Consider the following 42,267-nt stretch of genomic DNA (forward strand, 5'->3'; position numbering starts at 1 on the left):
GCAATGCCGCCCTCCGCTGCTGCCGGCCCGAAACCTCGTTGTGGTGAAAGCGCCAAGACGATGCAAAGCCCGCCTCCTGCGATCAGCGGATGGTGGCAGATATCTCGCGATACAGTGATCGCGCTGGCGAAGAACGCCTGTAGAGGCGTTTTTGGAAAAGTGGCCATTCCCGGCGTCCGAAACGAGCGAGTCGATCCGTAGAAGCAAACTGCCGAGGTTTGCGTAATTAACGTCATGCTTTTTCTGCGTCGCCTATTCCCGGGGACTCAGATAGGGTCGCCGGGTTGGCCTCGGGCTTCCGGTCCGGGCAGACACCTCTTTGCGCGGAGATGACATTCCGCGACACCGAATGCGAGACATCGCCTTGCCCTCAGATTCCACCTCTCTGCCGACGCCGCGCAGGCAACCAAGCGCGTCAAACAACATGCGTGGGCTGCTGCTCATGGGGCTGGGGTTTTTGCTGTTCTCGACCGCCGACACCCAGGCAAAGCTGCTGACGGACTCGTTCCACCCGGTCCAGATCGCGTGGTCGCGCCAGCTTGGGTTGCTCTCGGGCGTGGTGATTGCGCTGGCTGTGCGCGGGCCGTCGATCTTCCACACCCGCCATCCCGCGCTGCAGATCGCACGCGGGTTGCTGGCGGTGATTTCTGCGACCTGCTTCATCTTTGCGGTCAAGTTCGTGCCGTTGGCGGATGCCGTGGCGGTCAGTTTCGTCGCGCCATTCATGGTGACGGCGATGGGCGCGTTGTTGCTGGGCGAGCGCGTCGGTCCAAGGCGCTGGAGCGCTGTTATCGTCGGGTTTCTCGGCACCCTGATCGTGATCCGGCCGGGGATGGGCGTCATGCACCCGGCGGTTCTGTTGGTTCTTGTCGCAGCGACGGCCTTTGCGGCGCGGCAGGTGGTGTCGCGACTGTTGGCCTCGAGCGACCGGACCGTCACCACCGTCGCCTATACGGCGCTGGCCAGTGTGCTGGCGCTCTCCCTTCCGTTGCCCTTTTTGTGGACGACGCCGGCAACAGAGATCCAATGGGCGCTGCTGTTCGGCATGGCCGCGTTCGCGGCTGTGGGAGAGTTGTTGATCATCAAGTCGTTGGAGATTGCACAGGCATCGGTGCTGGCGCCGATGCACTACAGTTTGATCATCTGGGGCACGTTCTGGGGCTGGCTGATCTTCGGCCAGCTGCCGGATCTATGGACTTGGATTGGCGCCATCATCATCGTCGCCACCGGTCTCTACCTCATCCATCGCGAGCGGATGCTGGCCGCAGGGGAGTGAGGTCTCACACAGTCGAACGGTGGAGACGAGCGCTTCATGCCCGGTGCTGCACGCTGAACGACCTGATTGAACGCCGACTCTGTCGTCGTCCGGGTGATTTGCTCGGATGACGGTATGCTACGCAAGACGGACTGAGCCAGGAACTTCCACACCCTTAACCGTCAGCCAGCAGGACGAGCGTCCAGCAAACCGGCCAGGGCGCTATGGGCGGGGCCAATATGCGGACGGTCCGGTTATTCCTGGACAGACTCAAGATAGCGAACCAGCGCGAGAATGCGGCCCATCGCCACCAATTCTGCGGCTTCAGGTGTTGCCCAAGGTGGGTCGTCCCGTCTGACGGCCGACACAAACCGGTCCCCCCAAATTGGCATGTCGCCACCATGGGCCCGGATGGCGTCTCGTCCGTCGATCACGAGCGTTGTGTTCCGATACGGAAACTCACCGCCTCCGGTGCGTTCCGTTATCGTGGTGAGGTCGGGCGTTTCGATCGAGAGGATCCCAGCGATCGGACCGGTTCCCTTTGCACTTTCGCCGTGGCACCCGGCGCAGGCGATCATATACTCCTGCTTGCCGCGCTCGACGCCATTTTCTGCCGCCATGGCCAAACCCGGAATAATGGCTAGGCAAAAACTGACGGCGCAGGTTACACGATTCAGCATATCAGCCTCCATGAGTTGACGTATCGTAATTCTACCGATTTCGCCTGATTTCGTCTCTGTGCTGGATCAACTCTCCGCCGCGGAAACGACTGTCGGTTGGGCGCTCTGAGGAATGCGTGGAGCGCAGCGGCAGGCGTCTGTTCCAGCATGGCGCCCAAAGCCGCCGCCGCTTCCGACCGGGACAGAACGCCGCTTCCTTGCGACACGCCGTCGGTTGACCCCATCCCCCCCCGCGCGTAAACCGCGAACTAGCCCGAGACCACCTGCGTGCTATCATGTGCCGTGGGCAGACAAGGAGCCAGACGTGGACGGACTTCTCAGAGAATATCTTCCGATTCTCATTTTCCTCGCCATCGCGATCGTGATGGGACTTGGCATGGTCATCGCCGCATGGATCGTCGCGCCGAGCGACCCCTATCCGGAAAAATCCTCTGCCTATGAATGTGGCTTCAACGCCATGGACGATGCACGGATGAAGTTCGATATCCGCTTCTATCTCGTCTCGATCCTCTTCATCATCTTCGACCTCGAAGTCGCCTTCCTTTTCCCCTGGGCGGTTTCCTTCGGCGAGATCTCCATGGCCGCCTTCTGGTCCATGATGGTCTTCCTCGCCGTGCTCACGGTCGGTTTCGCCTATGAATGGAAGAAGGGAGCGCTCGAATGGGAGTGATGACCGGACCCAACACCGCCGGCGCCGACAAGGAGCAGACGGTTGCCCAGATGAACAAGGACCTCAACGACAAGGGGTTCCTCGTCACCTCAACCGCCGACATCATCAACTGGGGCCGCACAGGGTCGCTGCACTGGATGACCTTCGGCCTCGCCTGCTGCGCCATCGAGATGATCCACGTCTCGATGCCGCGCTATGACCTCGAGCGTTTCGGCACGGCGCCGCGGGCCTCCCCGCGCCAGTCGGACCTGATGATCGTCGCCGGCACGCTGACCAACAAGATGGCGCCCGCGCTGCGCAAGGTCTATGACCAGATGCCCGAGCCGCGTTGGGTGATCTCCATGGGCTCCTGTGCCAATGGCGGCGGTTATTACCATTACAGCTATTCGGTGGTGCGCGGCGTCGACCGCATCGTGCCCGTGGATGTCTACATCCCCGGCTGCCCGCCGACTGCCGAGGCGCTGCTCTACGGCACGCTGCAGTTGCAACGCAAGATCCGCCGTGTCGGCACGATCAAACGCTGATCGGCCTTGCGCCGCTTGAAGGAAGGATGACAGCGCGATGAGCGATGCACTTCGATCCCTTGGCGAATATATCGCCGAACGCCGTCCCGACTGCGTTACCAAATGGTGGATCACCAATGGCGATCTGACCGTCGAGGTGCCGCCCGCGGCGCTGATCGGCTTCGTCGAATTCCTGCGCGCCGACGCGACCTGCCAGTTCACGCAGAATGTCGACATCACGGCGATCGACTACCCGGATCGCGAGAAGCGCTTCTGCGTGGTCTATCATTTCCTGTCGATGAAGCTGAACCAGCGCGTCTGTGTTCAGGCAAGCGTGCGCGAAGATGAGAGCATCGCCTCGCTGACTGGCATCTTCCCCTCGGCCAACTGGTATGAGCGCGAAGTATTCGACATGTTCGGCGTGGTTTTCTCCGGCCATCCGGACCTGCGTCGGATCCTGACCGATTATGGCTTCCGCGGTCATCCGCTGCGCAAGGACTTCCCGACCTCGGGCTATGTCGAGCTGCGCTATGACGAAGAGCAGAAACGCGTGGTCTACGAGCCGGTGAAGCTGGTGCACGAGTATCGGCAATATGATTACCTTTCGCCCTGGGAAGGCGCGAAATACATCCTGCCCGGCGACGAGAAGGCGGAAGAGGCCAAGTGAAGCCGGGCCTGGCCATAGGCGACCGGGCGGTCTTTACCCGCAAGGTACGGCCCGAGGAGGTCGTTTGCCGGCTGTTTCCGGATGCACGGATCATGGACGACATGCCGGCAGTCTTTGCCTCGGCAATGATGATCGGCATGATGGAATGGGCCTGTGTCGAGCAGGTCGCGCCCTATTACGAAGAGGGCGAGGGCTCGCTTGGGATCGGTTTCGATCTCAACCATGTCGCGCCCACACCGCCGGGGCTGGAGGTGACGGTCGAGACGGAGGTCGTGGAGATCGACGGCCGTTTCATCACCTTCCGGGTCCGTGGCCATGACGGGCAGGACATGATCGGGGAGGGCACGCATAAGCGCGCCGTGACCCGTTGGGAGAAATTCAACGCCAAGGTGGCCGCGAAGGCCGCGACGGCGCAAGAGAGGGTCGAGAGTTGATGGACGGTTCCAAAGGCTTCGAAGACGTTCGCACCGGCGAACAGATGATCCGCAACTTCAACCTCAACGTGGGGCCGCAGCACCCGGCGACTCACGGTGTGTTGCGTCTGGTCACCGAGCTTGACGGCGAGATCGTCGAGCGGGCGGATCCGCATATCGGCCTGTTGCATCGCGGCACCGAGAAGCTGATGGAGACCCGCACCTATCTCCAGAACGCGCCCTATATGGACCGGCTCGACTATTCCGCGCCGATGAACCAGGAGCACAGCTATTGTCTGGCCATCGAGAAGATGACCGGCATCGTGGCGCCGCGCCGCGGCCAGCTTCTGCGCGTGCTGATGGCCGAGCTTTCCCGCATCGGCAACCACGTGATGAATGTCACCACGGCCGCGATGGATGTCGGCGCGTTGACACCGCCGCTCTGGGGCTTCGAGCTGGGCCGTGAGGAGGTCTATACCTTCTTCGAGCGGGCCTCCGGCGCCCGGATGCATTGCAATTACTTCCGCCCCGGTGGTGTCCACCAGGACGTGCCGCCCGCCTTGCTCGACGATATCGAGGCCTGGGTGCCGAAATTCCTCAAGGTGCTGGACGATCTCGACGAGCTGCTGACCGAGAACCGGATCTTCAAGCAACGCACCGTCGATATCTGCATCGTCTCGGAACAGGACGTCTATGATTGGGCGATGACCGGCCCGATGGCCCGCTCCGCCGGCCTCGCCTGGGACCTGCGCCGCACCCAACCCTATGACCTCTATGACGAGTTCGATTTCCAGATCCCCATCGGCAAGAATGGCGACTGCTACGATCGCTACCTGCTGCGGATGGAGGAGATGCGCCAGTCGGTCTCCATCGTTCTGCAGGCGATCGCGAAACTGCGCGCGCCGGACGGGCAGGGGGATGTGCTCGCCCGTGGCAAGCTGACCCCGCCGCTGCGCTCGGACATGAAGACCTCGATGGAAGCGCTGATTCACCACTTCAAGCTCTATTCCGAGGGCTTCAAGGTTCCGGCCGGCGAGATCTACTGCGCCACCGAGGCGCCGAAGGGCGAGATCGCCGTCTACATCGTCTCCGATGGCAGCAACAAACCCTACCGGCTGCGCCTGCGCACCCCCGGTTTCGCGCATCTGCAGACCACCGGTTACTACTGCAAGGGCCATCAGCTCGCCGATATCCCGGCGGTGATCGGCACACTCGACATCGTGTTCGGAGAGATCGACCGCTAAGGGTCCGCCCGCAGCTCTCTCCGACAAGACCACTCCCGCCGACGGCCACCGGGCCCCGGCTTCCAGATTGAAGGACCGCGCGTAATGCTCCGCCGTCTCCACCCTGAACAGCCCGAAGGCTTCGCCTTCACGCCCGCCAACCAGGAATGGGCCGAAGCGCAGGTCACGAAATATCCAGAGGGCCGGCAGGCCTCCGCGATCATCCCGCTGCTCTGGCGCGCCCAGGAGCAGGAGGGTTGGCTCTCCCGCCCGGCCATCGAGACCGTGGCCGACATGCTCGGCATGGCCTATATCCGGGCGCTGGAAGTGGCGACATTCTACTTCATGTTCCAGCTCCAACCCGTTGGAAAGCTTGCCCATGTGCAGGTTTGCGGCACCACCTCCTGCCTGATCTGCGGCGCCGAGGCGCTGATCAATGTCTGCAAGGAGAAGATCGCCGAGAAGCCGCATGCGCTCTCCGCGGATGGCAATTTCAGCTGGGAAGAGGTCGAATGCCTCGGCGCTTGCGCCAATGCGCCGATGATCCAGATTGGCAAGGATTTCTACGAGGACCTGACCCCGGAGAAGCTTGCCGAGATCCTCGACGCTCTGGCCGCCGGCCAGGTGCCGGTGCCGGGTCCGCAGAACGGCCGCTACGGCGCCGAGCCGCTGGGCGGCGTGACCGCGCTGACCGAGGGCAACGAGAATGCCGCGCAATATAACCCGTCGGTCGAGCTGGCCGTAACCATCGGCGACACGATCAAGCGCATCGACGGCACCGAGGTTCCGATCCTGAAACCCTGGACCGATCAGGGCGGCCGCATGGTCGGCGCCGCGCCGGCCCCGAAAGCCACGCCTGCGCCGAAGCCGAAGCCGAAGCCGCAGCCTGAGCCGGTCGCCGAGGCGGCAGCGGAGCCGGCTCCTGCGCCCGCGCCGGTATCGCCCGCCGAAGAGATCAACCCCGGCACACGCCCGCAATGGCTGGACGGGCCGCGCGACGGCAAGGCAGACGACCTGAAGAAGATCAAGGGCGTTGGGCCGAAACTGGAGCAGGTCTGCAACTTCCTCGGCTTCTACCATTTCGACCAGATCGCCAACTGGACTGCGGACGAGATCGCCTGGGTCGACCAGAATCTAGAAGGCTTCAAGGGCCGCGTGACGCGCGACGAATGGGTCGCGCAGGCGAAGATCCTTGCTGAGGGCGGCGAGACCGAGTTCTCGGCCAAGAAGAAGTGAGCGGATGGTGCCGGCGATGACCCAGGGCAGTGATCAGGACCGGGCCTTTGCCCGACAGGGCCGCGTCGTGGCCGTGGTGATCGCGCTTGGCGGTTTGCTGGCGATCTTTGCGCCGGTGCTTGTGAGCCTCACGGGCTTGCCGGCGCGTTACGAAATATTGTTCTACCTGGCCTCGCTGGCAGCCTTCGTCTGGGCGCTGGTCGTGGCCATCCGGATGTGGCGTACCCGCTCCGGCGACGAGGGATGAGAGGATAAGAGATGCTGCAGGACAAGGACAGGATCTTCACCAATATCTACGGTCTGAAAGACCGCACGCTCGCCGGCGCCCGCGCACGCGGTCACTGGGACGGAACGGGCGATCTGGTCAAGAAGGGCCGGGACTGGATCGTGGACGAGATGAAGGCCTCCGGCCTGCGCGGTCGCGGCGGGGCAGGGTTCCCGACCGGTCTCAAGTGGTCCTTCATGCCGAAGGAAAGCGACGGACGACCGTCCTATCTGGTTGTCAATGCTGATGAATCCGAGCCCGGCACCTGCAAGGACCGCGAGATCCTGCGCAACGATCCGCACACCCTGATCGAAGGCTGCCTTCTGGCGAGCTTCGCCATGGGCGCGCATGAGAGCTACATCTATATCCGTGGCGAGTTCATCCGCGAGCGCGAGGCGCTACAGGCCGCGATCGACGAGGCCTATGATGCGGGCCTTCTGGGCAAGAACGCCGCCGGCTCGGGCTGGGATTTCGATCTCTTCGTCGCCCATGGCGCCGGCGCCTATATCTGCGGCGAGGAAACCGCCCTGCTGGAGAGCCTCGAAGGCAAGAAGGGCATGCCGCGCATGAAGCCGCCGTTTCCGGCGGGCGCGGGCCTCTATGGCTGCCCGACCACGGTGAACAATGTCGAATCCATCGCCGTTGTCCCGACCGTGCTGCGCCGTGGCGGCGAGTGGTTCGCGGGCTTCGGTCGGCCGAACAACACCGGCACCAAGCTCTTCGCCATCTCCGGCCATGTGAACACGCCCTGTGTCGTCGAAGAGAGCATGTCGATCCCCTTCGAGGAGCTGATCGAGAAGCATTGCGGCGGCATTCGCGGCGGCTGGGACAATCTCAAGGCCGTCATCCCGGGCGGCTCCTCCGTGCCGCTGCTGCCGGGCGATATCGCCCGCGAGGCGATCATGGATTTCGACTGGCTCAAGGAGCAGCGCTCCGGTCTCGGCACAGCCGCCGTGATCGTGATGGACCAGTCCACCGATATCGTGAAGGCGATCTGGCGGCTCTCCAAGTTCTACAAGCATGAGAGCTGCGGCCAGTGCACGCCTTGCCGCGAGGGCACGGGCTGGATGATGCGGGTCATGGACCGGCTGGTGCGGGGCGAGGCGGAGATCGAAGAGATCGACATGCTGATGGATGTCACCAAGCAGGTCGAGGGCCACACGATCTGTGCACTTGGCGACGCTGCAGCCTGGCCGATCCAGGGCCTGATCCGGCATTTCCGCGACGAGATCGAATACCGGATCGAGAACAAGTCCAGCATCGCCGCCGAGTAATGCTTGGCGGCTCCTCGGCCAATACCGGCTTATGTCCCCATTGTGGCCATCGGAACCCTCCGGGTTTCGGGGGCATGCGCTGTTCGGACTGCGGCGAGTGGTTTTCTGGCGATGAGATGTATGATCGGACCCCGAGATCCGTTCTGAGATTTGCCCGCGTTTTCGTGTTCGTCCTGATTGCAGGATTTCTGGCCTTTGGGCTCTGGATTGTCTATTTTTTCCTACCGGGATCGTTTTGAGGGAGGCTTTCAAGTGAAATGCAATCATTTTGTCGGAGCTCTGGCCGTTTCGGTCGGACTGGCTGCTCCAGTTCCTGCCAGCGAGCTTCGCCCGGCACCGGGGTATTTCGTCGATGCGATGGTCTCGATCACCACGGCGGAGAATATCGCCACGGCCTGTCCGAATCTGAGTTTCGACGCGGTTGCGGCATCGGACGTCACGGCAGAGGTGATGGAACAGCTCGGCGCGGACGGGTTCGACGCCAAGAATCTCGAAGGGTCCATGGCGGATCCGGCGGACGCTGTGCGCGCCAGGCAGGCCGCCTTCCGGGAAAACCACAAGCTGGCAAAAGATGAGACGGATTTTATCCGCATTTGCATGGCCGGGTTTGCCGAGATCAAGGAAAAGACGCAGGTTGGAGCCTTCTTGGTCGAAATCACCGGCGATGGCGCGGTGGATCCGACCAAGTCGCAATAGGCCGGTAAGCTGCAGGCATTGCAGACTATTTTTTGCGGCTCGTTCCGGTTTGGAGGCGGGCCGCGATTGCATTTTGTGCGAGCGAGGCAGAAAGTGCCGGCGGGGACATCCCCGGTTCGTGGATGCCTCTCGGGACGGTTTCACGAAAAGGATGAGAGCATGGACCTGAATCTTGCTGGCAAGACTGCGCTGATCACCGGAAGCTCGGATGGAATCGGCCTCGCCGTGGCCAAGGGGCTGGCGGCAGAGGGCGTTCGGGTACTGATCAACGGGCGCCACACAGAAAAGGTTGAGGCGGCGATTGCCGATATCGGCGACGCGGCGGCGCCGGCCGTGGGCGATGTGGCCTCTGTCGAGGGGCTGGATGCGGTGCTGGGCGCGGTGGAGGCGGCTGGCGGGGTCGATATCCTGATCAACAACGCCGGGACCGGGTCCAATGAAACGATCATGGAAGCGCCGGACGAGAAATGGCAACAGTATTGGGACCTGCACGTGATGGCGGCGGTTCGTCTGGCGCGCGGTGTGGTCCCTTACATGGAGGCGCGCGGCGGCGGCGTGGTGCTCAACAATGCATCGATCTGTGCCGTCCAGCCGCTCTGGTACGAGCCGATCTACAATGTCACGAAGGCCGCGCTGATGATGTTCTCGCGCACGTTGGCGACCGAGCTCGTGGGGCGCAATATCCGTGTGAACTGCATCAATCCGGGCCTGGTGCAGACGCCGGACTGGGTCAACACCGCCAAGGAGCTGACCCGGGACACCGGCGGCGACTGGCAGGGATACCTACAGGGCGTGGCCGATGAATATGCGCCGATCAAGCGTTTCTCTTCGCCCGAGGAACTGGCGGATTTCTTCGTTTTCCTGTGTTCGGATCGGGCGAGCTACTCCATTGGCTCGACCTATTTCGTGGATGGGGGCATGAAGCTCACGGTGTAAGCCCGACTGCTGTGCCTCGGGGCTGACCGCCGGGGCACGGCTCAAAACGCCGATCCTGGGGGCACGCCTCGCCGATTGTACAATCAAGGCTGCGTGAGAAAGCGAGGACCCGCCCGTCGTGCTCAGGAATTGGGCGAAATTCTGCTGGAATGCGGCGATCCACCGGATATCCGTGCTACGTTATTGAAAAACAATGCCCGTGCCCCCCACCTTGAAAGCAAGGGCGCACCCTCCCGCGCCCTCAGTTACGAGGAAACGCGCATGTTCAAATCGCTCTCAATCGCCGCGGCCGTGCTGGTCGCCTTCACGCTTCTTGTCACTGCCACGCAGGGGCTTGCGCTGCCGTAACGGCGCCGCCTGCGGCCACCTGCGCCAAAACGCGGCGAAATCGCGGATTGGCCTTCGCGCGGGAAGCCGCTAGAGAGGGGTCCGAAACGGGATCCCGGAGTGCGCTTACCCCTCCGGTCTTGAATGGGAGAAATCCCGCGAAGGAGCTGGAGGCAGCGCATGAGTGATCTACGCACCATCATCATCGACGGCATCGAAGTGGAATGTGATCCCGCGATGACCCTGATCCAGGCTTGCGAACAGGCCGGTATCGAGGTCCCGCGCTTCTGTTATCACGAGCGCCTGTCGATCGCCGGCAATTGCCGGATGTGCCTGGTGGAAGTGGTCGGCGGTCCTCCGAAACCCGCAGCCTCCTGCGCCATGCAAGTCAGGGATCTGCGCCCCGGCCGCAATGGCGAGGCGCCCGAGGTCAAGACCAACTCCCCCATGGTCAAGAAGGCCCGCGAAGGGGTGATGGAGTTCCTGCTCATCAACCACCCGCTCGACTGCCCGATCTGTGATCAGGGCGGCGAATGCGATCTTCAGGATCAGGCCGTGGCTTACGGCGTCGATTTCTCGCGCTTCCGCGAGCCCAAGCGCGCCACCGAGGATCTCGATCTCGGCCCGCTGGTCGAGACCCACATGACCCGCTGCATCTCCTGCACCCGCTGCGTGCGCTTCACCAGCGAAGTCGCCGGCATCACCCAGATGGGCCAGACCGGCCGGGGCGAAGATGCGGAGATCACCTCCTACCTGAACCAGACGCTCGATTCGAACATGCAGGGCAATATCATCGACCTTTGCCCGGTTGGCGCGCTGGTCTCCAAGCCCTACGCCTTCACTGCCCGTCCCTGGGAGCTCACCAAGACCGAGACCATCGACGTGATGGACGCGCTTGGCGCAAATATCCGGGTCGACACCAAGGGCCGCGAAGTGATGCGGATCATGCCGCGCAACAATGATGCGATCAACGAGGAATGGCTGGGCGACAAGTCCCGCTTTGTCTGGGACGGGCTGCGGCGCCAGCGTCTCGACCGCCCCTATGTTCGCGTCGATGGCAAGCTCAAGCCCGCGAGCTGGGGCGAGGCACTCAAGGCCGCCGGCCAGGCGATGAAGGGCAAGAAACTGGCCGGTCTCGTCGGTGATCTGGCATCTGTCGAATCCGCTTTCGCTCTGAAGACGCTGATCGAAGGGCAGGGCGGCAAGGTCGAATGCCGGGTGGACAATACCCGCCTGCCGATCGGCAACCGTGCCGGCTATGTCGGCAACGCGGCGATCGAGGATATCGACACCGCCGAGATGATCCTGCTGATCGGCACCGACCCGCGCAACGAAGCGCCGGTGCTCAACGCGCGAATCCGCAAGGCCTGGCTGGCTGGCGCCAAGGTGGCGTTGATCGGCCCGAAGGTCGATCTGACATATGACTACGTCCATCTCGGCACGGATCGTGCGGCGCTGGAGAAGCTCGCGGCGATGGATCATTCCGACAAGCACGGCGTGCCGGGTGTGATGATCGTCGGTCAGGGGGCGCTCCGAGAAGCCGATGGCGAGGCCGTGCTGGCCACCGCGCAGGCCATGGCCGCCGCCGCCGAGTCGAAATTCATGGTGCTGCACACAGCCGCCGCCCGCGTGGGCGCGATGGATGTGGGCGCTGTCACCGAGGGCGGGCTCGATGCCGCCATCGAGGGCGCGGAGGTGATCTTCAATCTCGGCGCTGACGAGGTCGATATCGACGAAGGTCCGTTCGTCATCTACCAGGGGTCCAATGGAGACCGCGGCGCACATCGCGCCGACGTGATTCTTCCCGGTGCTGCCTGGGTCGAGGAATCGGGCCTTTTCGTGAATACTGAAGGCCGGGTGCAGATGGCGATGCGTGCCAGCTTCCCGCCGGGGGAGGCCAAGGAGAACTGGGCCATCCTGCGGGCGCTCTCCGCCGAGCTGGACGCGACTCAGCCCTGGGACAACCTTGGCCAACTCCGCGCCACGCTGACAACAGAATTCCCTCACCTGGCCGCGCTGGACGCGTTGCCGGAGAACGAGGGCGCGCCGCTGGAGCTGCGCGATCTCGGCAAGGCCGATTTCCGCCTCTATATCGGCGATCATTACCTGACCAACCCGATTGCCCGCGCCTCGCAGCTCATGGCCGAGCTTTCGGCCCAGGCACGGGCGCGCACCGCCTCTCCGCTGGCCGCGGAGTAGGGCCTGTGAGGCTCGGGAGAGGAGTTGTGGCGGCTTTGCTCGCCACGCTCGGGGCTTGCAGCGAGGGGGAGGAGGTCGCGCGCGAGGACCTTCCTTTCGAGCCTGTCTACAGGGGAATCGATACACGTCTGCTCGATGGCGATCTCGTTGGCTTCATCGTCGAGATGGAAGGCGCGCGCGACGCAGAGGACGTTGAAGATTATGCCCGTTGCGCTGCGGCGCAATACACATTGATACGCGGATATGGCTTTGCGCGACATGTCCGCACAAGAGTGGCACAAGAGTCTGGCGTTTGGCGCGCGGATGCGGTTTACACGGTCTCGCCAGCGCTCCCGCAAGGTTTGCAGACGATCGACGCGACTGTTGCTGTCGAAGATTGCGCCGCGCGGGGCATACCTACGGTCTGAGGAAGATGAGGCAAAATGGCTGACTTTCTGGCAGGATTTCTGCAAACCAACCTTGGAATCGTCGTGCTGATTGCAGCGCAATGTCTCCTGTTCACCATCATCCTCTTCGTGGCGCTTGCGTTCCTGATGTATGCCGACCGCAAGGTCTGGGCCGCCGTGCAGCAGCGCAAGGGGCCGAACGTTGTGGGTGTCTTCGGCCTGCTCCAGTCCTTCGCCGACTTCGTAAAATACATCGCGAAGGAAATTGTCGTCCCGGCCGGCGCGGACAAGTTCGTCTATTTCATGGCACCGATGCTGAGCTTCGTGCTCGCACTCATCGCCTGGATCGTGGTGCCCTTCAACGACGGCTGGGAAATCGCCTCGCTGAACGTGGCGATCCTCTACGTCTTCGGCATGTCGAGCCTGGAAGTGTATGGCGTCATCATGGGCGGCTGGGCGTCTAACTCGAAATACCCCTTCCTCGGTGCGCTTCGCTCGGCCGCACAGATGATCTCCTACGAGGTCTCCATCGGCCTGATCATCATCGGTGTCATCATCTCCACCGGCTCGATGAACCTCACCGACATCGTGCGGGCCCAGGAAGGCAGCTTCGGCTTCTTCAACTGGTACTGGCTGCCGCACCTGCCGATGGTCTTCCTCTTCTTCATCTCGGCGCTGGCCGAGACCAACCGCCCGCCCTTCGACCTTCCCGAGGCCGAGTCCGAGCTGGTTGCCGGCTATCAGGTGGAATACTCCTCGACGCCCTTCCTGCTCTACATGATGGGCGAGCTGATCGCGATCGTGCTGATGTGCGCGCTGGTCACGCTGCTCTTCTTCGGCGGCTGGCTGTCGCCGATCCCGGGCCTGCCGGACGGCGTCATGTGGATGATCCTGAAGATGTCCTTCTTCTTCTTCATCTTCGCCATGGTGAAGGCCATCGTGCCGCGCTACCGTTACGACCAGCTGATGCGCATTGGCTGGAAGGTCTTCCTGCCCTTCTCGCTGGGCTGGGTCGTCTTCATCGCCTTCATGGCCAAATTTGAAATCCTGGGCCAGTTCTGGGCTCGCTGGGCAATGCTCGGAATGGGAGGCTGATCCGATGGGTATGAATATCGACTGGACCCGTGCCACCAAGTATTTCCTCATGATGGACATATGGAAGGGCTTTCAGCTCGGCTTCAAATACATCATGGCGCCGAAGGCGACGCTGAATTACCCGCATGAAAAAGGCCCGCTCTCCCCGCGTTTTCGCGGCGAGCACGCGCTGCGCCGCTATCCGAGCGGGGAAGAGCGCTGCATTGCTTGCAAGCTCTGCGAGGCGATCTGCCCAGCCCAGGCCATCGTGATCGATGCCGAACCCCGCGAGGACGGCTCCCGCCGCACCACGCGCTACGATATCGACATGACGAAATGCATCTATTGCGGTTTCTGCCAGGAAGCCTGCCCGGTCGATGCCATCGTCGAGGGGCCGAATTTCGAATTCACCACAGAGACCCGCGAAGAGCTTTACTACGACAAGGAAAAGCTGCTGGAGAACGGCGATCGCTGGGAAGCCGAAATTGCCCGCAACATCGAACTGGATGCGCCGTACAGATGAGTGATTTCTCCAAACTCTTCCAGACCATGATCGAGCAGTCTCAGGACATGGCCAAGGCCATGAACCCGGCGCTGGAGCAGTTCCAGTTCCCGGATCTCGCCGCGATGATGCCGACCATGCCGAAAGAGGCGATGGATGCCGCCTTCGGCAAGACCTTCAATCCCGGCGGTCTCGACGCCAAGACGCGTCTTTTCGTGACGCTGGGCGGGCTGGTCGCGCAAGGGTCCCAACTCGAGCCGCAGATCAAGCTGACTGTCCGCCATGCTCTTGCGGCCGGTGCGACGCCACAGGAAATCGCCGAAGTGATCGGCCAGATGTCCGTTTTCGGGGGCGTGCCCGCGATGACGAAGGCGATGGAACTGGCGCAGGCCGTCATCGCCGAGACCGAGGAAGGAAAGTAACGTGACCCCCGTCGATTTCGTCTTCTACCTCTTCTCCTTCTGCCTGCTGACAGGCGGCGTCTTTACGGTGATCTCCAGGCAACCGGTCCATTCGGTACTCTGGATGATCCTCTCCTTCCTCTCCGGCGCGGGCCTCATGGTGCTGCTCGGCGCGGAATTTGTCGCCATGTTGCTGATCATCGTCTATGTCGGCGCGGTCATGGTGCTCTTCCTCTTCGTTGTCATGATGCTCGACGTCGATTTTGCCGAGCTCCGGGCCGAAATGGCCAAGCAACTGCCGCTGGCCCTCGTGATCGGCCTCGTCCTGATCATGCAACTGGCCATGGCCTTCGGGTCCTGGGAGTTGGGCGGCGGCGTCGAGATCCTGGACAGCCCGATGGGCACGCCCGAAGGGGCAGGGGCTCACAACACGGCCGCGCTCGGCCTGCTGCTCTATGACAAGTATTTCCTGCTCTTCCAGCTCTCCGGCCTGATCCTGCTCGTCGCCATGGTCGGGGCCATCGTGCTCACCATGCGCCACCGCAAGGACGTCAAGCGTCAGGACATCCTGGAGCAGATGTATCGCGATCCGGCCAAGACACTGGACCTGGTCGATCTCAAACCGGGCGAGGGGCTGAAGTAACCCGCCTGCGGGCGGCTCGTTCGGGCCGCCTTTCGAACGAAGCGCTTTCGGGCGCAACGCACCGCCCGAAGGGGCGCAAGAAGGATCGAGGGACCGCAGAATGGTTCAACTGGAACATTACCTGGCTGTCGCGGCGGCGCTGTTCGTCATCGGCATTTTCGGCATCTTCCTGAACCGGAAGAACGTCATCGTCATCCTGATGTCGATCGAACTCGTGCTGCTCTCGGTCAATATCAACTTCGTCGCCTTCTCCGCCTATCTGGGCGATCTGACGGGACAGGTCTTCACCCTGTTCATCCTGACCGTGGCCGCCGCCGAAGCGGCGATCGGCCTCGCCATCCTCGTCTGCTTCTTCCGCAACCGCGGCACGATCGCGGTCGAAGATGTCTCGAACATGAAGGGCTAAGGGCACATGGCAACCATCATCCTCTTCGCCCCCCTGATCGGCGCGATCATCTGCGGCTTTTTCTGGCGCATCATCGGCGAGAAGGCCGCACAGATCACGGCCACCGGCCTGCTCTTCCTGTCCTTCTTCTTCAGCTGGGTCGTGTTCTTGACCCATGACGGCGTCACCGAGCACATCTTCATCATGCGCTGGATCGACAGCGGCAGCCTCGTGGCCGACTGGGCTATCCGCATGGACCGGCTCACCGCGATCATGCTGGTGGTGGTCACGACCGTCTCCGCGCTCGTCCATCTCTACAGCTTCGGCTACATGGCGCATGACCACGCCTTCCCCGAGGACGAGCCCTATCGCGCCCGTTTCTTCGCGGAGCTGTCGCTCTTCACCTTCGCCATGCTGATGCTGGTCACCGCCGACAACCTCGTGCAGATGTTCTTCGGCTGGGAAGGGGTGGGCCTCGCCTCCTACCTGCTAATCGGTTTCTACTACAAGAAAGAGAGCGCCGGGGAGGCCTCGATGAAGGCCTTCATCGTTAACAGGGTTGGCGATTTCGGCTTTGCCCTCGGCATTGCGGGCCTGTTCTTCATGGTCGACAGCGTCCAGCTGGACGATGTCTTCGCCGCCGCCCCGATGCTGGCCGAGACCGAGATCAGCTTCCTCTGGCGCGACTGGAATGCCGCCAACCTGCTGGCCTTCCTGCTCTTCGTCGGCGCGATGGGCAAATCGGCCCAGTTCATGCTCCACACCTGGCTGCCGGACGCGATGGAAGGCCCGACCCCGGTCTCCGCGCTGATCCACGCTGCCACGATGGTGACCGCGGGCGTGTTCCTCGTCTGCCGCATGTCGCCGCTCTTCGAATTCGCGCCCGGGGCTGCCAGCTTCGTGGTCTATATCGGCGCCATCACGGCTTTCTTCGCCGCCACGATCGGCCTGGTGCAGAACGACATCAAGCGCGTCATCGCATATTCGACCTGCTCGCAGCTCGGCTACATGTTCGTCGCCGCCGGTGTCGGCATGTATTCCGCCGCGATGTTCCACCTGCTGACCCATGCCTTCTTCAAGGCCATGCTCTTCCTCGGCGCCGGCTCCGTGATCCACGGCATGCACCATGAACAGGACATGCGGAACTATGGGGGCCTCAAGGCCAAGTTCCCGGTCACCTACTGGATCATGATGATCGGCACGTTGGCGATCACCGGTGTCGGCATCCCGCTGACCACGATCGGCTTTGCCGGCTTCCTGTCCAAAGACGCGATCATCGAGAGCGCCTGGGCGGGCGGCACCATGGCCTCCGGCTTCGCCTTCTGGATGCTGGTCATCGCCGCGCTGATGACCTCCTTCTACTCCTGGCGCCTGATGTTCCTCACCTTCCATGGCGAGCAACGCGGCGACAAGCACACCCATGAGCACGCGCATGAGAGCCCGATGGTCATGCTGGCCCCGCTCTACGTGCTGGCCGCCGGTGCCATCCTCTCCGGCATGCTCTTCTACGGCTCCTTCTTCGGCCATACCGACCAGGTCGCGAAGTTCTACGGCATCCCGCTCGCGGGCGAGGAGGTCCACGCGGAAGCCTCGATGGAGGGTCACACGGACGAGACCCATGCCGAGCATATGGCCGACGGCACCGCGGTCGAGCATCACGGCGAGGAGGCCGCGACCGCCCATGCCGACGAACATGGCACGGACACGCATGCCACCGATACGGCGCATGCGACCGAGGCCGCGGACGACCACGCTGCCGACGGTGAGCATCACGCGGCCTTCGGCGGCAACCCGGGCGACGGAGCGATCTATTTCGGTCCGGACAACCACGTGCTCGAAGACGCGCACGCGGCGCCGGTGCTGGTCAAGCTCTCGCCCTTCATCGCCATGCTTCTGGGCTTCGGGCTTGCCTACCAGATGTATGTTCGTCGGCCGGACTGGCCCGCGAAGCTGGCCGAGAACCAGAAGCCTCTCTACACCTTCCTGCTCAACAAGTGGTATTTCGACGAGATCTACGATGCGATCTTCGTGAACCCGGCCCGTGCGCTCGGCCGCTTCCTGTGGAAGAAGGGCGACGGTTCGGTGATCGACGGTGGCATCAACGGGTTGGCGATGGGGATCATCCCCTGGTTCACCCGCCTCGCCGGGCGCGCTCAGAGCGGTTACATCTTCCACTACGCCTTCGCCATGGTGATAGGCATCGTGATCCTTGTCTCCTGGATGACGATCGCGGGGAACTGAGACAATGCAGAACCTGATCTCCATCATCATCTTCCTGCCGCTCATCGCGGCGCTGATCCTCGCGCTTTTCCTGCGCGGGGAGGATGAGGCCGCGCAACGCAACGCCAAGTGGCTCGCGCTGATCGCCACCACGGCGACGCTCTTCATATCGCTCTTCCTGCTCGCAGGGTTCGACTCTTCAGACACGGGCTTTCAGTTCGTCGAGGACCGCGAATGGCTGATGGGGCTGAAATACAAGATGGGCGTGGACGGCATCTCGATCCTCTTCGTGATGCTGACAACGTTCCTCATGCCGCTGACCATCGCCGCCTGTTGGGGTGTTACCAGTCGCGTCAAGGAATACATGATCGCTTTCCTGGTGCTGGAAACGCTGATGCTCGGCGTCTTCACCGCACTTGACCTGGTCCTCTTCTACCTCTTCTTCGAGGCAGGCCTGATCCCGATGTTCCTGATCATCGGGATCTGGGGCGGCAAGGAGCGCATCTACGCGGCGTTCAAGTTCTTCCTCTACACCTTCCTCGGCTCGCTGCTGATGCTGGTGGCGATGATCGCGATGTATGTCGATGCCGGCACCACCGACATTCCGACCCTGATGAACCACACCTTCGCCGCCGAGACTTTCCCGGTCCTTGGCATCCAGGTCGTCGGCGGGATGCAGACGCTGCTCTTCCTCGCCTTCTTCGCCAGCTTCGCGGTGAAGATGCCGATGTGGCCGGTCCATACCTGGCTCCCGGACGCGCACGTCCAGGCGCCCACCGCCGGCTCGGTCATCCTGGCCGCCGTGCTGCTGAAAATGGGCGGCTATGGCTTCCTGCGCTTCTCCCTGCCGATGTTCCCGGTCGGCTCCGAGGTGATGTCCACCTTCGTGCTCTGGATCTCGGCCATCGCCATCGTCTACGCCTCCCTCGTCGCCATGGCGCAGGAGGACATGAAGAAGCTCATCGCCTATTCTTCCGTTGCCCATATGGGCTACGTGACCATGGGGATCTTCACGGTGAACCAGCAGGGGCTCGACGGCGCGATCTTCCAGATGATCAGCCACGGTTTCGTCTCCGCAGCGCTCTTCCTCGTGGTCGGCGTCGTCTATGACCGGATGCATACACGCGATATCGCCGCCTATGGCGGGCTCGCGGTGCGGATGCCGGTCTACGCGCTGATCTTCATGCTCTTCACCATGGCCAATGTCGGCCTGCCGGGTACCTCCGGCTTCGTCGGTGAATTCCTGACCCTGATGGCGATCTTCCAGGTCAATACCTGGGTGGCGCTTGTCGCCACCTCCGGCGTGATCTTCTCGGCCTGTTACGGGCTCTGGCTCTATCGCCGGGTCATGCTCGGCCAGCTCATCAAGGAAAGCCTCAAGAGCATCAAGGACATGGACAAGCGCGAGAAGGCGATCTTCGCCCCGCTCGTGGCCATGACCCTGCTCCTCGGTGTCTATCCCGCCCTGGTGACGGATATAATCGGTCCCTCCGTGGAGGCCCTGATCGGTCACTACGAAGTTGCCCTGAATGATTACGCGCCGGCAGCAGAGCTGGCCTCGGCTGGAGACCACTGAGAATGACTTCCTCCGACCTCGCCATCATCCTGCCCGAGATCTTTCTCGCGCTCTACGCCATGGTCGCCCTTCTGGTCGCGGTGTGGACCGGTAAGGACAAGGTGGCTTCGCTGCTGACCTGGATCTCCGCCGCGGTGCTCATCGCCACGGCGCTCTGGATCATGCTCTCGGGCGGGGAGACGCGCGTCGCCTTCTCCGGCATGTTCGTCGACGACCAGTTCGCTCGCTTCGCCAAGGTCACGCTGCTCATGGCCTCGGGCATCGTGCTGCTGCTTTCGGAGGGCTTCTTCGTCCGCCGCGACGCGCTGGTCTTCGAGTTCCCGGTCCTGATCGTGCTGTCGACCATCGGCATGATGGTGATGATCTCCGCCGGCGACCTGATCGCGCTCTACATGGGCCTCGAGTTGCAGTCGCTGTCGCTCTACGTGCTTGCATCGATCCGTCGCGACAGCCTCCGCTCCACGGAAGCCGGCCTGAAATACTTCATCCTTGGCGCGCTCTCCTCGGGCCTGCTGCTCTACGGGTGCTCGCTGACCTATGGCTATGCCGGATCGACCAACTTCAACGACATCTTCGCCGCCGCGACGGATGGCCATGTCGGCTTTGGCCTGCTGCTCGGCCTGACCTTCATGATCGCCGGTCTCGCTTTCAAGGTTTCCGCCGTGCCCTTCCACATGTGGACGCCGGATGTCTATGAAGGTGCTCCGACCCCCATCACCGCCTTCTTCGCCTCTGCACCCAAGATGGCTGCCATGGCGATGTTCGCCCGCGCCATGCATGACGCTTTTGGCGACGCCGTGGCGGACTGGCAGCAGATCGTGGCCTTGATGGCGGTTCTGTCGATGTATCTTGGCGCCGTCGCCGGTATCGGCCAGCGCGACATCAAGCGACTGATGGCCTATAGCTCGATCTCGCATATGGGCTTCGCACTGGTTGGCCTCGCCGCTGGCACGGAACAGGGCGTGACCTCGATGCTGATCTACATGGCGATCTACGTGACCATGAATATCGGCACCTTTGCCTTCATCCTGTCGATGGAACGCGAGGGACAGCACATCACCTCGATCGACAGCCTGAACATGCTCTCGAAGAAGGAGCCGGTGAAGGCGCTGGCCATGCTGATCCTGCTGTTCTCGATGGCTGGCGTGCCGCCACTCGTGGGCTTCTTCGGCAAATTCGCCGTTCTCATGGCCGCACTCGATGCCGGTCTCGTCTGGCTGGCTGTGCTTGGCGCCATCGCGTCCGTCATCTCGGCTTTCTACTATCTGCGGATCGTCTACTACATGTATTTCGGCTCCGACGAGGTGGAGCAGATCGATGGGACCATGTCGCCCGTCCAGTGGACTGTGCTCATGGCTTCGGCTGCGATCATGGTTCTTGGTGTGATCAATCTCTTCGGTGTCGACGGTTTCGCGGCCAATGCAGCCGCCTCGCTCGTGATCAACTGATCCGAGACCCAGTCTCGCGGAAACGGCCCGGCCTCGCGGTCGGGCCGTTTTCGTTTGGCGACGATCTGTTGCGGCTATCAACGGGTAGCCTGACCTGATGCGGGCGGCGGGAAACGGGACGAAGATCGTGAAAGGCGGCATTGGCTTCCGGGGCACGGAGGGCCGTCCGCGCTCCTGCAAGACATCCTGAAAGGCGTCCTGCGGGTCCAGTCGCAGCGGTTTCGGTTCCCGTCCGGTTATCCGGGGGCGTGGTCGGTGAGCTGAAGGATCTCCTTGACAGCAATATGCTTGGCGAAGCGGACTCCCATCCCTTCATCCGTGGACCATGTCACCACGCCGTCATGCCAGTTCTCGTCCCAACGCAGGGCGATCTCCGCGTTCTGGGCAAGGATCACCGGCGCGCGCGGCCGGATCTTGGCGCCTCCGACGCTGATGTCGAGCACGCGACAGGGAATTCGTGCGCCATAGGTGCTCAGGCTTGCTTCGAGATCGACGTAGAAGCGTTTATGCGCGCGCTGGTAGTTGCTCTCCCATCTCATGCCGAGTCCCAGGACAGTCGCACCGGCCGCAACAATCAATCCGAGAAAAAGTAGGGCGTGGATGCCCAGAACGCGTCCCTCGAACCATTTCTGTCGCTCGCGGGGAGCCTTGCCGGCGGACCCCTCGATCTTCTTGAGCTTGTCGAAGCCGCTGGTGCATCCTGAGGATTTCATGTTGCCTGAGAAGAAGCTGAAGGCCCTGCGGGCGTTCTCTCCATGATATGCCTGCAGCATGGCTGCCGTGCCGCCGGTGGAATAGGCGTCCAGTAGCTGTTTTCTGGTGTGGACATATGTGTCGGCCTTGGCGGATTCCCCGGCATACCACTCCTTCAGATAGCGGAATTTCCGGTTGAGCCGTCGGACCTCCTCCCGGGCAGCGATCCGCGTTTCTTCCGTGTTCGGGCGCGCGGCGAGATCAATGACAACCATCTCCGTCTGCCCGATCTGTTCCATGAACTGGCAGAGCATCGACGTGTTCTCGGTCTCCGCGGAAGCGAAGGTTGCTCCCCAGAGACAGGAAAGCAGGGCGCCAAGGAAGATCAGGATCGGCACTGTCAGGTCCGTTCACTGCCAATGATATCTCGGTCAATACCAACCAGAAATCCATTAAGATTCCCTGCATCAGCCCAGATCCGGGCAGCCGCTATGCGCGCCTGCGCTGATCGCCGGCGCGGTTCGAAGCTGTTCAGGCGGGCGGCGGTTATTGTGCGTTCTCGCTGCGGAACGTCTCGATATTGGTCCAGACCCTTTCGAAGAACGGATCGGCCGCGATATGGGTCTGCACGACCTTATGCCAGGCGTCCTCGAATGCGGTCAGCATCTCTGGAGACCATTCCCGGAATTCTACCGTTCCCTGTCCCAGCAATGCCTCCCTGGCGAGCATGTTCTGTTCTTCGGAATAGAGCAGCCCTTCCATGAGGCTGGTTCGGCAGGTCTGTTCCATGAGCGCCTTGGTCTCGGCGTCGAACCCGCCCCAGACATCGCCGTTCACCAGCAACTCGAACAGCGTCGAGGGTTGGTGCCATCCGGGCATGTAGACGATGGGCGCTTCTTCATGCAGCCCCAGATAGATATCGGTTGCCAACCCGGAGAACTCGACAGCATCGAGATCGCCGTTTTTCAGCGCAAAGGCCAGGCCGTCGTTGAACTGTGGCGGCACCTCGACACCAAGACTGCGCATGACATCGCCGCCCAGCCCGAAGATCCGCATCTTGAGGCCCTTGAGGTCCTCCGGTGAGGTGATCTCCTTCTTGAACCAGCCGGAAATCTCCGGAGGCAACAGGCCGCAGGGAAGGATCTTCACGTTAAATCCCGCGCGATCATACATCTCCTGGTAGAGATCCAGACCGTCGCCCCGGTCCATCCAGGCGAGCCGTTCGATCGGGGACAATCCGAAAGGATAGGCGGAAAAGAGCGGGGCAGCGGGAAGCCGGTCCTGCCAGTAGCCTGCCAGCGTAAAGCCGGCATCCGCGAGCCCGTCCGAGACGGCTTCGAGGGTCTGGAAGGCCGGCACGAGCACGCCGGGTTCGACGGGTTCGAACACGACCTCGCTCGAGGACGCGTTAAAGGTGTCCGCAAAACGCGCCGTTTGCGCGCCGAGAATCGGCACATCGCTCCCGATTGCAGAGGACACCCTGAGCAATTGTTCGGCATGAGACGTGGACGCCAGAAAGAGGGCCGCCACTGCCATGAGGATAACGTGCATCTCTGTGTCTCCCGCATTTCAGGAAAAGGGTCCCGTTGCCAGGCAAACCGCTTGCTGACGCGAGTGCTCCACATGCAGGCCTGCCAGAGCCATCCACGGGGTCGGGTTCCGAAGGACAATGCCCCGACGCAGGCAGACGGTTGGTTACTATCAGGCAGACGATTGGTTACGATTCGGTGATCAAACGCATCTATGCGGCCAACTCTGCGGTGTCTTGAGCCAGTTTTTTCAAATCACAGTTTTCAGGAGAAGCTTGTTGTCTCCGGTTCGGCCCTGCCACGACTTCATGGGCGCGGTGACGGAGAGGGCAGGCAAGGTAGAATGCCGCGACATGGTTCTCAGCAGGCTGCGAGGGGCAGGACGGCCCGTGTCGGGCCGGTCAACACGGCCAGAGCCGAGGCGTCCATGAGAGCGGCAAGATCGGGCGTGGCGGCGTTCAGCCCGCCGGTATAGGTCCCGAATGCCGGCAGGATGAGGCGGCGGCGGTCCGCGAGAAAGCAAGGGCGACGCAGCCCGCCCAATCGCGCCTTGGGATGGTAATGCCCTGACACTTCGCCCGGTTCTGCGTCCGGCTCCGCGATATGCCGGAAGATCAGGGGTGCGGCGCAATAGCTGCCAAGGATCTGTCCGGGAAGGGAAATTGGCCCCGGATCGTGATTGCCAGTGATCCAGATCCAGTTCCGCCCCGCCATCATCCGCGCCAGCCATTGCCCATGTGACGGATCGAGGCTATCTGCCGCGACGAGATCGTCGAAACTGTCCCCGAGGCAGATAACGACCGCCGGTGACAGAGCCGAGATCTCCGCGTCGAGCCGTTCCAGCGTTTCGGCGCATTCGTAAGGCGGCAGCAGCCCGCCACCGCGCCGGGCCAGTCGCTCGGCCTTGCCCAGATGCAGGTCCGAAACGCAGAGCAGGCGCGCATCCGGCCACCAGAGCGCTCCGGAGCCACGCAGCTCCAGCCGGGCGCCGGCGAGAATATGTGACACCGTGTTCATGATGTGTTCGTGCCGTGGCCACGCGTCAGATGCAAGAGAAATGGTCCGGGACAGGCTGATATCCGGGGCAGGGGCGGCGGCTGCCCGGCGGCTATGCCGCGCCGTCGAGTGGTACTTGGCATTGAATGACGCTTCGGGATATGAGAAGGCGATTTCCATGGCCGCGCGGGGATTTGTCCGCCGGGCTTCAAAGTGACGCGCCGGGGCGCAAGAGACGGGCAGAGACGTAATGAGCGAATCCGACAGCTTTATCGACGAGGTGAATGAAGAGGTACGCCGCGAGCGGCTCTACCGGACATTCCGCAAATACGGTTGGATCGCTGTCACAGCGGTGGTGCTTATCGTCGGCGGTGCGGCCTTTAACGAATATCGCAAGGCCGCGGCGACCTCTGCGGCGCAGGACCTCGGCGACACGATCATGACGGCGTTGGAACTGCCGGAGGAGGCGGATCGGATCGAGGCGCTCGGGCAGGTGCCCGCAGAGGGCGACATGACGGCCGTGATGGACCTGCTTGTGGCGGCCGAACAGATGGCGGCGGCGGATCCCGAAGCTGCTGTTGCCAAGCTGACGCCGCTTGCCGCGCGCAGCGATCTGCCGCTGGCCTATACGGACCTTGCTGCCTACAAGATCGTGATGATCGGCGGCGAGACTGTGACGCCGGATCTGCGCGCGCAGCTTCTGGAGCGACTGGCGACGGCAGGCGCGCCGTATCGTCCTCTTGCACTTGAACAGCAGGCGCTTGACCTTGCCGTGGCCGGCGAGACCGAGGCGGCGATCGACGCGGCCCGCGCGATCCTGGAAGAGCCGGGACTGACGCAAGGCTTGCTTCAACGCGTCTCGCAGTTGATGTTGGCGCTTGGCGCGGATGCCAGCCTGTCAGAAGGTTGAGACCGGGCGGGTAATGTGACGGACGGGTACGGATACGGGTACGGACGGGGGAACGAGCTGTGAAGGCATTGGGATCTGCTGCGGGTTGGGCGATGGTTGCCCTGATGCTGGCCGGGTGTGGGGGAGACCCGCCGCTGGAGGGCGAGCGGTTCGACGTTCGCACGCCACTGGCGATCTCCGCAGAGGACGGCGCGACATCCGCAGCCGTGGAAGGCGCGTCACCCGACACAGCCATCTCACGGGACGTCCCCTTCTCCGCCTCCCGTCAGGTGAACCATTCCGAATGGACCCATCGTGGCGGTTCGGCGACCCACCGTCTGCAGCATCCCGCGCTCGCCTCGCGGGTCAGTCTCATCTGGACCGCCGATATCGGGTCGGGCGACAGCCGCAAGGCGCATATCACCGCCGATCCGGTGATCGCCGGTGGTCGCATCTTCACCCTCGACGCCCGCTCTCGCGCCATGGCCCATTCGACCTCCGGCGCCGCGCAGTGGTCTCGCGACCTGACCCCGGCCTCGGAGCGGACAAAGGACGGCTCTGGCGGCGGGCTGGCCTATGGCGGCGGCAAGCTTTTCGTCACCACAGGCTTCGGCGAGTTGCACGCGCTTGACCCGGCCACCGGCACCACGCTCTGGACGCAGGGCTTCGACGCCCCGGTCTCTGGAGCGCCGACAGTCAAGGGCGACCTTGTCTATGTCTCCAGCCGCGACAACCGCGCCTTCGCGGTAAAGGCTTCGAATGGCCGCCTTGCCTGGCAATTGTCGGCCGGCCCGTCGCCCTCGGCAACGATCAACGGCGCCGGTCCGGCGGTGGATGGCAGCATCGCCGTCTTCCCCTTCGGCTCGGCCGAACTGGTCGGCGCATTGCCCCAGGGCGGCATCCGCACCTGGTCGGCCACGCTCGCGGGACGCCGCCGCGGCAAGGCCTATTCCTTGATCACCGATATCTCCTCGGATCCGGTCATCGTCGGAAGCACGGTCTATGTTGGCTCGCCTTCGGGTCGCATTGCCGCTTTGGACAGCTCCAGCGGCGAACGGATCTGGACCGCGACCGAAGGGGCGATGAGCCCGGTCTGGGTTGATGGCGGCTCGATTTTCGCGGTCTCCGACATCCAGCAGCTGATCCGGCTCGATGCCTCGGACGGCTCGGTGATCTGGAGCGTGGACCTGCCCGGCTTCAAGAAGGAGAAGCCGCGCAAGTATCGCGATGTCTTCGCCCATTACGGCCCGGTTCTCGCCGGCGGCCGGCTGATTGTCGCCTCTGATGACGGGCAGCTGCGCAGCTTCGATCCGAGAAGCGGCGCGCTGGTCTCGGCGGTCGAGATCCCCGGCGGTGCGACGACCAACCCGGTCGTGGTTGGCGGAGTGCTCTATGTCGTGAACGCCAAGGGACAGCTGCTCGCCTATCGGTGAGGGGCGGCCTTGCGGCTGGTGGAGCCATTCGCCCGGTTCCACAGAGGCGCGACGCTCCCCCGGACCGCGCCGACTCAAGGGGCTGATCCGGCGCTGCCACCGCATTCCGACCTTGCATCCGTGCCATTCTGCGCAGAGCCGCAACCTCGGCACGGCGTCCCGTGTCGACTTGCGGCACTGGCGTCTTTTCCTCCCCCTTCTAAGCCGCCGCAAAACAGTCTAAACAGCCCAATCTGACCCGATTCCCGTTTCGCGAGCGCAAGATGAGCTTCACCCTGGCCCTTGTCGGCCGCCCCAATGTGGGCAAGTCGACCCTGTTCAACCGCCTTGTCGGCAAACGTCTGGCGCTGGTCGATGACCAGCCGGGGGTCACACGCGATCTGCGTGAGGGCGAGGCCCGGCTCGGTGATCTGCGGTTCACCGTGATCGATACCGCGGGTCTTGAGGAAGCGACCGACGAATCGCTGCAGGGCCGCATGCGGCGACTGACCGAACGCGCCGTCGAGATGGCCGATGTCTGCCTCTTCATGCTCGACGCGCGCGTCGGCGTGACGCCGGCGGACGAGGTCTTCGCCGAGATCCTGCGCAAGAAATCGGCCCATGTGCTGCTTGCCGCCAACAAATCCGAGAGCAATGCCTCTGAAGCCGGTGTGCTGGAAGCCTATGCGCTCGGCCTTGGCGACCCGATCCGCATCTCCGCCGAACATGGCGAGGGCATGGCCGATCTTCATGCCGTGCTGATGCCATTGGCCGATGCTTTCGAGGCGCGCGCGGTCGAAGATGCGCCGGAAGTGGATGTCGAGCTGTCCGAGGAGGGTGACGGCGGCGAGATCGACCAGTCCAAGCCGATCCAGGTCGCGGTGGTCGGTCGGCCGAATGCCGGCAAATCGACGCTGATCAACCAGATCATCGGCGAGGACCGGCTGCTGACCGGCCCGGAAGCCGGCATCACCCGCGACGCCATCGCGCTGCCGGTCGAATGGAAGGGCCGCAAGATGCGGATCTTCGACACAGCCGGGATGCGCAAGAAGGCGCGGGTTCAGGAGAAGCTGGAGAAGCTCTCCGTGTCCGACGGGCTGCGGGCGGTGAAATTCGCCGAGGTCGTGGTTGTGCTGCTCGATGTGGAGATCCCGTTCGAGCAACAGGACCTGCGCATTGCCGATCTTGCCGAGCGTGAGGGCAGGGCGGTCGTGGTCGCTGTCAACAAGTGGGATCTCGAGGACGAGAAGCAGGACAAGCTGCGGGAACTGAAAGAGGCGTTCAATCGCCTCCTGCCGCAGCTCAGGGGCGCGCCGCTGATCACGGTTTCCGCCAAGACCGGGCGCGGGCTGGACCGCTTGCATGACGCGATTGTCCGGGCACAGGATGTCTGGAACCGCCGCGTTCCGACGGCACGGCTCAACCAGTGGCTCACCGGCATGCTGGAGGCGCATCCGCCCCCCGCGCCGGGCGGGCGCCGGATCAAGCTGCGCTACATGACCCAGGTCAAGACCCGTCCGCCGGCTTTCGTCATCATGGCGAGCTTTCCGGACAAGCTGCCGGAGAGCTATAAACGCTATCTGGTCAACGGGTTGCGCGACGATTTTGACATGCCCGGCACGCCGATCCGGCTGACCTTCCGCAGCCAGTCGGACAAGAATCCCTACAAGGACAAGAAGAAGTCCACGCCGTCCCGGCTGCGCAAGCATCTGGGCAAGGGACGCGCCGACGAATAGGTGAGTCGCCGCACAGCCGACGTCCCTTTGGCGGTCTCTGAGGCTGGTCGAGTGGCGCGATCCCGTGACTGGGCCAGATTCCGCCACAGAAGCCACTCGGCCGGATTTCGCCTGCGTGGCTTCTTGCCGAAGTAGAAGTTTCTTTAAATTTCAGTCCCTTGCGGCGAGATGCTGCAGGAATGACCTGAAGTGGCAGAACTTCGCTCTGCCAGAACCTGCCATTGCAGGTTTTTCGAGACGTTTCGGGGCCTTGCGCGGCGGGCGTGATGCGCTGGTCGCTCATGGCAAAAAGCCGCTGCGCGAGAACTGGCCGGAGCCCGAAATCTTCTATGAAATCAAGGCCTAGTCAAATTGACTGACGGCGCTTTCGGACCCAGTTTTCTGTCCGTGGAGCGCTGGTGCTCCATCGTGAAACGGGTCCAAAGGCCCGGTCCAATAGGAGAGTAAAATGATGAAATTCCTGCTTGTAACGGGTCTGCTCGTTGCGTCGAGCCTGTCCGTCAGCGCCCAGGGCATGGTCGAGGATACCGATGGCGACGGGGTTTTCTCGATGGACGAGCTCAAGGCAGCTTATCCGGATCTGACCGAGGACACCTTCTCGGTGGTCGACACCAATGCTGATGGCGTGATCGATGCCGAGGAGCTTGCCGTGGCGATCGGGGCGGGCGTATTGGCAAGCTAATCCCGCACAGGAAGCGGCCCCCGGAGCGATCCGGGGGCCGTCAGGTCTAGACCAGCGCGCCGTCCGCGGTGATGCGGGTCTTGCCGCCGAGCCATTGATGCAAGACTTGCGGCAGGACCACGGAGCCGTCTTCCTGCTGGCCGTTCTCCAGCACCGCGATCAGGCAGCGCCCGACAGCCAGGCCGGAGCCGTTCAGCGTGTGGACGAATTCCGGCTTGCCGCCGCCCTCGGGACGGAAGCGGGCATTCATCCGGCGGGCCTGGAAGTCGCCGCAGACCGAGATCGAGGAGATCTCGCGATAGCTGTCCTGTCCCGGCAGCCAGGCTTCGATGTCATGCGTCTTGCGCGCGCCAAAGCCCATATCACCGGTGCAGAGCACGATGGTGCGATAGGGGATGCCGAGCTTCTCGAGGATGGTCTCGGCGCAGCGGGTCATGCGCTCATGCTCGTCGAGGCTCTTGTCGGGATGGGTCACGGAGACCATCTCGACCTTCTCGAACTGGTGCTGGCGCAGCATGCCGGACGTGTCACGCCCCGCCGATCCAGCTTCCGAGCGGAAGCAGAGCGAATGAGCGGTGTAGCGGCGGGGCAGGTAGCTTTCCTCGAGCGTCGCGTTGTTGACGATATTGGTCAGCGTCACCTCGGAGGTCGGGATCAGCCACCAGCCTTCGCGCAGCAGATAGCTGTCCTCGCCGAATTTCGGCAGCTGGCCGGTGCCATACATCATCTCTTCGCGCACCATGACCGGGCCGTTGACTTCCGTCAGCCCATGTTCGGTCGTGTGCGTGTCGAGCATGAATTGCGCCAGCGCCCGGTGGACGCGGGCGACGGCACCGGACATCAGCACGAAGCGCGAACCGGCGAGCTTTGCCGCCGTCTCGAAATCCATGCCGTCCTGAACGCAGGCCAGCTCGTAATGCTCCTTCGGCGCGAAATCGAAGACGCGCGGCTCGCCCCAGCGACGGATCTCGACATTGTCGTCCTCGTCCTTGCCGTCGGGGACCTCCGCCAGCGGCATGTTCGGCAGCGTGGCGAGCAGCTCGGTCAGCTTCGCGTCCTCGGCCTTGGCGCCGTCTTCGAGCGCGGCAATCTCGGCCTTCTTCTCGCCGACGAGCGCACGGAGGCGTTCGAACTCGGCCTCGTCGCCCTTGGCCTTGGCAGCACCGACCTGCTTGGAGGCGGCGTTGCGTTCGGCCTGTGCGGTCTCGGCGGCGGTGATCTTCTCGCGGCGGCCGGCATCGATGGCGAGAATGTCGGAGGAAGAGACCGACACCCCAAGCCGCGCCATGGCGGCGTCGAAGACTTCCGGGTTTTCGCGAATGAAGCGAATGTCATGCATCGGGTCTCTCCTTCAGGCCCTGGTTGAACGTGGTCGCGTCATGCCGCAAAGCCGGGCAAAGGAAAAGGGGGAAGAGGCCGCGCGCGCGGTCGCGGAGGGATATGTTGCAGGTGGGCGCATCGACAGACCCGTCCCTGTGGCCGCCTGTCGGTCTTAGAGCCCCGGTGATTGCGCCAGTTGCCGGGCAAGATCCCCGAAATCCTCCGCGACGATGTCCCAATCCTGCGTCGCTTCGAGATCCGTCGTCTGGGCCGGCCCGTGTTCGTCGGGGCGGCGCACGAAGCCGGTGGCAAGTCCAAGCGCGCGCGCCGCGCGCAGGTCACCGTTATGGGCCGCAACCATCATCACCTGGTCCGGCCGCAGCCGCAGCGCGGTGCAGGCGGCGAGATAGACCAATGGGCTCGGCTTGTAATCCTGCGCCAACTCCGCGCCGAGGATGCAATCCCAGGGCAGGCCCGCATGGCGCGCCATCCGGGTGATCAGTGCGATCGAGCCGTTGGAACAGGGCGCAATGATCCGCTCTCGTCGGAGATCCGTCAGCCCGGCGACCACGTCGGGCCAGGGGGCGAGCCTTTCCCAGGCCCTGTTGAGCATGTCCGGATCCGTCAGCGTCACGCCAAAACGCTCGGCCACGGTCAGCAGGTTCTCCAGGTGCAGCTCCTCCAACGGCACATAGCCCCGCGCGCCCTCCCGCACCCGGGCCATCGCGGGGTCGTATTCGCTCCGCCAGCTTTCGGCGAAGGCGAGCGAGTCCACCTCTGGCAACACCGCCGCGACCTCGCGCGCGACGGAGCGGCGCCAGTCGACGCAGGTCCCGAAGACATCGAAGATCAGCGCCTCGATCATGGGTGCGCCCGACCGTTACCGCATCGCCGTAAGCGTGGAGATGAGGAGGCCCCGGCGCCGGTCGCTTTCCTCGTTGATCTGCTCGGCCACACCCGTCGCGTGGGACAGGTGCTGCTCCACGACATCCGCCTGTTCCCGGCAGCAAACTTCCATCGCGCGGTGCATCGCCTTGTCGATGGCGGCGAGGATCTCTGCCTCGTGCCCGTCAGTCACGCCCGTTCCCTCTATGGCGCGGATCTCCTCCAGCGCTTCGCGTGCGATTTCGTGCAACGCCATGATCCCATCCTCCTCTTTTGTGTCATCCAAGCACGGCGCCTCGGATCTCTCAAGGCTGGACGTCCTTGCACCTGCCGACCAATTGCGGCAAGCCATGCGCGACGCAAGCCATCCGCATGGAAAGCCAGCGCCGCAAGCAGCCGATTCCAGGGAGCCTCGCATGCGCATCGCCATCACCAGTCAGAATTTCCGCACCATCACCGGCCATGCCGGCAAAACCCGCCGTTTCCTCGTCTACGAGGTCGAGTCCGGCACTGAGCCGCGCGAGATCGAGCGGCTGGACCTGCCGAAAGAGATGTCGATGCATGAATTTCACGGCGACGGCCCGCATCCGCTCGACAGCGCCGATGCGGTCGTCACGCTGAGCGCGGGCGCTGGCTTCATCCGCCGCATGGCCGCGCGCGGAATCACCGCAATGACCACGTCCGAGACAGATCCCGCCGCAGCGGCCCGCGCCGTTGCAGAGGGGCGGCTGGCGCCGGCCATGCCGGGGCTTGGCGGGGACCACGTCTGTTCCTGTTCACATTGAAGCGCGCGCGCCTGCGTTGAGGCTCTGGCCTCATGGCGTCGCGCCGGCCGGGGGCACCTTCACCTTTGGGTGCCGCCGGCCTCCTGTGCGGCTACCCCCGGCGGCGACGGCGCCCACGGCCTGACCCGGCTGCGGCGGCCGCCTTCGAGGCCTCGGCAAATGTCGCGCCTTCCTTGACCGCGTCGAGCACCTTGGCCAGCCCGATCCAGGCCGCACCATTGGGGTCGTGGTTCATCAGCATGTTGGCGGCGCGGATGGCTTCCATTTCGACCGAGCGCACCGGGTTCATGATCGCCGAGGTCATGCCGGCGCCAATCGCCATCGGCAGGAAGGCGGCGTTCACGCCATGACGGTTCGGCAGGCCGAAGGAGATGTTGGACGCACCGCAGGTCGTGTTCACGCCCAACTCGTCGCGCAGGCGGCGCACCAGCGTGAAGACTTGCTGACCGGCCGTGGCCATCGCGCCAATCGGCATCACCAATGGGTCGACCACGATGTCATGCGCCGGGATGCCGAAATCGGCCGCCCGCTCGACGATCTTCTTCGCCACTGCGAAGCGGACGTCCGGATCCTCGGAGATGCCGGTGTCATCGTTGGAGATCGCGACCACCGGAACGTTGTATTTCTTCACCAGCGGCAGGATCACGTCCAGACGCTCCTCTTCGCCCGTGACCGAGTTCAGAAGCGGCCGTCCCTCGGCCATTTCCAACCCGTTTTCAAGCGCACCCGGCACCGAGCTGTCGATGCAAAGCGGCACATCGACGATGGCCTGGATGCGCGTGATCAGCTCCTTCATCAGCGTCGGCTCGACGAAGTTGTTATCCGCGTAGCGCGGGTCTTCGGCCATCTTGTTGGTGAAGACCGCGCCGGAATTCACATCGAGAACCATCGCGCCGCAGGCAACCTGTTCGAGCGCATCCTTCTCCACGGTCGTGAAATCGTCGGCCTCCAGCTCGCGTGCCAGCTTCTTGCGTCCCGTCGGGTTGATCCGCTCGCCGATCACGCAGAACGGCTCGTCGAAGCCGATGGTGACGGTCTTGCTCTTGCTCTCGATAACAGTGCGCGTCATGCGGGCTGTCCCTTCAATTGGTCGATATGGTGTGACAATGCCGGGTCGGCATAGTCCTCTATTGTTGCCGCGGCGCCGACGGCCCGCAGATCTTGGTCGCTCAGCATGGAGCGAATGCCGATGGTCTTCAGCCCGGCCCCGACGGCCGAGCGAATCCCCGTCTCGCTGTCCTCGAAGGCAAGCGAGACATCCGCATCGGCGCCCAGCCGGCGCAGACCCTCGAGGTAAGGCTCCGGGTGCGGTTTGCCGCGCGCGCATTCATCGCCGATCACCAGTGTGTCGAAGCGCTCCGCGATGCCGAGCGCTTCCAGCACCGCCTCGCCATTGTCGCGCGGCGCGTTGGTGACGACTGCCTTGGCCCAGCCCATCTCGTCGGCCAGATCGAGCAGGGCCAGCGTGCCGGGCATATTGGGATGGCCCGGGCCCAGCAGCTTGCGGTATTCCGCTTCCTTGTGATCAGACCACCATTGCGCATCCTCGCCCGGGCAGAGATCGCCAAAGATATCGACATTCAGCCGCCCATGCAGCTTGTCGCGATAGAAATCGAAGTCGATGGTGACGCCACGCGGCTCAAAGAGGTCGGCGAAGACCTGGGCATGCAGTGTGTCGGAATCGATCAACGTTCCGTCAAGGTCGAACAGGAGAGCGGTTTTCATCAGGGTCTCAGCCAGTTGCGGCAGCAGCGCGGGCTTGCGCGCCGCCATGTTCGGCCGTCCATCCGGCCGTGGCCTTGATACCCCCCAACGGGAAGAAGTGCACCCGGCTGATGTTGAATTCCGGGTTTGTTGCCTTGTGGACGGCCAACTCGTACAGGATCTCGTTCGGCTCGAAGGGCATCACGAGCTTGGTCACGTCCCGCGCGCGGCGCTGCAATACACGCATGCTGGCGCCCACACCGCAGGCCACGGCGAACTTGATCATCGTCTGAAGCTTCGCCGGTCCGGCAATGCCGATATGGATCGGCAGCTCGATTCCGGCCTCCCGGATCGCGTCAGCCCAGGCGATCACGGGCTTCGACTCGAAGGCGAATTGCGTGGCGATGGCCATCTCGGCGTTGGAGTCGCGCGCATAGGCCTGTTTCCAGTGAAGCGCGTCCATGACCCGCCGGGTGCTTCCGGCCGGGTCGATGTCACGGTTGCCTTCGGGATGACCGGCAACATGGAGATGGGTGAACCCGGCATCTTCGAAGAGACCGGTTTCCAGCAGCGCCATGGAGCTGTCGAAATCGCCGCGCGGTGCGTCGACACCGCCGGCCAGGATCAGGCCTTGTTTGACATCGGCCTCGCCCTGGTAGCGGGCAATCCAGTCGGCCAGCGTGGCCTTGTCCTTGATGATCCGGGCGGGGAAATGCGGCATGACCGGGAAGCCCTCGGCGGTGAGCCGCTTCGCGGTGGCCACCATCTCCTCGATCGGTGTGCCCTCGATATGGGCGATATAGACCCGCGTACCCTGCGGCAGCAGCGTTCGGAAATCCTCGACCTTGGCGGCCGTGCGCGGCATCACCTCTATGGAGAAGCTCTGCAGGAAACTCTCCATCGCGGCTTTGCAGTCAGGCGTGGCGGAGCGCTTGCGAAACGGTAGCAGAGCCATGGCGGCCTCCAATATCTGTGCCGGCTTCAATCCCATCCGGCGTTTGCGATAAGTTGCTTGATGCGGGTCGTGTCGTATTCGGTCTCGATGCGTGCGATCTCGGCGGCCAGGATCTCGGCCGGCTCGCCCTCGATGGCAAACGGCGCCGCCTTGCGCCATTCGGCGAGATAAGCGTCGGTCTCACTGGCCCCAACCGCCATCGCGCAGCGGTCGATCGCCTGTTCGAACCGCTCCGGCAGGGGGGCCTTCGTGCCGCGCCGACCCTTGCCCACGATGACCTGGGCGGGAATGTCGCGCCAGTAAACAATGGTCACATCGGGCATCGGGTTGGCTCCATTCGCAGCTGCTACTTCCCCTTTACGATGCAGCACGCACGAAAAAGGGCCGAATATCGACACCGAAAGACGCTCAAGCGACCTCCGGCCATACTCTGAGGCAAGGCTACCCTCGCGGTGCGGCAGGTGTAAGCATCGAAATACTCATGATGATGATGAGATGTGCGATCCTGTGACACTTGCGTGATCCGGCCCGCGGGGCTAGCGTGGTCACAACTCGAAATGGAGGGCGTAACATGGCGCCCAAGCGTCCCGCAGGCGCGGGCGCGTTCCCGAAACCGGTTGCAACCCCCGCGCCGAAACCGCTCGATCCAGTTGCGCCCTATGCGGCGCTGGATCTGGGCACGAACTCGTGCCGCATGCTGGTGGCCCAGCCGAAAGGCAGCCAGTTTCATGTGGTCGACAGCTTCTCCAAATCGGTGCAGCTTGGCATCGGTCTGGAGGCGAGTGGCCGGCTTTCGCGCGCCTCGATGGCGCGGACGGTGCAGGCGCTCAAGATCTGCAAATCCAAATTCCAGAAGCACAAGGTGCGGAGGATGCGGCTCGTGGCCACCGAGGCCTGCCGCCGGGCGAAGAATGCCCGCGATTTTATCCGCTTCGTGCGCCGCGAGACCGGGCTGCGGCTCGACATCATCGAACCTGAGGAGGAGGCGCGACTGGCCGTGGTCTCCTGCGCGCCACTGGTCTCGGTCAAGACCGAGCAGCTTCTGGTGGTCGATATCGGCGGCGGCTCGACGGAGCTTGTCTGGATTGACCTTTCCCGTGTACCCGGCCCGGAGCGGCCGCGCGCGATCATGCGGCTGCACAAGGGGTTCGATTTCTGCGAGGACCTCTTCCCACGCGCCCGTGTCGTGGATTGGATCTCGGTCCCGCTTGGCGTCGCCACGCTGAAGGATCAGTTCCGCGATGTTGAGGATGATGCGGGGCGTTTCGCGCTGATGTCCTGGTATTTCGAAGAGCAACTGGCCGATTTCTCGCCTTATGCCCATGAGCAGGCGCGCGAGGGGTTCCAGATCATCGGCACCTCCGGCACGGTCACGACCGTCGCGGCCAGCCATCTCGGCCTGCGCCGCTATGACCGCACCAAGGTTGACGGGCTGCGCATGTCGTCCGACCAGATCGATTCCGTGATCCGCGGCTATCTCGATCTCGGTGAAGCGGGGCGGCGCGCCGATCCGCGCATCGGCAAGGATCGGCAATCTCTGATCATGTCCGGCTCTGCGATCCTGCAAGCGCTCATGCGGGTCTGGCCCACGGACCGGCTCTCGGTAGCGGATCGGGGGCTGCGCGAGGGGCTGCTTTATGCGCAGATGTCCTCGGACGGGGTCCTGGAAGACGGACCGTTCTGAAGCCGTCTGTGGCGGTTGCCTCCAACGGGGAGTTCACACCGGTCCACCGAAGGCATAAGACATGATGCCAGATCGAAAAGAGGCAAACGATGGCGAAGAAGACCAGCGGCCGCGGCCAGCGAGATCTGCGCGTGAAAGTGAAGACGGCGCGTGGGCGCAAGATGAGTTCGACGCTCTGGCTGGAGCGGCAGCTCAACGATCCTTACGTGGCCCAGGCCCGCAAGGAGGGCTATCGCGGGCGCGCGGCGTACAAGATCCTGGAACTGGACGACAAGTATCGCTTCCTCGTGCCCGGTGCGCGGGTGGTGGATCTCGGCTGCGCGCCGGGCGGATGGTGCCAGGTCGCCGTGAAGCGGGTCAACGCGCTCGGCGAGAAATCGGGCAAGGCGGTCGGAACGGTGCTGGGGGTCGATCTGCAGGAGGTCGAAGCGATTGCCGGGGCCGACCTGCATGTGCTCGATTTCCTTGAGGACGGTGCCGATGACAAGGTGAAGGCCTGGCTGGGCGGGCAGGCGGATGTGGTCATGTCGGACATGGCGGCGGCGTCTTCCGGGCACAAGCAGACCGATCACCTGCGGATCATGGCGTTGTGCGAGGCGGCCGCCGAGCTGGCTTTCGACGTGCTCAGCCCGGGCGGGACCTTCGTGGCCAAGGTGCTGGCGGGCGGCGCGGAGGGTGATCTCCAGAAGCTGCTCAAGCAGCGTTTTACCAAGGTTGCGAATGTAAAGCCGCCGGCAAGCCGTTCGAACTCGTCGGAAAAATTCGTTGTCGCGACCGGGTTTCGCAGCGTCGACTCTCAGGAAGACTGACGCAGCAGCACGGCAAGCGTGAGCCAGAGTGCCAGCGGCCCGCCAGGGCCGGCATAGGCGAAGAGCTGGGTCGCGACCGCGAGCGCTGTTCCGCTGGCGAGAACAAGCAGGACCTGTTCCGGCAGCGGCAGGGCAAGGATGCGGGCGCGGGTCTCTTCGGGGGACAACCCGACCACCAGTCGCGACAGCGCTGACAGGAAAGCCCGGCGGGGCAGGGTGAGCAGGCCGGTCAGGGCGTTCGACACGTCTGAGTCCTTTTCTTCCACGTCCCGATCCGTTCCAGACATTGCATCGCGCGGGATGCGAGTCGTCGGGCAGGCTCATGCTTGCGACGCGGCGGTTACAGGATAGTTAAAATTGCCCGAAAATCTTGCTGGACGACATGGTTACCGGTTTGGCAAGGTTTTGTTGCGCGGGTCGAAACACCGGCTCGACGGCGACGCGTCCGCAAGGCGGTGATGTCGATGTGGCAGTCCGGAAACCGGGGGCTGAGCCGCGCGACTTCCGGTGGGATGGACAGGCTCTGGGGAGAGGTTTTCAGCGTCTGGTCGAGAAAGGTGCTCCGGGCAGTCCATGCGCGGGCACCGCAATCGGGGTGCCCACGGGCATGAATCGGGCGGCCTTGTTGGTCGGACCGCTACTACCGGTGAGGCCCCGGCGCGGATTTCCGCGTCGGGGTCTGTCTCTGCGGCGTTGTTCTTCAGCCGAAACAGGCTATTACTCGGGAAGAAAGGTCGATGGATCGGCCGAGACATGAATCGCGGGGAACAAATCGCCATGTTTTCAAAGTCACGCATTGTATTGTCCAGCCTGTTGGGACTCGGCCTGCTCGCCGGCCCAATACTCGCGCAGGATGAGAGCGCGCCGGTAAAGGTCGCTGTTTCCGCGATTTATTCCGAGGACCTGATAGACGAGGCCAGCTTCATCGGGCGCGGCCAGGCCATCGACAAGGTCGATATCGTGGCGCGTGTCTCGGGCTACCTTCAGGAGAGCCTGGTCGAGGACGGTGCGCCGGTGAAGCAGGGCGATCTGCTCTTCCGCATCGAGCCGGACGCCTATGAAGCGACGCTGGAAGCCCGCAAGGCCGATCTGGCGCGGACGGAAGCGAATCTTGAGCTGGCGAGAATTGAACTCGATCGCAAATCCGAGCTGGTCAAGCGACAGGCCTCGCCGCAAAGCGAGGAAGACATCGCACGGGCGAATGAGAAGATCGCCGAAGCCGATGTGCAAGCCGCCAAGGCCGCAATCCAGAGCGCTGAACTGGACGTGAGCTACACGGAAGTCTCGGCTCCTTTCGATGGCCGGATCGGCGTCGTTGGCACGTCCATCGGCGATCTTGTTGGCCCGAGTACGGCGCCGCTGGTCAACCTGGTGCGCGAACGGCCGATCCAGGTCGCATTCTCGCTGACCGAACGGCAGCTTCTGCGGGTGCTGGAGAGCGCCGATGCGGAGATGCATGAGATCAGCGAGCCCGGCAAAACGCCGGATGTTTTCCTGACCCTGCCCGACGGGTCGCGCATGGAGGAGGCCGGCAAGGTGGTCTTCATCGACAACCGCATCGATCCGGCCACCGGCACGATGGCGCTCAGGGCCGAATTTGCCAATGAAAGGAGGCTGATCGCCGATGGCTCCTTCGTTGACGTGAATATCCAGTCGATGGAACCGAGCACCAAGCTGTTGGTGCCGCAGGCGGCGCTCCAGCGCGACCAGCGCGGCGATTTCGTCCTGATCGTGACCTCGGACCAGCGGGTCGAGCAGCGCTACCTGACGCTGGGACGCCAGCATGAGACCGCGATGGTGGTCACGGATGGCGCCCGCGAGGGTGAGATGGTGATCGTCGAGGGTCTGCAGCGGGTGCGGCCGGGTGCGACCGTTGAATCGGTTGCGGCGGGAACGCCCTCCGACGCGTCCGGGAACTGAGCCCATGCTGTCATCGGTTTTCATTCGCCGTCCAAAGACGGCCATCGTGATCTCGACCGTGCTGTCGATCATGGGCCTCATCGCCTATGCCGTGCTGCCGGTCGAACAATTCCCCGACATCACCCCGCCCGTGGTCAATGTCTCGGCCTCCTATACCGGCGCCAGCGCCGAGACGGTCGAGAACACGGTCGCAGCGCCCATCGAGGCGCAGGTCAACGGCGTCGACGACATGATCTACATGTCCTCGGACAGCTCCGCGACCGGCTCCTACTCTCTTGCAGTCACGTTCGAGGTCGGCACCGACCCCGATATCGCTTCCGTAAACGTGCAGAACCGCGTGGCGCAGGCCACGTCGCAGCTCCCGACAGAGGTGACCGCTTCCGGTGTGGTGACGCAGAAGAGTTCGACCAACATGCTGCTGGTGGCCACGCTGGTCTCGCCCAACGGGACCTATGACGAGGTATTCCTGTCCAACTATGCCTCGATCAACCTCAAGGATGCGCTGGCGCGGATCCAGGGGGTCGGCAAGGCGGATGTGCTGACCAATTTCGCCTATGCGATGCGGATGTGGATGGACCCGGACCGTATGGCCGGGCTCGGCGTGACGCCGGGCGACCTGATCTCGGCGATCAAGGAGCAGAACCTCGAAGTTTCGGCGGGCCAGCTCGGCGCTCCGCCGGTGCCCGAGGGGCAGCAGTTCCAGTACACGATCACCTCCAAGGGTCGCCTGACGCAGGTCTCCGAGTTCGAGGATATCGTGGTGCGCACCGGTGAGGATGGCGCGATCGTACGGATCAAGGACATTGCGCGGGTCGAACTTGGGGCGAACTACTACAACGCCTCTGGGCGCTATAGCGGCAAGCCGGCCACCGTGCTCGCCGTCTACCAGGCGCCGGGCGAGAACGCGCTGGCGATCTCGGAAAAGGTGCTGGCGGAGCTGGAACGGCTCTCGCGCGTCTTCCCCGACGATATCGAATACGAAGTGCCCTACAACTCTACCGACTTCGTTGAGGCTTCGCTCAATGATGTGGTCACGACCCTGATGCTGACCTTCGCCCTCGTGATGGCGGTGGTCTTCATCTTCCTCGGCTCCTGGCGGGCGACGATCATTCCGATGGTCGCGATTCCGGTCTCGCTGATCGGCACATTCGCCTTCCTTTTGCTATTTGACATGTCACTCAACACGGTCTCGCTCTTCGCGCTGGTGCTGGCGATCGGCATCGTGGTCGACGACGCGATCGTCGTGGTCGAGAATGTCGAGCGGATCATTGCGGAAGAGGGGCTGCCAGCGGCAGAGGCGACAGTCAAGGCCATGGGCCAGATCACCGGCCCGGTGATCGCGACAACGCTGGTGCTGCTGGCTGTCTTCGTGCCTGTAACCTTCATGCCCGGCATCACCGGGCGGCTCTATTCGCAGTTTGCCGTGACCATTTCGACGGCGGTCGTGATTTCTTCGGTCAACGCGCTGACGCTCTCGCCGGCGCTCTGTGCGATCATCCTCAAACCGCGCGCCGAGGGTGGCCCGAAGGGGGTGCTGGCGATGTTCGAGAACGGCATCGGCTGGGTGCGCAGTGGCTATACCGGGATCGTGTCGCGGTTCGTACGGGTCTCGCTGCTGAGCATCGTGGTGATTGGTGTTGTGGTTGCGGTGATGGGCTCGATGTTCGCCACCACGCCCAAGGGGTTCATTCCGCTGGAAGATACCGGCGCGGTCTTCGTCGACGTGCAGTTGCCGGATGCGGCCTCGCTGGAGCGCACCGAGGTGGTTACCAGCCGCATCAATGAGCAGATTCAACAGATATCCGGGGTCTCCGGCACGGTGCTCGTCAACGGTTTTTCGCTGCTCAACGGCTCTGGCTCAAATGGCGCGATGATCATCGTCAACCTGGAGAACTGGGAAGAGCGACAGACGCCGGAGCTCTCCGCCGATGGCATTCTTTTGCAGCTCTACGGGCTCGCGAACCAGGAGATCGCGGCCTCCGTGCTCGCTTTCAACCCACCGCCGATCTCCGGCTTGGGCCTGTCGGCGGGCGTCGAGATGAAGGTGCAGCAGACGGGCGGTGGCTCGGCGCAGGACCTCTCGGCGGCGCTTGGCGGCATGGTCTACGCGGCCAACCAGCGGGAGGAGCTGTCGCAGGCCTACACGACCTTCCGCGCCAATGTCCCGCAGCTCTTTGTCGATCTCGACCGGGAGAAGGCAAAGACGCTTGATGTGCCGATCTCGGAAGTGTTCCAGACGTTGCAGGCGCAGCTTGGATCTTATTATGTCAACGACTTCAACCTCTTCGGCCGGGTCTACCGGGTGATGATCCAGGCTGAAGGCGATGCGCGCAAGCAAGTCGAGGATATCGCGGCGCTCCATGTGCGTTCGCAATCGGGCGAGATGGTGCCGCTGGGCACGCTGATCGATGTCGAGAACACGCTCGGGCCGGTTCTGCTCAACCGCTACAACATGTTCCGCTCCGCGACCGTGACCGCGGTGCCGGCGCAAGGGCTGTCGACGGGCGATGCGATCCGGGTGCTGGAAGAGGTGGCTGCCGAGAGCCTGCCGCCGGGCTATGCCTATGAATGGACCGGCACGGCGCAGCAGCAGCTCGACTCGGCTGGAATGGTGGCCCTGATCCTGATGGCGGCGGTTCTCTTCGGCTATCTTTTCCTCGTGGCGCAATATGAGAGCTGGACCATGCCGGTGGCGATCCTGCTCTCGGTGACGGTGGCGCTCTTCGGGGCGGTTGTCGCGGTGGTCGTGGCAGGGAGCGACATCAACCTCTACACGCAGATCGGGATGATCATGCTGGTGGGGCTCGGGGCAAAGAACGCGATCCTGATCGTCGAGTTTGCCATGGAGCGGCGCGAAAGCGGGCTGTCGGTGCGTGAGGCGGCTGTCGAGGCGGCGCATCAGCGTTTCCGCGCGGTGATGATGACGGCGCTGAGCTTCCTGCTCGGGGTCGTGCCGCTTCTGACGGCAAACGGGGCAGGGGCCGCGAGCCAGAAAGCCATCGGCATTGCCGTCTTTGGCGGCATGCTGGCGGCGACGGTGATCGGGGTGATCCTGGTGCCGGTGCTCTACGTTGTCCTGCAGAATTTGCGGGAATTCGTGAAGCGGCTATTGGGGGGGAAACCCGCCCCCGTCGCAAGTGAACCTGTTCCCGTCGCCAGTGAAGGTGTGTCCGAGACCGAGTGATCCTGAAACTTCGACAGCGGTCGGGGTCTCCCGCCCGTCGTCGACGCATCGAAGATGCGCTCCTCCCGTTGGGGGCGGCGGGGGGGGGGGGGGGGGGGCCCCCCC

The 42,267-nt window shown here is 63.4% G+C and carries 43 protein-coding genes; 31 read left to right on the forward strand and 12 right to left on the reverse strand.

Annotated features, from left to right (window positions below; genetic code table 11):
• Positions 1–424: 424 nt before the first annotated feature.
• Entirely contained in the window at positions 425–1,276 is an 852-nt protein-coding gene (locus R3X27_RS22610) for a DMT family transporter (protein WP_317711175.1), read from the forward strand.
• 233 nt (positions 1,277–1,509) lie between these two features.
• Here R3X27_RS22610 and R3X27_RS22615 read toward each other — a convergent pair whose 3' ends face one another.
• The gene (locus R3X27_RS22615) at positions 1,510–1,935 is read right to left on the reverse strand and encodes a c-type cytochrome (protein WP_317711176.1); all 426 of its coding nucleotides are present in this window, start codon (positions 1,933–1,935) and stop codon (positions 1,510–1,512) included.
• A gap of 304 nt (positions 1,936–2,239) precedes the next feature.
• On the opposite strand from R3X27_RS22615, the gene R3X27_RS22620 reads away from it, so the two are divergent.
• From R3X27_RS22620 to nuoN, 21 genes are all read left to right on the forward strand, one after another.
• On the forward strand, positions 2,240–2,605 hold the full coding sequence (locus R3X27_RS22620) for an NADH-quinone oxidoreductase subunit A (protein ID WP_317711177.1): 366 nt from the start codon (positions 2,240–2,242) through the stop codon (positions 2,603–2,605).
• On the forward strand, positions 2,596–3,129 hold the full coding sequence (locus R3X27_RS22625) for an NADH-quinone oxidoreductase subunit B family protein (protein WP_317711178.1): 534 nt from the start codon (positions 2,596–2,598) through the stop codon (positions 3,127–3,129). The genes R3X27_RS22620 and R3X27_RS22625 overlap by 10 nt, the downstream gene beginning before the upstream one ends.
• A 37-nt stretch (positions 3,130–3,166) precedes the next feature.
• Positions 3,167–3,775 carry an NADH-quinone oxidoreductase subunit C gene (locus R3X27_RS22630; protein WP_317711179.1) on the forward strand — a complete coding sequence of 203 codons (609 nt, stop codon included), beginning with the start codon at positions 3,167–3,169 and terminating at the stop codon, positions 3,773–3,775.
• Positions 3,772–4,209, forward strand: coding sequence for a thioesterase family protein (locus R3X27_RS22635; protein ID WP_317711180.1), 438 nt, complete (start codon positions 3,772–3,774; stop codon positions 4,207–4,209). Before R3X27_RS22630 ends, R3X27_RS22635 begins: the two co-directional genes overlap by 4 nt.
• Complete coding sequence (locus tag R3X27_RS22640; protein WP_317711181.1) at positions 4,206–5,432, forward strand: NADH-quinone oxidoreductase subunit D; 1,227 nt, start codon at positions 4,206–4,208, stop codon at positions 5,430–5,432. Before R3X27_RS22635 ends, R3X27_RS22640 begins: the two co-directional genes overlap by 4 nt.
• Before the next feature lie 84 nt (positions 5,433–5,516).
• Complete coding sequence (locus R3X27_RS22645) at positions 5,517–6,647, forward strand: NADH-quinone oxidoreductase subunit E (RefSeq protein ID WP_317711182.1); 1,131 nt, start codon at positions 5,517–5,519, stop codon at positions 6,645–6,647.
• A gap of 16 nt (positions 6,648–6,663) precedes the next feature.
• A complete protein-coding gene (locus R3X27_RS22650) occupies positions 6,664–6,894 on the forward strand; it encodes a DUF5337 domain-containing protein (RefSeq protein ID WP_317711183.1) in 231 nt (76 codons plus the stop codon).
• Positions 6,895–6,905: 11 nt separating this feature from the next.
• Positions 6,906–8,186 carry an NADH-quinone oxidoreductase subunit NuoF gene (gene nuoF, locus R3X27_RS22655; RefSeq protein WP_317711184.1) on the forward strand — a complete coding sequence of 427 codons (1,281 nt, stop codon included), beginning with the start codon at positions 6,906–6,908 and terminating at the stop codon, positions 8,184–8,186.
• Positions 8,187–8,438: 252 nt separating this feature from the next.
• Positions 8,439–8,882, forward strand: coding sequence for a DUF5333 family protein (locus R3X27_RS22660; protein ID WP_317711185.1), 444 nt, complete (start codon positions 8,439–8,441; stop codon positions 8,880–8,882).
• Between the two features lie 159 nt (positions 8,883–9,041).
• On the forward strand, positions 9,042–9,818 hold the full coding sequence (locus R3X27_RS22665) for an SDR family oxidoreductase (protein WP_317711186.1): 777 nt from the start codon (positions 9,042–9,044) through the stop codon (positions 9,816–9,818).
• 129 nt (positions 9,819–9,947) lie between these two features.
• On the forward strand, positions 9,948–10,166 hold the full coding sequence (locus tag R3X27_RS22670) for a hypothetical protein (protein WP_317711187.1): 219 nt from the start codon (positions 9,948–9,950) through the stop codon (positions 10,164–10,166).
• Positions 10,167–10,325: 159 nt separating this feature from the next.
• Positions 10,326–12,344 (forward strand): NADH-quinone oxidoreductase subunit NuoG, encoded by a 2,019-nt coding sequence (nuoG, locus tag R3X27_RS22675; RefSeq protein ID WP_317711188.1) that lies wholly within the window; start codon positions 10,326–10,328, stop codon positions 12,342–12,344.
• 26 nt (positions 12,345–12,370) lie between these two features.
• A complete protein-coding gene (locus R3X27_RS22680; protein ID WP_317711189.1) occupies positions 12,371–12,751 on the forward strand; it encodes a hypothetical protein in 381 nt (126 codons plus the stop codon).
• A gap of 15 nt (positions 12,752–12,766) precedes the next feature.
• The gene (gene nuoH, locus R3X27_RS22685; RefSeq protein ID WP_317711190.1) at positions 12,767–13,825 is read left to right on the forward strand and encodes an NADH-quinone oxidoreductase subunit NuoH; all 1,059 of its coding nucleotides are present in this window, start codon (positions 12,767–12,769) and stop codon (positions 13,823–13,825) included.
• 10 nt (positions 13,826–13,835) lie between these two features.
• Positions 13,836–14,327 carry an NADH-quinone oxidoreductase subunit NuoI gene (gene nuoI, locus R3X27_RS22690; RefSeq protein WP_317711217.1) on the forward strand — a complete coding sequence of 164 codons (492 nt, stop codon included), beginning with the start codon at positions 13,836–13,838 and terminating at the stop codon, positions 14,325–14,327.
• Positions 14,324–14,728: a carboxymuconolactone decarboxylase family protein gene (locus R3X27_RS22695; RefSeq protein WP_317711191.1), complete on the forward strand. Its 405-nt coding sequence runs from the start codon at positions 14,324–14,326 to the stop codon at positions 14,726–14,728. The genes nuoI and R3X27_RS22695 overlap by 4 nt, the downstream gene beginning before the upstream one ends.
• Before the next feature lies 1 nt (position 14,729).
• Positions 14,730–15,350, forward strand: a complete 621-nt coding sequence (locus R3X27_RS22700) for an NADH-quinone oxidoreductase subunit J (protein ID WP_317711192.1) — start codon at positions 14,730–14,732, stop codon at positions 15,348–15,350.
• Between the two features lie 100 nt (positions 15,351–15,450).
• Positions 15,451–15,756, forward strand: a complete 306-nt coding sequence (nuoK, locus tag R3X27_RS22705; RefSeq protein WP_317711193.1) for an NADH-quinone oxidoreductase subunit NuoK — start codon at positions 15,451–15,453, stop codon at positions 15,754–15,756.
• 6 nt (positions 15,757–15,762) lie between these two features.
• Positions 15,763–17,976, forward strand: coding sequence for an NADH-quinone oxidoreductase subunit L (gene nuoL / locus R3X27_RS22710; RefSeq protein WP_317711194.1), 2,214 nt, complete (start codon positions 15,763–15,765; stop codon positions 17,974–17,976).
• Between the two features lie 4 nt (positions 17,977–17,980).
• A complete protein-coding gene (locus R3X27_RS22715; protein ID WP_317711195.1) occupies positions 17,981–19,531 on the forward strand; it encodes an NADH-quinone oxidoreductase subunit M in 1,551 nt (516 codons plus the stop codon).
• A gap of 2 nt (positions 19,532–19,533) precedes the next feature.
• On the forward strand, positions 19,534–20,979 hold the full coding sequence (nuoN, locus tag R3X27_RS22720) for an NADH-quinone oxidoreductase subunit NuoN (protein ID WP_317711196.1): 1,446 nt from the start codon (positions 19,534–19,536) through the stop codon (positions 20,977–20,979).
• Positions 20,980–21,215: 236 nt separating this feature from the next.
• On the opposite strand, the gene R3X27_RS22725 is transcribed toward nuoN, so the two are convergent.
• The 3 genes from R3X27_RS22725 to pdeM all read right to left on the reverse strand — a co-directional run bounded on the left by R3X27_RS22725 (position 21,216) and on the right by pdeM (position 24,218).
• Entirely contained in the window at positions 21,216–22,070 is an 855-nt protein-coding gene (locus tag R3X27_RS22725) for a PilZ domain-containing protein (protein ID WP_317711197.1), read from the reverse strand.
• Positions 22,071–22,218: 148 nt separating this feature from the next.
• Positions 22,219–23,223, reverse strand: a complete 1,005-nt coding sequence (locus R3X27_RS22730) for a C4-dicarboxylate ABC transporter (protein ID WP_317711198.1) — start codon at positions 23,221–23,223, stop codon at positions 22,219–22,221.
• A 338-nt stretch (positions 23,224–23,561) separates the two neighbouring features.
• Positions 23,562–24,218 (reverse strand): ligase-associated DNA damage response endonuclease PdeM, encoded by a 657-nt coding sequence (gene pdeM, locus R3X27_RS22735; RefSeq protein ID WP_317711199.1) that lies wholly within the window; start codon positions 24,216–24,218, stop codon positions 23,562–23,564.
• Positions 24,219–24,447: 229 nt separating this feature from the next.
• Here pdeM and R3X27_RS22740 point away from each other — a divergent pair, with 229 nt between their 5' ends.
• The 4 genes from R3X27_RS22740 (at position 24,448) to R3X27_RS22755 (ending at position 28,916) form a co-directional block, all read left to right on the forward strand.
• Positions 24,448–25,107 (forward strand): hypothetical protein, encoded by a 660-nt coding sequence (locus R3X27_RS22740; protein ID WP_317711200.1) that lies wholly within the window; start codon positions 24,448–24,450, stop codon positions 25,105–25,107.
• A gap of 59 nt (positions 25,108–25,166) precedes the next feature.
• Positions 25,167–26,519, forward strand: coding sequence for a PQQ-like beta-propeller repeat protein (locus R3X27_RS22745; protein ID WP_317711201.1), 1,353 nt, complete (start codon positions 25,167–25,169; stop codon positions 26,517–26,519).
• A gap of 263 nt (positions 26,520–26,782) precedes the next feature.
• The gene (gene der / locus R3X27_RS22750; protein ID WP_317711202.1) at positions 26,783–28,234 is read left to right on the forward strand and encodes a ribosome biogenesis GTPase Der; all 1,452 of its coding nucleotides are present in this window, start codon (positions 26,783–26,785) and stop codon (positions 28,232–28,234) included.
• A 448-nt stretch (positions 28,235–28,682) separates the two neighbouring features.
• The gene (locus R3X27_RS22755; protein WP_317711203.1) at positions 28,683–28,916 is read left to right on the forward strand and encodes an EF-hand domain-containing protein; all 234 of its coding nucleotides are present in this window, start codon (positions 28,683–28,685) and stop codon (positions 28,914–28,916) included.
• 46 nt (positions 28,917–28,962) lie between these two features.
• Here R3X27_RS22755 and serS read toward each other — a convergent pair whose 3' ends face one another.
• The 3 genes from serS to R3X27_RS22770 all read right to left on the reverse strand — a co-directional run bounded on the left by serS (position 28,963) and on the right by R3X27_RS22770 (position 31,377).
• Complete coding sequence (gene serS, locus R3X27_RS22760) at positions 28,963–30,255, reverse strand: serine--tRNA ligase (protein ID WP_317711204.1); 1,293 nt, start codon at positions 30,253–30,255, stop codon at positions 28,963–28,965.
• Positions 30,256–30,408: 153 nt separating this feature from the next.
• Positions 30,409–31,101 (reverse strand): haloacid dehalogenase type II, encoded by a 693-nt coding sequence (locus R3X27_RS22765; RefSeq protein WP_317711205.1) that lies wholly within the window; start codon positions 31,099–31,101, stop codon positions 30,409–30,411.
• Between the two features lie 15 nt (positions 31,102–31,116).
• Positions 31,117–31,377 carry a hypothetical protein gene (locus R3X27_RS22770; protein ID WP_317711206.1) on the reverse strand — a complete coding sequence of 87 codons (261 nt, stop codon included), beginning with the start codon at positions 31,375–31,377 and terminating at the stop codon, positions 31,117–31,119.
• A gap of 160 nt (positions 31,378–31,537) precedes the next feature.
• Here R3X27_RS22770 and R3X27_RS22775 point away from each other — a divergent pair, with 160 nt between their 5' ends.
• Positions 31,538–31,906 carry a NifB/NifX family molybdenum-iron cluster-binding protein gene (locus tag R3X27_RS22775; RefSeq protein ID WP_317711207.1) on the forward strand — a complete coding sequence of 123 codons (369 nt, stop codon included), beginning with the start codon at positions 31,538–31,540 and terminating at the stop codon, positions 31,904–31,906.
• Between the two features lie 91 nt (positions 31,907–31,997).
• On the opposite strand, the gene R3X27_RS22780 is transcribed toward R3X27_RS22775, so the two are convergent.
• Genes R3X27_RS22780 through R3X27_RS22795 form a run of 4 tightly spaced genes read right to left on the reverse strand, consistent with a single transcriptional unit; the run spans position 31,998 to position 34,888 of the window.
• A complete protein-coding gene (locus R3X27_RS22780) occupies positions 31,998–32,975 on the reverse strand; it encodes a methyltetrahydrofolate cobalamin methyltransferase (protein WP_317711208.1) in 978 nt (325 codons plus the stop codon).
• On the reverse strand, positions 32,972–33,679 hold the full coding sequence (locus R3X27_RS22785) for an HAD-IA family hydrolase (RefSeq protein ID WP_317711209.1): 708 nt from the start codon (positions 33,677–33,679) through the stop codon (positions 32,972–32,974). Before R3X27_RS22785 ends, R3X27_RS22780 begins: the two co-directional genes overlap by 4 nt.
• On the reverse strand, positions 33,639–34,565 hold the full coding sequence (locus R3X27_RS22790) for a methylenetetrahydrofolate reductase (protein WP_317711210.1): 927 nt from the start codon (positions 34,563–34,565) through the stop codon (positions 33,639–33,641). The genes R3X27_RS22785 and R3X27_RS22790 overlap by 41 nt, the downstream gene beginning before the upstream one ends.
• 26 nt (positions 34,566–34,591) lie before the next feature.
• Entirely contained in the window at positions 34,592–34,888 is a 297-nt protein-coding gene (locus tag R3X27_RS22795; protein ID WP_317711211.1) for a virulence factor, read from the reverse strand.
• A gap of 248 nt (positions 34,889–35,136) precedes the next feature.
• On the opposite strand from R3X27_RS22795, the gene R3X27_RS22800 reads away from it, so the two are divergent.
• The gene (locus R3X27_RS22800; protein WP_317711212.1) at positions 35,137–36,249 is read left to right on the forward strand and encodes a Ppx/GppA phosphatase family protein; all 1,113 of its coding nucleotides are present in this window, start codon (positions 35,137–35,139) and stop codon (positions 36,247–36,249) included.
• A gap of 89 nt (positions 36,250–36,338) precedes the next feature.
• A complete protein-coding gene (locus tag R3X27_RS22805; RefSeq protein WP_317711213.1) occupies positions 36,339–37,058 on the forward strand; it encodes an RlmE family RNA methyltransferase in 720 nt (239 codons plus the stop codon).
• Here the strand turns inward: R3X27_RS22805 and R3X27_RS22810 are convergent.
• Positions 37,046–37,303 carry a hypothetical protein gene (locus tag R3X27_RS22810; protein ID WP_317711214.1) on the reverse strand — a complete coding sequence of 86 codons (258 nt, stop codon included), beginning with the start codon at positions 37,301–37,303 and terminating at the stop codon, positions 37,046–37,048. The genes R3X27_RS22805 and R3X27_RS22810 overlap by 13 nt on opposite strands.
• Positions 37,304–37,835: 532 nt before the next feature.
• On the opposite strand from R3X27_RS22810, the gene R3X27_RS22815 reads away from it, so the two are divergent.
• Together R3X27_RS22815 and R3X27_RS22820 are read left to right on the forward strand one after the other, a co-directional pair.
• Complete coding sequence (locus R3X27_RS22815) at positions 37,836–38,978, forward strand: efflux RND transporter periplasmic adaptor subunit (protein ID WP_317711215.1); 1,143 nt, start codon at positions 37,836–37,838, stop codon at positions 38,976–38,978.
• Positions 38,979–38,982: 4 nt separating this feature from the next.
• Complete coding sequence (locus R3X27_RS22820) at positions 38,983–42,162, forward strand: multidrug efflux RND transporter permease subunit (protein WP_317711216.1); 3,180 nt, start codon at positions 38,983–38,985, stop codon at positions 42,160–42,162.
• The last annotated feature ends 105 nt before the right edge of the window (positions 42,163–42,267 follow it).

The organism is Tropicimonas sp. TH_r6, from assembly GCF_033101155.1.
In the GTDB taxonomy this organism is placed as follows: domain Bacteria; phylum Pseudomonadota; class Alphaproteobacteria; order Rhodobacterales; family Rhodobacteraceae; genus Tropicimonas.

Coding starts and splice junctions, on each gene's coding strand:
- R3X27_RS22795 (WP_317711211.1), bottom strand. CDS start 34,888: ATGCCCGATGTGACCATTGTTTACTGGCGCGACATTCCCGCCCAGGTC.
- R3X27_RS22650 (WP_317711183.1), top strand. CDS start 6,664: ATGACCCAGGGCAGTGATCAGGACCGGGCCTTTGCCCGACAGGGCCGC.
- nuoH (WP_317711190.1), top strand. CDS start 12,767: ATGGCTGACTTTCTGGCAGGATTTCTGCAAACCAACCTTGGAATCGTC.
- R3X27_RS22645 (WP_317711182.1), top strand. CDS start 5,517: ATGCTCCGCCGTCTCCACCCTGAACAGCCCGAAGGCTTCGCCTTCACG.
- R3X27_RS22785 (WP_317711209.1), bottom strand. CDS start 33,679: ATGGCGGCGCGCAAGCCCGCGCTGCTGCCGCAACTGGCTGAGACCCTG.
- R3X27_RS22610 (WP_317711175.1), top strand. CDS start 425: ATGCGTGGGCTGCTGCTCATGGGGCTGGGGTTTTTGCTGTTCTCGACC.
- R3X27_RS22805 (WP_317711213.1), top strand. CDS start 36,339: ATGGCGAAGAAGACCAGCGGCCGCGGCCAGCGAGATCTGCGCGTGAAA.
- R3X27_RS22730 (WP_317711198.1), bottom strand. CDS start 23,223: ATGCACGTTATCCTCATGGCAGTGGCGGCCCTCTTTCTGGCGTCCACG.
- R3X27_RS22780 (WP_317711208.1), bottom strand. CDS start 32,975: ATGACGCGCACTGTTATCGAGAGCAAGAGCAAGACCGTCACCATCGGC.
- R3X27_RS22630 (WP_317711179.1), top strand. CDS start 3,167: ATGAGCGATGCACTTCGATCCCTTGGCGAATATATCGCCGAACGCCGT.
- R3X27_RS22665 (WP_317711186.1), top strand. CDS start 9,042: ATGGACCTGAATCTTGCTGGCAAGACTGCGCTGATCACCGGAAGCTCG.
- R3X27_RS22790 (WP_317711210.1), bottom strand. CDS start 34,565: ATGGCTCTGCTACCGTTTCGCAAGCGCTCCGCCACGCCTGACTGCAAA.
- R3X27_RS22770 (WP_317711206.1), bottom strand. CDS start 31,377: ATGGCGTTGCACGAAATCGCACGCGAAGCGCTGGAGGAGATCCGCGCC.
- R3X27_RS22800 (WP_317711212.1), top strand. CDS start 35,137: ATGGCGCCCAAGCGTCCCGCAGGCGCGGGCGCGTTCCCGAAACCGGTT.
- nuoK (WP_317711193.1), top strand. CDS start 15,451: ATGGTTCAACTGGAACATTACCTGGCTGTCGCGGCGGCGCTGTTCGTC.
- R3X27_RS22815 (WP_317711215.1), top strand. CDS start 37,836: ATGTTTTCAAAGTCACGCATTGTATTGTCCAGCCTGTTGGGACTCGGC.
- R3X27_RS22765 (WP_317711205.1), bottom strand. CDS start 31,101: ATGATCGAGGCGCTGATCTTCGATGTCTTCGGGACCTGCGTCGACTGG.
- R3X27_RS22820 (WP_317711216.1), top strand. CDS start 38,983: ATGCTGTCATCGGTTTTCATTCGCCGTCCAAAGACGGCCATCGTGATC.
- R3X27_RS22740 (WP_317711200.1), top strand. CDS start 24,448: ATGAGCGAATCCGACAGCTTTATCGACGAGGTGAATGAAGAGGTACGC.
- R3X27_RS22625 (WP_317711178.1), top strand. CDS start 2,596: ATGGGAGTGATGACCGGACCCAACACCGCCGGCGCCGACAAGGAGCAG.
- nuoN (WP_317711196.1), top strand. CDS start 19,534: ATGACTTCCTCCGACCTCGCCATCATCCTGCCCGAGATCTTTCTCGCG.
- R3X27_RS22695 (WP_317711191.1), top strand. CDS start 14,324: ATGAGTGATTTCTCCAAACTCTTCCAGACCATGATCGAGCAGTCTCAG.
- pdeM (WP_317711199.1), bottom strand. CDS start 24,218: ATGAACACGGTGTCACATATTCTCGCCGGCGCCCGGCTGGAGCTGCGT.
- R3X27_RS22755 (WP_317711203.1), top strand. CDS start 28,683: ATGATGAAATTCCTGCTTGTAACGGGTCTGCTCGTTGCGTCGAGCCTG.
- nuoL (WP_317711194.1), top strand. CDS start 15,763: ATGGCAACCATCATCCTCTTCGCCCCCCTGATCGGCGCGATCATCTGC.
- R3X27_RS22775 (WP_317711207.1), top strand. CDS start 31,538: ATGCGCATCGCCATCACCAGTCAGAATTTCCGCACCATCACCGGCCAT.
- der (WP_317711202.1), top strand. CDS start 26,783: ATGAGCTTCACCCTGGCCCTTGTCGGCCGCCCCAATGTGGGCAAGTCG.
- nuoG (WP_317711188.1), top strand. CDS start 10,326: ATGAGTGATCTACGCACCATCATCATCGACGGCATCGAAGTGGAATGT.
- R3X27_RS22615 (WP_317711176.1), bottom strand. CDS start 1,935: ATGCTGAATCGTGTAACCTGCGCCGTCAGTTTTTGCCTAGCCATTATT.
- nuoI (WP_317711217.1), top strand. CDS start 13,836: ATGAATATCGACTGGACCCGTGCCACCAAGTATTTCCTCATGATGGAC.
- R3X27_RS22715 (WP_317711195.1), top strand. CDS start 17,981: ATGCAGAACCTGATCTCCATCATCATCTTCCTGCCGCTCATCGCGGCG.
- nuoF (WP_317711184.1), top strand. CDS start 6,906: ATGCTGCAGGACAAGGACAGGATCTTCACCAATATCTACGGTCTGAAA.
- serS (WP_317711204.1), bottom strand. CDS start 30,255: ATGCATGACATTCGCTTCATTCGCGAAAACCCGGAAGTCTTCGACGCC.